This is a genomic window from Pseudoalteromonas sp. T1lg88, assembly GCF_002964765.1.
Classification (GTDB): Bacteria; Pseudomonadota; Gammaproteobacteria; order Enterobacterales; family Alteromonadaceae; genus Pseudoalteromonas.
Genome location: NZ_PQCF01000026.1, coordinates 39,296 through 95,766, shown reverse-complemented (window position 1 = coordinate 95,766; position 56,471 = coordinate 39,296). Strand labels below are relative to the sequence as shown.

At 47.9% G+C, this 56,471-nt stretch carries 57 protein-coding genes, 5 tRNA genes and 1 pseudogene; 19 read left to right on the top strand and 44 right to left on the bottom strand.

The annotated features are described in order from the left end of the window. The first annotated feature begins 130 nt into the window (after positions 1 to 130). Entirely contained in the window at positions 131 to 253 is a 123-nt protein-coding gene (locus C2M34_RS15995) for a hypothetical protein (protein ID WP_267894347.1), read from the top strand. Between the two features lie 31 nt (positions 254 to 284). Here C2M34_RS15995 and C2M34_RS08380 read toward each other — a convergent pair whose 3' ends face one another. Beyond that, positions 285 to 1,163, bottom strand: coding sequence for a DUF2971 domain-containing protein (locus C2M34_RS08380; RefSeq protein WP_105258530.1), 879 nt, complete (start codon positions 1,161 to 1,163; stop codon positions 285 to 287). Positions 1,164 to 1,165: 2 nt separating this feature from the next. Continuing rightward, positions 1,166 to 1,768 (bottom strand): hypothetical protein, encoded by a 603-nt coding sequence (locus tag C2M34_RS08375; protein ID WP_105258529.1) that lies wholly within the window; start codon positions 1,766 to 1,768, stop codon positions 1,166 to 1,168. A 390-nt stretch (positions 1,769 to 2,158) separates the two neighbouring features. Here C2M34_RS08375 and C2M34_RS08370 point away from each other — a divergent pair, with 390 nt between their 5' ends. Next, a complete protein-coding gene (locus C2M34_RS08370) occupies positions 2,159 to 2,728 on the top strand; it encodes a recombinase family protein (RefSeq protein ID WP_105258528.1) in 570 nt (189 codons plus the stop codon). Positions 2,729 to 2,977: 249 nt separating this feature from the next. Here the strand turns inward: C2M34_RS08370 and C2M34_RS08365 are convergent, their stop codons facing one another. The 5 genes from C2M34_RS08365 to C2M34_RS08345 all read right to left on the bottom strand — a co-directional run bounded on the left by C2M34_RS08365 (position 2,978) and on the right by C2M34_RS08345 (position 9,819). Continuing rightward, complete coding sequence (locus C2M34_RS08365; protein ID WP_105258527.1) at positions 2,978 to 3,292, bottom strand: hypothetical protein; 315 nt, start codon at positions 3,290 to 3,292, stop codon at positions 2,978 to 2,980. Next, positions 3,293 to 3,799 carry a hypothetical protein gene (locus C2M34_RS08360; RefSeq protein ID WP_105258526.1) on the bottom strand — a complete coding sequence of 169 codons (507 nt, stop codon included), beginning with the start codon at positions 3,797 to 3,799 and terminating at the stop codon, positions 3,293 to 3,295. A 1,248-nt stretch (positions 3,800 to 5,047) separates the two neighbouring features. Then, entirely contained in the window at positions 5,048 to 6,526 is a 1,479-nt protein-coding gene (locus tag C2M34_RS08355; protein ID WP_105258525.1) for a recombinase family protein, read from the bottom strand. Next, positions 6,489 to 7,097: a DNA-3-methyladenine glycosylase I gene (locus tag C2M34_RS08350; RefSeq protein ID WP_105258524.1), complete on the bottom strand. Its 609-nt coding sequence runs from the start codon at positions 7,095 to 7,097 to the stop codon at positions 6,489 to 6,491. The genes C2M34_RS08355 and C2M34_RS08350 overlap by 38 nt, the downstream gene beginning before the upstream one ends. Positions 7,098 to 7,125: 28 nt before the next feature. Then, positions 7,126 to 9,819 (bottom strand): insulinase family protein, encoded by a 2,694-nt coding sequence (locus C2M34_RS08345; protein ID WP_105200702.1) that lies wholly within the window; start codon positions 9,817 to 9,819, stop codon positions 7,126 to 7,128. Positions 9,820 to 9,984: 165 nt separating this feature from the next. On the opposite strand from C2M34_RS08345, the gene sixA reads away from it, so the two are divergent. After that, entirely contained in the window at positions 9,985 to 10,452 is a 468-nt protein-coding gene (gene sixA, locus C2M34_RS08340; RefSeq protein ID WP_105258523.1) for a phosphohistidine phosphatase SixA, read from the top strand. Between the two features lie 31 nt (positions 10,453 to 10,483). Here sixA and C2M34_RS08335 read toward each other — a convergent pair whose 3' ends face one another. Beyond that, on the bottom strand, positions 10,484 to 10,813 hold the full coding sequence (locus tag C2M34_RS08335) for a stress response translation initiation inhibitor YciH (RefSeq protein ID WP_105200700.1): 330 nt from the start codon (positions 10,811 to 10,813) through the stop codon (positions 10,484 to 10,486). 221 nt (positions 10,814 to 11,034) lie between these two features. Here C2M34_RS08335 and C2M34_RS08330 point away from each other — a divergent pair, with 221 nt between their 5' ends. Then, a complete protein-coding gene (locus C2M34_RS08330; protein WP_105258522.1) occupies positions 11,035 to 11,685 on the top strand; it encodes a GAF domain-containing protein in 651 nt (216 codons plus the stop codon). Between the two features lie 46 nt (positions 11,686 to 11,731). Beyond that, positions 11,732 to 12,925, top strand: a complete 1,194-nt coding sequence (locus C2M34_RS08325) for an amino acid aminotransferase (protein WP_105258521.1) — start codon at positions 11,732 to 11,734, stop codon at positions 12,923 to 12,925. Positions 12,926 to 12,980: 55 nt separating this feature from the next. Here C2M34_RS08325 and C2M34_RS08320 read toward each other — a convergent pair whose 3' ends face one another. Next, on the bottom strand, positions 12,981 to 13,298 hold the full coding sequence (locus tag C2M34_RS08320; protein WP_105258520.1) for a YebG family protein: 318 nt from the start codon (positions 13,296 to 13,298) through the stop codon (positions 12,981 to 12,983). A 213-nt stretch (positions 13,299 to 13,511) separates the two neighbouring features. On the opposite strand from C2M34_RS08320, the gene C2M34_RS08315 reads away from it, so the two are divergent. Continuing rightward, a complete protein-coding gene (locus tag C2M34_RS08315) occupies positions 13,512 to 13,829 on the top strand; it encodes a ComEA family DNA-binding protein (RefSeq protein WP_105200696.1) in 318 nt (105 codons plus the stop codon). Positions 13,830 to 13,851: 22 nt separating this feature from the next. Here the strand turns inward: C2M34_RS08315 and C2M34_RS08310 are convergent, their stop codons facing one another. Next, on the bottom strand, positions 13,852 to 14,154 hold the full coding sequence (locus C2M34_RS08310; protein ID WP_234398779.1) for a DUF6170 family protein: 303 nt from the start codon (positions 14,152 to 14,154) through the stop codon (positions 13,852 to 13,854). Continuing rightward, the gene (dsbB, locus tag C2M34_RS08305) at positions 14,151 to 14,666 is read right to left on the bottom strand and encodes a disulfide bond formation protein DsbB (protein WP_105258519.1); all 516 of its coding nucleotides are present in this window, start codon (positions 14,664 to 14,666) and stop codon (positions 14,151 to 14,153) included. Before dsbB ends, C2M34_RS08310 begins: the two co-directional genes overlap by 4 nt. 223 nt (positions 14,667 to 14,889) lie before the next feature. On the opposite strand from dsbB, the pseudogene fadR reads away from it, so the two are divergent. From fadR to C2M34_RS08290, 3 genes and pseudogenes are all read left to right on the top strand, one after another. Further along, a pseudogene (gene fadR, locus C2M34_RS08300) lies at positions 14,890 to 15,604 on the top strand (fatty acid metabolism transcriptional regulator FadR). A 272-nt stretch (positions 15,605 to 15,876) separates the two neighbouring features. Further along, the gene (locus tag C2M34_RS08295; RefSeq protein ID WP_105200693.1) at positions 15,877 to 16,482 is read left to right on the top strand and encodes a peroxiredoxin; all 606 of its coding nucleotides are present in this window, start codon (positions 15,877 to 15,879) and stop codon (positions 16,480 to 16,482) included. A 116-nt stretch (positions 16,483 to 16,598) separates the two neighbouring features. Continuing rightward, the gene (locus C2M34_RS08290) at positions 16,599 to 16,940 is read left to right on the top strand and encodes a 2OG-Fe(II) oxygenase (RefSeq protein ID WP_105258518.1); all 342 of its coding nucleotides are present in this window, start codon (positions 16,599 to 16,601) and stop codon (positions 16,938 to 16,940) included. 49 nt (positions 16,941 to 16,989) lie between these two features. Here C2M34_RS08290 and C2M34_RS08285 read toward each other — a convergent pair whose 3' ends face one another. From C2M34_RS08285 to C2M34_RS08265, 5 genes are all read right to left on the bottom strand, one after another. Then, positions 16,990 to 18,837, bottom strand: a complete 1,848-nt coding sequence (locus tag C2M34_RS08285) for a DEAD/DEAH box helicase (protein ID WP_105258517.1) — start codon at positions 18,835 to 18,837, stop codon at positions 16,990 to 16,992. 333 nt (positions 18,838 to 19,170) lie between these two features. Continuing rightward, entirely contained in the window at positions 19,171 to 19,437 is a 267-nt protein-coding gene (locus C2M34_RS08280) for a GrxA family glutaredoxin (protein WP_105200690.1), read from the bottom strand. Between the two features lie 100 nt (positions 19,438 to 19,537). Then, positions 19,538 to 19,816, bottom strand: coding sequence for a peptidylprolyl isomerase (locus tag C2M34_RS08275; RefSeq protein WP_105200689.1), 279 nt, complete (start codon positions 19,814 to 19,816; stop codon positions 19,538 to 19,540). A 10-nt stretch (positions 19,817 to 19,826) separates the two neighbouring features. Continuing rightward, the gene (locus C2M34_RS08270) at positions 19,827 to 20,873 is read right to left on the bottom strand and encodes a Kelch repeat-containing protein (RefSeq protein WP_233997959.1); all 1,047 of its coding nucleotides are present in this window, start codon (positions 20,871 to 20,873) and stop codon (positions 19,827 to 19,829) included. After that, a complete protein-coding gene (locus C2M34_RS08265) occupies positions 20,866 to 21,357 on the bottom strand; it encodes a TlpA family protein disulfide reductase (protein WP_105200688.1) in 492 nt (163 codons plus the stop codon). The genes C2M34_RS08270 and C2M34_RS08265 overlap by 8 nt, the downstream gene beginning before the upstream one ends. 219 nt (positions 21,358 to 21,576) lie before the next feature. Between C2M34_RS08265 and C2M34_RS08260 the strand changes: the two genes are divergently transcribed. From C2M34_RS08260 to C2M34_RS08245, 4 genes are all read left to right on the top strand, one after another. Continuing rightward, on the top strand, positions 21,577 to 22,023 hold the full coding sequence (locus C2M34_RS08260; protein ID WP_105200687.1) for an Hsp20 family protein: 447 nt from the start codon (positions 21,577 to 21,579) through the stop codon (positions 22,021 to 22,023). 66 nt (positions 22,024 to 22,089) lie between these two features. Beyond that, positions 22,090 to 22,431, top strand: coding sequence for a Fis family transcriptional regulator (locus C2M34_RS08255; protein ID WP_105258516.1), 342 nt, complete (start codon positions 22,090 to 22,092; stop codon positions 22,429 to 22,431). Between the two features lie 14 nt (positions 22,432 to 22,445). Next, on the top strand, positions 22,446 to 22,934 hold the full coding sequence (locus tag C2M34_RS08250) for a LabA-like NYN domain-containing protein (RefSeq protein WP_199774375.1): 489 nt from the start codon (positions 22,446 to 22,448) through the stop codon (positions 22,932 to 22,934). 605 nt (positions 22,935 to 23,539) lie between these two features. Beyond that, the gene (locus tag C2M34_RS08245) at positions 23,540 to 24,196 is read left to right on the top strand and encodes a hypothetical protein (protein WP_105258515.1); all 657 of its coding nucleotides are present in this window, start codon (positions 23,540 to 23,542) and stop codon (positions 24,194 to 24,196) included. A gap of 316 nt (positions 24,197 to 24,512) precedes the next feature. Here C2M34_RS08245 and C2M34_RS08240 read toward each other — a convergent pair whose 3' ends face one another. Beyond that, positions 24,513 to 26,069 (bottom strand): cryptochrome/photolyase family protein, encoded by a 1,557-nt coding sequence (locus C2M34_RS08240; RefSeq protein WP_105258514.1) that lies wholly within the window; start codon positions 26,067 to 26,069, stop codon positions 24,513 to 24,515. Positions 26,070 to 26,082: 13 nt separating this feature from the next. After that, entirely contained in the window at positions 26,083 to 27,381 is a 1,299-nt protein-coding gene (locus C2M34_RS08235; RefSeq protein ID WP_105258513.1) for a DASH family cryptochrome, read from the bottom strand. Positions 27,382 to 27,510: 129 nt separating this feature from the next. Between C2M34_RS08235 and C2M34_RS08230 the strand changes: the two genes are divergently transcribed. Continuing rightward, the gene (locus tag C2M34_RS08230; protein WP_105213660.1) at positions 27,511 to 28,269 is read left to right on the top strand and encodes a DUF4124 domain-containing protein; all 759 of its coding nucleotides are present in this window, start codon (positions 27,511 to 27,513) and stop codon (positions 28,267 to 28,269) included. 47 nt (positions 28,270 to 28,316) lie between these two features. Here the strand turns inward: C2M34_RS08230 and C2M34_RS08225 are convergent, their stop codons facing one another. The 16 genes from C2M34_RS08225 to leuS form a co-directional block, all read right to left on the bottom strand. Beyond that, the gene (locus C2M34_RS08225) at positions 28,317 to 29,489 is read right to left on the bottom strand and encodes a type III PLP-dependent enzyme (protein ID WP_105200679.1); all 1,173 of its coding nucleotides are present in this window, start codon (positions 29,487 to 29,489) and stop codon (positions 28,317 to 28,319) included. Positions 29,490 to 29,645: 156 nt separating this feature from the next. Beyond that, positions 29,646 to 30,227, bottom strand: a complete 582-nt coding sequence (locus C2M34_RS15890) for a hypothetical protein (RefSeq protein WP_234398778.1) — start codon at positions 30,225 to 30,227, stop codon at positions 29,646 to 29,648. Between the two features lie 20 nt (positions 30,228 to 30,247). Continuing rightward, on the bottom strand, positions 30,248 to 30,616 hold the full coding sequence (locus C2M34_RS15885) for a DUF4382 domain-containing protein (RefSeq protein ID WP_234398777.1): 369 nt from the start codon (positions 30,614 to 30,616) through the stop codon (positions 30,248 to 30,250). A 356-nt stretch (positions 30,617 to 30,972) separates the two neighbouring features. Next, the gene (gene lipA / locus C2M34_RS08215) at positions 30,973 to 31,941 is read right to left on the bottom strand and encodes a lipoyl synthase (RefSeq protein ID WP_105200677.1); all 969 of its coding nucleotides are present in this window, start codon (positions 31,939 to 31,941) and stop codon (positions 30,973 to 30,975) included. Further along, positions 31,938 to 32,585: a lipoyl(octanoyl) transferase LipB gene (gene lipB, locus C2M34_RS08210; RefSeq protein ID WP_105258512.1), complete on the bottom strand. Its 648-nt coding sequence runs from the start codon at positions 32,583 to 32,585 to the stop codon at positions 31,938 to 31,940. Before lipB ends, lipA begins: the two co-directional genes overlap by 4 nt. A gap of 21 nt (positions 32,586 to 32,606) precedes the next feature. Beyond that, positions 32,607 to 32,885 carry a DUF493 family protein YbeD gene (ybeD, locus tag C2M34_RS08205; RefSeq protein WP_105258511.1) on the bottom strand — a complete coding sequence of 93 codons (279 nt, stop codon included), beginning with the start codon at positions 32,883 to 32,885 and terminating at the stop codon, positions 32,607 to 32,609. A gap of 154 nt (positions 32,886 to 33,039) precedes the next feature. After that, positions 33,040 to 34,203: a serine hydrolase gene (locus C2M34_RS08200; RefSeq protein WP_105200674.1), complete on the bottom strand. Its 1,164-nt coding sequence runs from the start codon at positions 34,201 to 34,203 to the stop codon at positions 33,040 to 33,042. Between the two features lie 48 nt (positions 34,204 to 34,251). Then, positions 34,252 to 35,043: a septal ring lytic transglycosylase RlpA family protein gene (locus C2M34_RS08195; protein ID WP_105213656.1), complete on the bottom strand. Its 792-nt coding sequence runs from the start codon at positions 35,041 to 35,043 to the stop codon at positions 34,252 to 34,254. Then, positions 35,043 to 36,146 (bottom strand): rod shape-determining protein RodA, encoded by a 1,104-nt coding sequence (gene rodA / locus C2M34_RS08190; protein WP_105258510.1) that lies wholly within the window; start codon positions 36,144 to 36,146, stop codon positions 35,043 to 35,045. The genes C2M34_RS08195 and rodA overlap by 1 nt, the downstream gene beginning before the upstream one ends. Then, on the bottom strand, positions 36,143 to 38,026 hold the full coding sequence (gene mrdA, locus C2M34_RS08185; RefSeq protein ID WP_105200672.1) for a penicillin-binding protein 2: 1,884 nt from the start codon (positions 38,024 to 38,026) through the stop codon (positions 36,143 to 36,145). Before mrdA ends, rodA begins: the two co-directional genes overlap by 4 nt. 9 nt (positions 38,027 to 38,035) lie before the next feature. After that, positions 38,036 to 38,506, bottom strand: coding sequence for a 23S rRNA (pseudouridine(1915)-N(3))-methyltransferase RlmH (rlmH, locus tag C2M34_RS08180; protein ID WP_105200671.1), 471 nt, complete (start codon positions 38,504 to 38,506; stop codon positions 38,036 to 38,038). A gap of 3 nt (positions 38,507 to 38,509) precedes the next feature. Continuing rightward, positions 38,510 to 38,827, bottom strand: coding sequence for a ribosome silencing factor (gene rsfS, locus C2M34_RS08175; protein WP_105213653.1), 318 nt, complete (start codon positions 38,825 to 38,827; stop codon positions 38,510 to 38,512). Between the two features lie 51 nt (positions 38,828 to 38,878). Further along, the gene (nadD, locus tag C2M34_RS08170; protein ID WP_105258509.1) at positions 38,879 to 39,523 is read right to left on the bottom strand and encodes a nicotinate-nucleotide adenylyltransferase; all 645 of its coding nucleotides are present in this window, start codon (positions 39,521 to 39,523) and stop codon (positions 38,879 to 38,881) included. A gap of 2 nt (positions 39,524 to 39,525) precedes the next feature. Continuing rightward, on the bottom strand, positions 39,526 to 40,560 hold the full coding sequence (gene holA, locus C2M34_RS08165) for a DNA polymerase III subunit delta (RefSeq protein WP_105213651.1): 1,035 nt from the start codon (positions 40,558 to 40,560) through the stop codon (positions 39,526 to 39,528). Continuing rightward, positions 40,560 to 41,054 (bottom strand): LPS-assembly lipoprotein LptE, encoded by a 495-nt coding sequence (locus C2M34_RS08160; protein ID WP_105200667.1) that lies wholly within the window; start codon positions 41,052 to 41,054, stop codon positions 40,560 to 40,562. Before C2M34_RS08160 ends, holA begins: the two co-directional genes overlap by 1 nt. Position 41,055: 1 nt before the next feature. Then, a complete protein-coding gene (gene leuS / locus C2M34_RS08155; protein WP_105258508.1) occupies positions 41,056 to 43,638 on the bottom strand; it encodes a leucine--tRNA ligase in 2,583 nt (860 codons plus the stop codon). 166 nt (positions 43,639 to 43,804) lie between these two features. Here leuS and C2M34_RS08150 point away from each other — a divergent pair, with 166 nt between their 5' ends. From C2M34_RS08150 to C2M34_RS08135, 4 genes are all read left to right on the top strand, one after another. Next, positions 43,805 to 44,263, top strand: coding sequence for a zinc ribbon-containing protein (locus C2M34_RS08150; RefSeq protein WP_105200665.1), 459 nt, complete (start codon positions 43,805 to 43,807; stop codon positions 44,261 to 44,263). Positions 44,264 to 44,326: 63 nt separating this feature from the next. Beyond that, positions 44,327 to 46,735 carry a Lon protease family protein gene (locus tag C2M34_RS08145; RefSeq protein ID WP_105200664.1) on the top strand — a complete coding sequence of 803 codons (2,409 nt, stop codon included), beginning with the start codon at positions 44,327 to 44,329 and terminating at the stop codon, positions 46,733 to 46,735. After that, on the top strand, positions 46,728 to 47,201 hold the full coding sequence (locus tag C2M34_RS08140; protein WP_105258507.1) for an FKBP-type peptidyl-prolyl cis-trans isomerase: 474 nt from the start codon (positions 46,728 to 46,730) through the stop codon (positions 47,199 to 47,201). Before C2M34_RS08145 ends, C2M34_RS08140 begins: the two co-directional genes overlap by 8 nt. 221 nt (positions 47,202 to 47,422) lie before the next feature. Then, positions 47,423 to 48,667 (top strand): amidohydrolase, encoded by a 1,245-nt coding sequence (locus C2M34_RS08135; RefSeq protein WP_442792783.1) that lies wholly within the window; start codon positions 47,423 to 47,425, stop codon positions 48,665 to 48,667. Positions 48,668 to 48,696: 29 nt separating this feature from the next. Here C2M34_RS08135 and lnt read toward each other — a convergent pair whose 3' ends face one another. Genes lnt through miaB form a run of 5 tightly spaced genes read right to left on the bottom strand, consistent with a single transcriptional unit; the run spans position 48,697 to position 54,143 of the window. Beyond that, complete coding sequence (gene lnt, locus C2M34_RS08130) at positions 48,697 to 50,247, bottom strand: apolipoprotein N-acyltransferase (RefSeq protein ID WP_105258597.1); 1,551 nt, start codon at positions 50,245 to 50,247, stop codon at positions 48,697 to 48,699. Then, positions 50,222 to 51,103, bottom strand: coding sequence for a CNNM family magnesium/cobalt transport protein CorC (corC, locus tag C2M34_RS08125; protein WP_105200661.1), 882 nt, complete (start codon positions 51,101 to 51,103; stop codon positions 50,222 to 50,224). Before corC ends, lnt begins: the two co-directional genes overlap by 26 nt. A 60-nt stretch (positions 51,104 to 51,163) precedes the next feature. Continuing rightward, positions 51,164 to 51,625 (bottom strand): rRNA maturation RNase YbeY, encoded by a 462-nt coding sequence (gene ybeY / locus C2M34_RS08120; protein ID WP_105258505.1) that lies wholly within the window; start codon positions 51,623 to 51,625, stop codon positions 51,164 to 51,166. Then, positions 51,622 to 52,653, bottom strand: coding sequence for a PhoH family protein (locus tag C2M34_RS08115; protein WP_105258596.1), 1,032 nt, complete (start codon positions 52,651 to 52,653; stop codon positions 51,622 to 51,624). Before C2M34_RS08115 ends, ybeY begins: the two co-directional genes overlap by 4 nt. 53 nt (positions 52,654 to 52,706) lie before the next feature. Next, positions 52,707 to 54,143 carry a tRNA (N6-isopentenyl adenosine(37)-C2)-methylthiotransferase MiaB gene (gene miaB / locus C2M34_RS08110; RefSeq protein WP_105213645.1) on the bottom strand — a complete coding sequence of 479 codons (1,437 nt, stop codon included), beginning with the start codon at positions 54,141 to 54,143 and terminating at the stop codon, positions 52,707 to 52,709. 267 nt (positions 54,144 to 54,410) lie between these two features. On the opposite strand from miaB, the gene C2M34_RS08105 reads away from it, so the two are divergent. After that, entirely contained in the window at positions 54,411 to 55,574 is a 1,164-nt protein-coding gene (locus tag C2M34_RS08105; protein WP_105200658.1) for an FAD-dependent oxidoreductase, read from the top strand. Positions 55,575 to 55,739: 165 nt separating this feature from the next. Here the strand turns inward: C2M34_RS08105 and C2M34_RS08100 are convergent. The 5 genes from C2M34_RS08100 to C2M34_RS08080 form a co-directional block, all read right to left on the bottom strand. Continuing rightward, positions 55,740 to 55,824 (bottom strand) — tRNA-Leu (locus tag C2M34_RS08100). A gap of 18 nt (positions 55,825 to 55,842) precedes the next feature. Continuing rightward, positions 55,843 to 55,917 (bottom strand) — tRNA-Gln (locus C2M34_RS08095). Positions 55,918 to 55,955: 38 nt separating this feature from the next. Further along, positions 55,956 to 56,040 (bottom strand) — tRNA-Leu (locus tag C2M34_RS08090). 84 nt (positions 56,041 to 56,124) lie between these two features. Further along, a tRNA-Gln gene (locus C2M34_RS08085) sits at positions 56,125 to 56,199 on the bottom strand. 37 nt (positions 56,200 to 56,236) lie between these two features. Further along, positions 56,237 to 56,321, bottom strand: a tRNA-Leu gene (locus C2M34_RS08080). Between the last annotated feature and the right edge of the window lie 150 nt (positions 56,322 to 56,471).

Genomic DNA, 56,471 nt, shown 5'->3' with positions numbered 1-56,471 from the left:
ACCTTTACCTGTTTTTGTATACAGCCTGTATATTTGCACATGTTTAATTTGTCTACTACTTTTATTTATGTACTAAGGGGTTTTGTTAGTGCGCTAAATGTAACCATTAAATACCATAGAGGAAATTCTAATGACAAAGACTGTTAAGTTTAAGGTAGGTCGTGATGCTAAAACAGGTCAATTTATTACAGTAAAAAAGGCTCGCAAGAGAAAATCCACTGCAATTGTTGAGACTATAAAGCGTAATAAGTAGTTACTCGCGACAACAGGGAGGTTGTCTTATTTTACTCACTCCTGAATAGCGATATATCGAAATCTGCCACTCTGAGTCTAAATGTGCTTGGGTCGATTCTTGCCACCTTTACCTTCTCGTATAATCCGTGAGACTTAATAACGGCCAAAAGAGTAACCAGTTTGGCGTATGGCATTTTTTGGCCAACAATAATTGATTTAATTGCATTGGGGTTGTAAGTAATCCTCGCTTCTGATGTAACCATGCGCACCTCTTGCTCATATTCCCATTCAGGGCTTTTGGTTAGCATGATGTCCGATACATTATGGCCAGTTGATTGGTTGCTCATGGCGCTACTTAGGATATCTACCGCTTCAAGTTCACGATATCTAATTTCATCCTTAAGGATTGTCTGAGAGTTTTCTTCTTCCAAAGATTGAGCGAGTTGCTTATCATCAAACTCCAAAGCGAAGCCTCGCAAACCGTTTGCGTAGTGGCTCCACATTAGCTTATTTTCAAGGGCTCTCTTGTTCTCATTATCTCTGATGAAGCAGCAGAAGCGGCGACTCTTAACATCGCTAACAGTTCTGTTAATGGCTTCAACCAAGGCATCTCTAAAAATGCGCTTTTCTTCTAGTAGCTGCCCCTCGGTTATTTGATTCGTTAAAAAATAAGAATACTCACTAACCTTGTCTATAGCTTCTTGCTCACTGAAACCAGTTCCTAGAAGTCCTTTCTGATGAAAAATCAAAAGGTCATCATTTGAAATGTCCTCAGGTGTTTTAAAGGCCATCTGCTCTAGGTACATCCCTTCAAAAGGGTCATTGAAATCCTCTATTGAGCTAAACCAAAGGTATGAGCCAGCTAAGGCATCTAGGTCAAAGTCACGATAAGGATAAAATTTATAGATTTTCTCAGATTGTGTAGTCATTTCTAGTTATTGCCGTTCGTGCTGGTAACTTCTTCTAAAGCCTTGCCTTTAGCTTGTTGCTTAATGGTTAAGTTAGGTGTTAATTCCTTGGCATCTATAGCTTTTGCTGAAACTGCTTCAGGGCTTGTCTTTTTTATCAAAGCAGTTTCATAGCCCAAACTGTTTGCAAGCATAGCCATACCTATTGCAGCTCCAGCCACGCCAATCGTTGTAAGGATTCTGAAAAGTAAGAAACGCCCTTTTTCTTTCCAGTCCTGCTTGTTTATTTGCTTAGTGGTATCGGTAATAGCAAAGTGGTGGTTATACATAACTTGATACACATTCATTACTTGGTCTAGCTTGTCGTTACTTAAGCTTCCTGACTGCCCATGAGGCTTGAGGAAATCGTCAGTGTTTTGGGACATAAACTCCTGTTGATTTCTATAATTACCTCTTGTGAGTCGCTGGTAGGATAGCTCCATGGCGGCATATATAATCTGATTTATTGACCCGTTCAAAATGTTATTATATTTCTCGGGCTCCATTGGTTTGTAGGTTTGGTTGGAGTAGTTGTTGTTAAATTCATTTATTTTTTCAGCAACTTTTTCTGAAGTCGACTTGCTCACGCTAGGCCCTCCCTGTTTAAGCTCAAATCCATAGTCTGCTGATTAATTAATGGTGCATGTTTTAAAGTTATCAGCTTTCTTTGGGGGTAAATGTTTTATAGGTTAGCGACTAAAAATTTATTTAAAAGGGTTTGTTGTTTAATTGCAACTCTGAAATCTCTAGCGACAGTGTCGAGGTATTAAGTGCTAGCTACCTTCCTATTGAATATTCCATAGCAATTTTAAAATCCCTGAGAGTGTTAATCACTCGGTCTTTTTGTTTGGTTCAATAACGCCCGTTAAATGAACCTAGGTAAAGGTTCTTATCTTCTGGTTCAAAATCTAGGGTTGTAATTTTTGAGCTAGCCACCTATTATAAACCCACCTTATTGAACCAAGAGAATTGAAGTCATGTCATCAAGAACCTTTATCTATGCTCGTGTATCTACAAGTGAGCTTACGGTTGAAAACCAATTAGAGGCCATCCAAAGGGCTGGGTATAGCGTTCCTGCTAGCAGGGTTATCACTGAGGTTGTCAGTGGTGGGGTTAACGCTATGGAGCGTGAGGCGTTTAAGGCTATGGTCGACCACAAACTGGAAGAGGGTGATACTGTTGTGGTTCAGCGTTTGGACAGGCTGGGTAGAGATAACATTGATGTCCAGCAGGTGGTGGAGTTATTTGTGAGTAAGGGAATTAGGCTGGTATCACTGGACTTGCCTGTAAGGGATTTGTCATCCAGTGAAGGTAAGTTGATGTTACAGCTATTCTCGGCATTTGCAGAGTTTGAAAAGAACAGAATCAAAGAGCGCACTATAGATGGCTTGAAAAGAGCCAAATCCGAAGGTAAGAAACTGGGTAGACCTAGTAACGAGTCTTTAAGGGGTAAGGTGGTTCAACTGAGAAAGTCTATGAGCATCGCTGGAGTTGCCAAGGAGCTAGGTATATCTGCAAGTACGGTTAAGCGCCTACAGAAACCCTGAGAGCTTTTCAGATAGTTTATTCCAGACACAAAAAAGCCCCTAACCATCAACCTTGGAAAGGGGTTTTTAAAATGGCTAAAATGGTTTTGGAGTATCATTTCTAGCATTCTCTTGGTTGTTAGAATGGGAGCTTGTCTATTAGCTCAGCTCGTTTGATTTCCAGTTGTTCCAGTAGCTTGGTTTCGTTCTTACAATAACCTACAGTCTCCCGATATAGCCTAGTCGCTTTGATAGCTTCCATATCTTCTATTAACAGTGCAGCCGGAAAGTATGCTCCACCTTGTTCCCACCTTTAGAAGTAAAGTGAAAAGTGAGAGTTTCATCTTTGAAGTAAAGCTTCTTCTTAAGCAGTAAAGTATCAGCGTCACTCATGGTTGGGTTGGTTGGCTTGTAGTTGGTTGAAATACGCTTTACAAGGTCTTTGTGCTTATCCTCTGAAGACATCTCAGAAGCTCTCTTTGATAGAATTTCAGTAACCTTGTTAGATGAATCACCATGATGGTGTGAAGTGTTGGCCTTGAGCTGGTTTCCAACCCTGTTAATTAAAGATTGTCTATCCAGCATTTACAAACCCTCTGCTAACTCTTGAATCTGACCAAGTAGCTCAGCTTCCTTGTCTTTCTCGGCTTGAACGGTTTCAGCATGTAAGGCTAGGGCTTTGATTGCATCTTCACGAGACTGGTTGTGGGTATCAATCTCTACTCGTAGTTCCGCCTCAGCCTTATCCAGCAAGGTCTTTAAATCCCCCTCTTGCAGTGACTCTGGCTTTTTCATCCAAAACTCCACAGCCTTGGTTGCTGGGTCCACTTTGAACTGATAAAAGCTCTGCGGGCTACCGTATTCCTTCCAACCTTCACTCAATAGCCTCTCAACAGTTTGGATAACTTCATACTTATTATTATAGAAGATGAAGTGTTTAATAGCCCCCAGCACACCATGTGATTCAATGCTCTTCTGATATAAGCCCTTAGAGCGTTCGAACCGAGCCTGTACGGTTTCTTTTGTGAATCTACGCTTGGGAGATTTTGCAACAGCTAGTAATTGTTTGAAATCTGATTCTGATAGTTTCATTGTTAATAAATCCTCTCTCGGTTAATTAGAAGACGCAACCAACCGACTCAGCCGAGAGGGGCCTAAGAAGGCTGGAAGGTCTAGGATAAAGTAGTGGTTTTGTAAGTGCCGTCATAGCCACTCAACCACATACGGTAAAGGGAGGGAGTCCCTTATGAGATTCTTTTGAAGTTGGTGATAGCGGAATCACCAATGAGTTATCTATGAGTAGTATCGAACTGGATAGATTGGTTAAGGTGTTACTCAATACTAGCCAATGTAATTTGTAAGAACTTTGAAGTATCTTGGCTAATCTCTTGAGTAAATCTGTAAGAGATTCTAATCACCATACCTCTATTCACTTGTGGTAAGAAGGTTTGTTTACTAGAGATATTTAATAAGGATTTTATAAAATTTCTTGTAAGTGCTTTATAAAATCAAACCTTCCTGACAACCTACCTTAAAATAGATGTGATTCCCATTTGTAAAAATGGTTATGAACCCTTCGAAGTGCACACTAAGAAATGCTTTACAAAAGGTGTTATAAGTTTTTCTTTTACTAAAGATGATTTACTAAAGGTTATCCCTAATAACCTGTAACAATCTCCCCAATAAACTGTTACAGTAACTCCAACCAACCTTTTAAGTAAACTTTATAATTCTATTATAATACCACACTTTTCCTAAAAAGTCAAACTTTATTTTCTCCGGTTTTACTAAGTGGTTGTTCCATAAAGGAATTTAGTTTGAAAATAATTCTTACAGCTATGGACATCAGTATAGTTATGTGCTATGGAGTGGCATTCTAATCTCCCCGTTAGCTGCTCATGTATACTAGGCTCACCCGTTGTACATCTCGATACCACACTATTAATTTGCCTTGTTCCTCATTGTTTTACATTCTCCCTCAGTTTTCCAAGATAACCTAGTAAACCCGCCCCCTCTACGCCATTAGTTTGTCTGTTTGCTTGTAGTATTTGAAATAACATTCACAATTGGTTGAAAAACACCACGAGCTTAAACCCATCAACCACACCCACCAGCCATAAATAAGCTCAGAAGCTCCTGTAACGCTCTGTGAGGGGTTTTAACTTTTTATTGGTAGTTGTTATGGGTTTTGGTGTTAAAGCTTCTTAGAATCGCTTACAGGAAGTGTTGGTGGTGTCTGGGAGCTTCTGTAAGGGTTTTTTGTTGGTGGTTTATAGGTTGGTGTGGGTTGGGTTGCTAAAGCCCCTTACAATCGCTTTGAGGGGCTTCTGGGGGCTAGGACTATAACCAAAAGCAAGCTCTACTCCATGTATCTTCGATTCTAGTTTTATAAGCCGCCGCGCCATTTTTCTTAAATCCTTTTAGTACTTTATATGTTGATTCGATTCCATCAGTCCCGCAAAAGTTTGTGTATACGGTCACTATCCCTTTGGAGTCACATACAATTTTATATCCACACTTTATTAGGGAAGCTCTTAATAATTCTTCATCGGCAAGTAGTGGTTCTTCCTCATCGGTGATGAAGTCAACACTGAATGAGCTGCCTCCTTCCAGTAATAGTCGCTTACCTTCCAGTGAATCCAAATCCTTTTGAAAGGATTCTAGTGAATCTAGTAGACCATCTGTTACAACACGTTCAAGAGCTTTTTCTATGTTTTTTAACTTACTTTTCACTAAGGCTATCTCGCCATCTAAAGCTTGTAACTCTGCTTCATCGTTATTGTCTTGCCTGTGTTGTCTTAACATCCATTCCCAATGAAAGCTGTTTTGCTCATGGACGTATTCAAAAACCTTATAAGCAATGCTTCTATTGTTGCCGCAAGCTTCTTTTTTTCTAGAGCGTGTATTGCATCTGCTGCTCGTATATCCCTTTTGATAGTCAGTAGGAAACGAGAGGTTGGAACCACACTCACATTTAGCTATACCAGAGAAGAATAGTGACCTCGGTTCAACCTTTGGTTTCTTTGAGCGTTTAGTTAGTTCACCTTGCACCCTATAGAATAAGGTCTTGGGGATAGCAACGGGGTAAACCTCTGCACCTTCCCACAAACCTATTACAAGTGGATTGGCTAAGGTTTTCTTTACTGTCTTTGCATTAATTTTTGGAAGTAGTCCTGATGAATCACCTCTTAGGCGTTCTGCTATCAATGTTTGACCTAGGCCGCTTAGGTAGTCTTTGAACATCCTTTCCAATAGTGGTTGGTATTCTTCTTTTAAGTCTCCTTTCTTATCTAACCAAAATGGATGCGAAAATATTGGTCTAATACCATGTTCTTTAGCCTTCTTCCTCTTGGAATCCCAACTAGCAATTATCCTTGTAGATAATCTTTCACTGTATTGGTGGGCTGCTTGTACCTTACCAACGAGAATGTAAATACCGCCACCGTTAAGAGATTCACGGTTATAGGTCATATTGTCTTCAAGAGTGACTATCTCTATCCCAGCTCGGATAATACCCGTTAGTACGTTTAGCATCTCGGATGCTTCAGAGCGTCCTAGTCTATCTATAGCTTCCACAATAAGAAGCGTACCTTCGGGAAACTCACCTTTCTGAACGGCTTCTAGGAATGCTCCTAGGTCACCTTCCATCTGTTTACTATGATAAGCACTTAGACCAAGGTCTTTGAATGATTTTGAGTGCAGGGTTATATGCGGGTTTTTCTTTAGATACTTTACCAGTAGTTCTTCTTGTCGTTCTTCGGATGTCCCAAGACGTTGTTTGCTAGAACTGAATCTGAGGTAGGAAACTGCGAGTGTCATTATGGTTTTTGCCAAGCATTGTTTTGGCTAGTTTAGCACCACTTGCAAATGGTGGTCTAGAGGCTTGCATGTGGGCGTACACGGTCGTTGACCCTAAGAACTTAAAGCCGCGTTTTTTTAGATCCTTGGCAAAGGCATCGGATTGTTCGCTGGTGGCGACATAATCCTCGCGCGACCGAATCGAGTTCACCCTGGGCTTGTTATCGACAAACTGCCATTGATAGGCGCTAAAGCTGCCAAATTCCTTTTGCACTTCGATAAAACGCTGGGCGTTATTAATGGTGGCGTTGATCTTGAGTTTATTGCGGACGATCCCTGCATCGTCGAGCAGGCGGGCGACGTCCTGGTCGTTAAAGGCGGCCACCTTGTGTACATCAAAGTTGGCGAAGGCGCGGCGGTAGTTGTCGCGCTTTTTTAAAATGGTGTACCAGCTCAGTCCGGCCTGGGCCGACTCCAGAGTTAAAAACTCAAACAATTGTTGGTCGTCATAAATGGGCACGCCCCATTCATTATCATGGTAGGCCACATAATCTTCTTTGCTGAGATCCACCCAGCTACATCTGGTACACATAACTTGTTCCTTGGGTTGGGGGGCAGGTTTACGCCTGCGTTGAGCCTTGGGGATCACTCAACCATTCCATCCGTGCTCGTTGTGGCGCAAATAGCGCGTTAAGATACTGCAGTACCTGCTCAAACTCTATATTTTCTAAAGTGTTCAACAGGTTGGCCTGCAAAGTAAAATCAACCCCCGGGTTACTGATCGCCAGCCAAAAGCGCTGTGAGCGCAGGCGCAGGTTTTTATCTTTCTCGGCAATTTGGCGATACAGACTTTGTTTACTGTGCTCCCAGGTTTGCTCATCCATTTGCGCCACCTGCTGGCAGTACTGGCTAATAAACTGATTATGGTGCGCCAAGAGCTCCTTTCCCGAGACATTGGGCGACTGCACATAAAATGCCAGGCCTGCGCGGGAATTAAAAGGTGCATAACCGGCGCCAACCAAATAGCCAAGCTGCTGCTCGGTGCGCAGGGCATTAAAGTAAGGCTGATTAAGGAGGTGATTGACCACCATCATCAGCACCTTCTCTTCAATATCGTGCGTGGCGGCCTGATAATAGATCACCATGGCATGGTCGTTACTGGGCAAACTAAGCTGTTGCTGGATTACAGAGGTGATCTCCGCAAGGGGGCGGTTAATGGCCTCGATATTGGCTCTTTGTTCCAGATGTGTCTGGATCAAGCGTAAAAAGTCGTAAGCATCGGCGGGTCGCCAATTGCCATGTAAAAAGGCTTCAATATGCACGGCGGCAAAAAACTCCTGACGGAATTGCTTAAACTGCAAATAACTGGTGCTTTTCAGTGCCTGTGCTAAGGCCTCCGGGGTTGGATTCCAAGGCATGATCTCGGCGCCGATGCGGCTGAAAATCTCGCTCACAGGTTTGTTTTGATTACTCGATTGCCAGTGGCGTACCAATTGCTTCTTGTATTCGGCATAGCGCTTGGCACAAATATCTGCATTAAAGAGGGCATCCAAGAGCCCCTGCGCCAACTCAAGCTGGCTCGAAGACAGGCCCGCAGTATGTAATGTTAAACCGCCCTGGTGCGACGATAAATGGTAGTTCAGGCCCGCCAGTTCGGCGGGGTAAAACTGCTCAGCCACGCAGTCGATAAAGAGATCCGCAAATAAGCGGGTCAGGGCCATATGTTGCACATCTTTGACCGCCAAATGGGAATCTATGGCGAGGTAAAAATGACCCTTGGCAACGCGATAGGTGGCGTCTTGTTTAAACCAGAAATTAAAGCCCGGATGTGAAGCCAGTTTTTCCGGGGTGGCACCGGGGGATTCCAGCTCATGAAGCACGCAAGGGCGCTGCAAATAAGGATTTACCTCGGGCAGCGACATGGTGCCCAGCGGCGTATCTATGGCGGCCAGGGCATCGAGCCACTGAGGCTCCAACGCCTTGGTGTAATAAGGGGTGTTGTACCATTGTGTGGTTTTACTGCTGCTTACGCCCGGGTGGATCAACACCAAGCGCATATTCTTCGGGCTCAACCAGTCGAGCACCTTAGCAAACTGCTGGGGCTCATAACCGGCCATCAAATAGTCGCCGTTAAGATAATGCTCGCTGGGGTAATGGTGCATATTCACGCTCAAACCACTGACCCAATCCAGTAAACGAGCCTTTTCCTGATTATCGAAGGCGATTTGCAACAGCGTTTGCTTATCCCGATACAGGGCATGTAATTGTTCGGCGTTTTGGCGGATAAGGGCGATATAGGCAAACACCATCTCGACTATATCCTGATAATACTCGATGCCGTCATCGGTCAGCGCCAAGCTGATATTAAAGTCTTTAAAGTTGCTGCCGTTAATGCCACCACCGGCAGACAGGGCATTGATCCAGCCCTGATTTTTTAGCAGAGAATGCAAGGAGCCTTCGCCTTCATAGCCGAGTAAATGGGCAAGAAAGCTGACCGTTTTGTGCTTATAAAACTTATCTATGCTTGGCATAGCGAAGCTGATGATCAGCTTTTGCAAATGCTTATGGGGCTCAATATGCAGCTCCAGCCCCAGATCTTGCGGGCGATACAGAGGCTCTGCAATATCCGGCTTAGCGGTTGCATTGCTGTTGATATCCGCGAAAAGGTGCTCGGCCCAGGCCTTTAATTGCGCCAGAGTGTATGGACCACACAGCACCAAGGTCATCCACTGGGCCTGGTAGTGCTCGGCAAAGAAGGTTTCCAGCTCTTGCTTTATCGGGCCGTGAGCATCGCTCAGGGTATCGAGACTGCCCACCGAAAACTTGGCAAAGGGATGCTTTGGATTCACCGTTTCCTTGTGCGCCTGATAGATACGACGGCCATCGTCCTTAATCTTGAGTTTAAATTCGGCATCGATGGCGTTGCGCTCTTTGTCTATTTCCCCGTCATTGAACAGCGGCGCGATAAACAGCTGGCTAAAACGCTCCAGAGCCGGTTGAAAAAATTGCTTGGTGATGTCGAAGTAATAGCAGCTGTGCTCGGTGCCGGTCCAGGCATTGCTGCTGCCTCCATGGCGGCTGATAAAGTCGTGAAATTCACCGGCTTCGGGGTATTTTTCGGTGCCGAGAAAAAGCAGGTGCTCAACAAAATGGGCGAGGCCCTGACGATGCCAGGGGTCATCAAAATGCCCGGCGTTAACGGTAAGCGCGGCGGCCGCTTTTTGACTATCACTGTCGGCGACTAACAAAACCCTAAGACCATTGGGCAGTGTTAGCGCTTGGTAGAGTCTGTTATCATTGCGGCTGATATTCAATTATTGCTCCTGAAACTAGAAAAGTTACAAGATGTTCAGGGCCAGCGGTTACGGCGAAGTGCCTACCTGAATATCGGGTGGTAAAGCTAAACTATAGCGAATATCGCGCCTTAATGGCTAGCTTTTGCGGCAAAACTTTTTCTCTAATTAGTTGATTTAACAGAAATGAAAACAGTTTTAATCATGCGTCATGGGGATGCGCAGGCAGTGCAGGGACAAGATAATTTGCGTGAGTTAACCGATAAGGGGTTGGCGCAGGCGGATCATGTTGGTCAATGGCTGGCGCAACGCTTTAATCCACAAGGGTTAATTGTCAGTCCCTATGTACGGGCGCAGCAAACCGCGATGCAGGTGAAGGGGCATTGTCGTAACTTTATTTACAGTGAAGAAAGCGAAGAGGTGACTCCTAGTGCCGATGCCAAACGCGCCGTTGATTACCTCAGCGCCCTGATAGCTGTGCATGATGAAATTGATTGCTGGCTGGTGGTCGCCCATATGCCCATAGTCAGCTATATGGTGGCCGAGTTGTGTCCGGATAAGATGCCTATCTTCCCAACCTGTGGTGTAGCTCAGATAGATTATGACCCACAGACCCTACGTGGCCATTGGCGGGCCTTGTATAGCCCGCAATAGCATAGCTCGTAATAACTGCGAATCTCCGGCTTTAGCCGCCAGCAATTTTTACCTTAAAGCCCTGTGCCTCAAGCAAGCCCTTTAGCTTGTCGCGGTCATCTCCCTGGATTTCGATAACGCCATCTTTAACGGCGCCGCCTTGGCCCATTTTTGACTTTAACAGCTTGGCCAGCTTCTTCAGATCATGCTCCTGCGGATCAATTCCCACAACCAGCATCACCCCTTTGCCTTTACGACCTTTGGTTTGTCGCTCTATGCGCAGCGCCCCGTCTTTAAACAACTTAACGTCGGCTTGCTCTTTCTCAACGGGTGCCTTAATACGGCCCGTTTCAGTTGAATACACTAGGTTATTGTCGCTCATCAGTACCTCCGACCTAAACAGGCTGTTAGCTTATCATAACTGGGCTCTGCGTCTTGCCAAAATAGTGCTGAGAACTGCACTTCAATCAGGTAAATAATCAGAAGCTTATGAGCTCTAGGTAAGCAGTTGCAGCGGCCCCGATCCCATTTCATTTTGCTATTGCCTGTTCTTTTGCCTCTGTGCTAGCATCCTTTCAAATTTTTGGATGTTTGGATGGCTAAATGATTTTATATAACGAGTGGGCACAAATTGAGGCGGATGAGTCGCAGACCCTGCAGTATCAAGCTTTATTACAAGAATATTTGGCGAATACAAGTGCCCAGGTGCAATGGCAATACCTTATTCCAGAGCTGGGTGAGGGCGGCGCATGCAGCTTGTTTGGTCATTTACAGGAAGAGCCCTTTAGCCTGCGGGAACATCTTGATATTGATGCCGAGGCACAGCTTGCCAAGTTGCAGGGGATAGTCGATTTTGTCGTACAACAAAGCGGCGTCGATTGGTTCGGTATTTATCAGTCTCGTGATATCCAGGGTCAGTCGCAGTTGCTAAAGCTGGCGTATCATGGCGCCCCCAGTCGTCCCTTGTTTCCCATTACCCCTGAGTTTGCCGCCACCAGTAATAATGTGCAGGTTGTAAGCTCTGGAAAGGCCAGAATTATCAACAATGTGGAAGACTATGTTGCCAGCGGTGGCGAATACTATACATGTGATCCTAAAGTGAAGGCGGAAAGCTGCTTGCCGCTTTATTCGCAGAAGGGTAAAGTAGTGGGCATCATAGATGCAGAAGCATTCAGCACAGATTTTTTTACCCCCGAACGCATAGCCTTGTTGGTCGCCGCAAGCAAAGAAATTGTCGCGCATCTGCCAGCCTAATGTGGCCGGGTACTGCTAACCCTGAGATAAATAAAAAGAGAGTCCCATGTTCTCACAATTAAAACCATTACCGACGGATCCCATTCTTGGGTTGATGGCTGCGTTTAAGGCTGACACCAATGCCAATAAAATCGACTTAGGTGTCGGTGTTTATAAAGACGAGCAGGGTAATACCCCTGTGCTAAAAGCGGTAAAAAAAGCGGAAGAGTTTCGCTTAGCCAATGAGACCAGCAAGTCTTATATCGGATTGGCCGGTAACCTGGATTATTGTCAGAAAATGGAAGAATTGTTGCTAGGCGATGCACACCCTGCTTTGCTGGCAAACCGTGTACGCACGGCACAAACTCCAGGCGGTACAGGTTCACTTCGCGTAGCCGCTGAGTTTATTAAGCGTTGTAACGACGATGCCACTGTTTGGGTGACAACTCCGACCTGGGCTAACCATATCAGCCTGTTTGAAGCTGCCGGTCTGACGGTAAAAGAATACCCTTACTACGACTATGAAAATAAGGGTTTATTGTTCGACGAAATGGTTAACGCCTTAAGTCAGATCCCAGCAGGTGATGTGGTATTGCTACACGCTTGTTGTCATAACCCAAGCGGTATGGATTTGAACGCCGAGCAATGGCAAACCGTAACCGACATCGCTAAAGCACAAGGCTTTACCGTGCTTATCGATATCGCTTATCAGGGTTTTGGTACTAGCCTGGACGAAGATGCTGCTGGTCTACGCCTGCTTGCTTCACAGGTTGAAGAGCTGATCATCTGTTCTTCATGTTCGAAGAACTTTGGTCTTTACCGTGACCGTATCGGCGCCTGTTCTATCATCTCTAAAGATGCCAGCGCTGCCGATGTATCTAACTCGGTACTATTGAGTGTAGTGCGCAGCATTTACTCTATGCCGCCGGCGCACGGTGCGGACATTGTTAGCACTATTCTATCTAGCTCTGAGCTTACTACTATGTGGCACGATGAACTGGATGAAATGCGTTCACGCATCAATGAATTCCGTTCATTGCTAAAAGAGAAGCTAAACGCCAAATGCCACGGCATGGACTTCTCATTTATTGAGCGCCAGCACGGTATGTTCTCTTTCTTAGGTATTAATAAAGAGCAGATCGAGCGTCTACAAAAAGAGTATTCGATTTACATCGTTGGTTCGAGCCGCGTTAACGTAGCCGGTATCAGCCACGCCAATATCGATTACTTCGCCGACGCCGTAGCCGAAGTAACGAAATAACTTTCGCTTAGAGCGAAGCAAAAAAGCCAGCATTTGCTGGCTTTTCTTTTTTTACTTAGGCTTCTTTGGCTTTCAGTTCGGTGACATTTTCCTGGCTGTCTTTATCTTGCGCTTTTGGCTTTTTTTCTGTTTTATTTTCGCTTGGTTTCGCGCCTTTTAACACCTGCATAAATTCATCTTTTTGTTTAGCGATTTGCAGTGCCAGGCCTTCTACTTGTTGTTCACTTAAGGGCACATCGGCATTTGCCAACAGACCTTCAAGGCTTTCGGCAATATCGAGCATTTTGTCATAAGCATCGGCTTCTTTCTTACTGGTAAAGGTCATGCGCTCGACTCCATTTCTTTCAACTACGTACTTAACGACAACAGCCATGGGATCTCCTAACTATACTGTTTTTTTATACAGTTAGATTAGGGTGGCAAGCAGCTAAGGTCAAGGTGTTTTTACGCTTTTTACTTAACTTGTGAGCGAGTGAGAGGCTTAGTGCTCGCGTTCATAAGCCTTTAGGTTGACAAGCCCTGTCTCGTCTTCTTTATTTAATAACGGTAGTACCAATGGAAGATTCATCACTTTAAGGAGAGAAGTATGAAACTACTTAACACCTCTGCAAGCGCCATTATCGGCGTTCTTGCCACCACACTCTTACTTGCCACCACAGCCCCGGTTATTGCAGCGCCAGCCGAGCCCAGTAAAAGCGAAGCCTCAAGCCATGCTAAGGTCAGCTTAAACCAGGCCACGGCCGAGCAATTGCAGACCTTGCCCGGTATTGGTCCGGCGAAAGCCAAGGCAATTATCGATTATCGCGATAAAAACGGTGGTTTTAAGAGTATTGAGCAATTGGATGATGTGCCAGGGATAGGCGAGCGGCTAATGGCTGAGCTCAAGGAAAAGGTGTCGTTGTAATTGGCATAATATAAAGGCAGCGTTAGCTGCCTTTATTATGTTCTGCAATCGCCTGGTCCAGGTGACGGCAGGCAAAGTAGTGGCGCACCGGCAGCACCAAAATGGGGTAGGCAAGACCGGCGATCAATAACCAGGGCAGCATGCTCCACCCCTCAAAGCGCACCAACAATAAAAACAGCGGCGTGATCAGCAGCAGTTTAATAATATTGAGCAGGATACGTTCCTGGGCACTTAACATTTCCAACGCCTCAGCCACCAGTTGCAAACGCTGGCGGTGGCTAAAGGATTGCAGGCTGGGGATCTGGCTGGCTAAAAAATAAATCATGGCTTGTTTGGCTTAAAGAACAAGCTCGCAGAGGTCACGATAACCGCTGCCGCAGCAAGGGCTGCAAAAATAACCTGCATCCAACCCGGCATAGACAGACCTAAAAACTGCCAGTCTATGTTGCCACAGTCACCGGTTGCAGCGAAAAATCCAGGGATCCACTCATGCAAGGGCACCGGGAAATTAGGCTCAAATTCACAAACGAAGGCAAAAGGGTCTGTGGTGGTTTGCATCATAATGTGCTCGCGGGCCAAAAGCAGACCCCAAATGCTGGCAACCAGCCAGGTGGCCAATCCGCTCAGGCGCAGCCACAGATTAGCAGGGTTGATGGCGCCAATAAGGCCAGCCAATAACACGCCTAACACGGCGGTACGTTGGTAGATACACATGATGCATGGAGCTAAATCCATGGCGTATTGAAAATAAAGGGCCGTTGCCTCGAATAAAAAGGCAATCAGTGCCAACAACAACCAAGGAGCGCGTGTGCGCGAGATGCTACTTAACCAGCTCATGAGATTCTCTTATTAATTTTATTTTGGAGATTATGCCCCTGCACCTAGGTCTATGCAAGTTTAGGTCAATGGCACTCGAAAGCTGATACTTTATTATTGTCTTGTGTAATTGCCGACTATACGAGGCGTGCTTTACAGTGAAGTTTTCTTGTTAGTTGCTGATCATCTGGTACAATCAGTGGAATAACTAAAATGAAATAAACCGTGTTGAAGTGGACCTTAGATGAGAATTTTTAAAGCGAAAAGCCCAGCTGGATTTGCTGAGGAATATATAGTTGAGTCCATCTGGAATGGGGAGTTTCCACCAGGCTCTATTCTTCCTGCCGAGCGCGAGCTATCGGAACTCATCGGCGTGACTCGCACGACACTGCGTGAAGTATTACAACGTCTTGCTCGAGACGGTTGGTTAACCATTCAGCATGGTAAGCCAACGCGAGTAAATAACTTTTGGGAAACCTCGGGCCTGAACATTCTTGAGACGCTGGCGCGCCTTGATGAAGATAAAATGCCGGAGCTGACCGATCAGTTACTTTCTGCCCGCACTAACATCAGTGCCATCTATATGCGTGCAGCGATTAAAATAGACCCAGAGCGCGTTAAGGAAATTGTTGCCGAGCGCGATGGTGTTGAAGACACGGCTCAGGCTTTTGGCGGATTATGATTATTTGGTACACCACCACCTGGCCAGTGCCGGCAACAACAAAATTTATGTGTTGATCCTCAATGGCTTTAGAGGTTTTTACTCCAAGATAGGTTGCCACTATTTCTCTGATCCTCGTACTCGTGAGTTAGCACGTCAGTTCTACTCGGACTTGGCTGAGCTGGCTGAGAAGCAAGATCACGACGGTGCTATTTCCTTGATGCGTCGCTATGGTCATCAAAGTGGTCAAATCTGGCAGGAAATTCGTGGCGATATGCCCGAAAATATTATGGATTAATAATTGGCCCGCTATTGCGGGCCTTTTTGTCTCTGCTCACTTAAAAATTTAACAATCACTTTTTTCGATAGCTGCTATCGTTAAATGCGATTGTTCTTTTGCGCCCTAGCTCAGTAACATAGCGCTCAGAATATAAATGCATGTATTTTTATTGTCGGGGTTGTTTTTCAACAGCCCGCCACTATATCTATGTGCAGGAAGAAATACAGACGAGGCGAAGTCATCGTCTCAGTCGCAAAGTACGATAAACTCAAACTATTTTGGAGAATAAAATGGGTGTATTAGTAGGCCGCAAGGCACCAGACTTTACAGCTGCAGCAGTGCTAGGTAATGGCGAAATCGTAGATGGTTACAACCTACACGAGACAATCAAAGGCAAGAAAGCAGTTATCTTTTTCTACCCACTTGATTTCACTTTCGTTTGTCCTTCAGAGCTAATCGCTTTCGACAAGCGTTATGAAGAATTCCAAAAGCGTGGCGTTGAAGTAATTGGTGTGTCTATCGATTCACAATTCTCACACAATGCATGGCGTAACACTGCTGTTGCAGACGGCGGTATTGGTCAAGTTAAATATGCTCTAGTTGCTGACGTTAAGCACGAAATCTGTCAAGCATACGACGTTGAGCACCCAGAAGCGGGCGTTGCTTTCCGTGGTTCTTTCCTAATCGACGAAGAAGGCACTGTACGTCACCAGGTAGTTAACGACCTACCTCTAGGCCGTAACATCGACGAGATGCTACGCATGGTTGACGCACTAGCATTCCACAGCGAGCACGGCGAAGTATGTCCTGCTGGTTGGACTGAAGGTAAAAAAGGTATGGACGCAAGCCCTGAAGGTGTTGCTAAGTTCCTATCTGAAAACGAAGGCGACCTATAAGGTTTCACCCTAGTTTGAAAAACCGCGCTTAGGCGCGGTTTTTTTGTGCCTGGATATTTGCCAAACCCGCTGATAAACAGCAAGATATAGTCCGTTTATGTGAACAAGGTAAGCTTATGGGTTGGTTGCGATGGCAAATGGGCCGCCAATTATCTGGGTACGATAAAATGTTTTTGGCCGGTGCCTATTGGCCGATTAAGTTTGATTGTTACCTGTTGCGCTTTAAGCAAGGTAGTTTTATCAGGCGCCATACAGACAAGGTGGAGTCCGGCCGCCACTATCGCCTTAATATCGTTATTAAAGCCGCGGGGAAAGGCGGTGAGTTCGTCTGCGAGCAGCCCATCTATGCCAGTAAGCGCATTAAATTGTTTCGCCCCGATATGCATGCTCATGAAGTCACAGAGGTAGAGGAAGGTACTCGATATGTCTTCAGTGTTGGCTGGATACGTAATAACTAGACAATAAAAAACCGCCCTGAGGCGGTTTTTTTAACTATTGCGAGTGCAATTACTGAAAGCTTACAGCGCGGCGCTCTTTGCGCGGTGCTTTGCTTTTCGCATTAGGGTCACGGAAGCTGCGCTTCTTGCCTTCACTGCGTTCATTACGATCACGTGGTGGACGTGAATCACGTTGCTCACGTGGCTCACGTGGCGCATTCGCTTCAGAAGGGCTCAATGTTAGCTTCATTGGGCGCTTACAGATGTATACCTTCTGGAAGTGTGCCACTTTCTCAGCCGGCATGCCTTGAGGTAGCTCAACGGTACTGTGAGCATCAAACAAGCGAATGTCGCCAATGTACTTGCTAGAGATGTCAGCTTCATTAGCAATAGCGCCAACGATGTTTTTAACCTGTACACCGTGCTCACGGCCTACTTCGATACGGTAGGTATCCATAGGTGTGTTTGAGTCACGACGCTCACGGCGTGGCTTATCGCCATCACGACGGTTATCGTCGCGACGACGCTCACCTCGGTCACCGCGTTCGTTACGGCGCTCATTTCGGTCGTTGCGCTCACCGCGCTCTGGACGTTCCTTCGCTTTGATCTCTTCCACTTTCAATGGCGTCTGCTGTTGCGCTAGGCATAGCAGGGCTGCGGCAAGGTCGCCTTGGCTAAGTTGCAGCTTGTTACCGATTGAACTGGCAACCTGGGCAAAGAACTCGCTGTCTTTGTGCTCAAGGGCTGCCGCAATCTTGGTTTCAAGGGCGTCGATACGCTTTTGCTCAACCATTTTAGCACTTGGTAGCTGTACTTCTGCGATGTCGCTCTTGGTGTGGCGTATAATGTTTTTAAGCAGGTAACGCTCGTTACCCTTAACAAACAAGATGGCCTTACCTTGGCGACCAGCACGACCGGTACGACCGATACGGTGTACATAGGCTTCACTGTCTTGTGGGATATCGTAGTTCACAACCAGACTGATGCGTTCAACATCAAGGCCACGGGCCGCTACGTCGGTAGCAATAACGATATCAAGTAAGCCGCTCTTCAGACGGTCTACGGTGCGCTCACGGGCTTGCTGGTTCATGTCGCCGTTAAGCGGTGCCGCAGAGAAACCTTCACGCTCTAGTAGTTCTGCCAACTGTACCGTGTCATTACGGGTACGTACGAATACGATAGCGGCGTCAAACGTTTCCGCTTCCAAGAAGCGCACGATAGCGTTGTTCTTGTGTACGCGGGCTTGCCAGTAAACCTGTTCTATGGTCGATACCGTGCTGTTACGTGGCGTGATGCGCACTTGCTCGGCGTCTTGCAGGTAGGTTTTACAGATAGACTGAATTTGTTTTGGCATAGTCGCAGAGAACAAACAGGTTTGCTTGTCTTCTGGCGTTTGCGCCATGATGCTTTCTACATCGTCGATAAAGCCCATGCGCAGCATTTCATCTGCTTCGTCCAGCACAAGTGCGCTAAGACGAGATAGGTCGATAGACTTACGGCTGATGTGATCCAATAAGCGACCAGGGGTCGCGACTATGATTTGTGCGCCGCGACGCAATGCACTTAGCTGGATACCGTAGCTCTGGCCACCGTAAAGTGCTAGGACTTCTACGCCCCTAGTAAATTTTGCATATTGCTCGAACGCTTCCGCTACCTGGATAGCAAGCTCACGAGTGGGGGTAAGTACAAGGATCTGCGGATGCTTAGCATCGGCATCAATGTTGTTCAATAAAGGCAAAGCAAAGGCAGCAGTTTTACCTGTACCTGTTTGCGCCATTCCCAAGACATCCTTTTTGTCGAGTAAAAGGGGAATACATTGAGTTTGGATCTCGGAAGGAGTCTCATAACCCAACTGTTCCACTGCTTTTAAGATAGCAGGAGAAAGGTTCAACGACTCAAAGGTGACTGGTTCTGACATTAAAACGCCTCAGGAATTCAAAGAGCGCGCATTGTACAGGAATGAAGCAGTAATTGCTTGTATAAATTGAAACTATTTCCTATGTGATTGGTTTTGTATGAAATTTAATCAGGCGCATTTTAGGAAACCTGTGTAAACGGCATAAATAAAGGGTTTTCTGTTAGCGAATAAAGAGTTTTTTAGTCCTTGCCCAAAGTAGAAATGGCAGGATAAAAATGCTGAAAATGAGGTGTTTATTGATTTGTTTCGGGCTACGCTTGTTTTTTTAATTTTTAGTTTGTTTTATGAACAAATGAAAACGCCGCTTGGGTGAGCGGCGCTTTAGGGCAGCTGTTATTCTTGATACAGACCCAAGTTTGCCTTGGCGTAGGCTTCAAATTCTGTAAAGCCACCGATATGCTCTTGGCCGATAAAAATTTGCGGCACGGTTTCACAAGGTTTTCCGGCTGATTTCTCCAGATCTGCCTTGCTGATCCCTTCTTTGATGATATCCACATAGCGGAATTTAAAATCATCACGTTGCTCGGCTAGTTGACTGGCGACATCTTTTGCACGCACGCAAAAAGGACAACCATCTCGACCAAAAATAACAGTTAACATAATCTCTCCAGTGCTTCTTTTAAGGTACGAGGTGCAGTGTAACGAGCTTAAGGGCTCAGGTAAAATGCCAAAAAACGATTTATCCGTTCGCTAAAAGCGATTAAGTGCGATAAACGGTTTTAATCAGGTGATAACCGAACTTGGTTTTTACCGGGCCGTGCACCTCAAAAAGCGGCTTTTTAAAGACCACATCGTCAAAAGCCTTGACCATGGTGCCGCGTTCAAATTCGCCGAGATCGCCACCGCGTTTTTTCGACGGGCAGGTTGAGTATTGCTTCGCAAGCTTATTGAAATCACCGCCTTTATCCAGTTTGGCTTTAATTGCTAAACACTCTTCTTTGCTCTTCACGAGAATGTGATAGGCACAGGCTTTGGCCATGGTTTTACTCCTAAAATTTAAATCGATACGGTGTGATCTGGTCTAACACCTTTTGTTTCTCGCCAATGCCGCCGATGCGGTACGCGGTGCCTTCATGGGCAAGCAGGCCTCGGTGATCCATGGTTGCCTTTTGGGCGTGCTCCATGCGTTGCCAGCGATTGCTGGGAATATCAAAGCGCCATACCTGGCTTGAGGGCGAGCTGGGTTTGCCATTATACCCTATGCCATTATAGTTGTAGGGATTGGGTGAGCCGCCAATAAATACCAGGTTGCCATTAATGGTGCCCGCCGCCATGCGGTAGTGTGCTTTGCCTGTTGGATGAGTCAGGCTGTGCCATGAGATCTCGCGTGGGTCTTGTGGGTCGATAACCCCTTTAAGGCACTGGGCCTTGGCGGCAAAACCACGGTGCTTATCGGCAAAGGCCACGGTTTTAACCCCGTCACAAATGATCATCAGGTTATCTTTAATGGCCCCGGCATGGCCAAATACCGCATCGCCAAGGAAGGGTGAGGCCTGAGACCAGCTGTCTTTGGCGATATCGTAAACCTGCACTAGATTGACATTGCCGTCGTTGTGCCAGCCGCTGATCAGATAGATGTATTGGTCGTTGTAATTAAGGGCGACGCTGTCGTCTACCGGCACCGGCATGTTGGCCAAGCGCTGATACTGATCTTTCTCCACGTCATAGCGGTAGGCATCCGGTACAGATAGCTCGGTATTATCGGCAGCCACTGTATAACCACCAAACACATAGGCGTATTTACCTACACCCACGGCGGTGGCTGCAAGGCGTCCGGTAAGCTGGGTTGAGGCCGGAACGGGCGCTTTAGTGTGCCAGGCATTGCTGCCAAGCTTTAATGCCCACACCTTGTTATGGATATCCAGGTGCGTTTTACCCGCCCCAAGACCCATAAAGCTGAGGAAATAACTGCCTTGATCTGTGTCCACCTTGGCCACAGCATTATTACTGACAGGTTCCGGGAGTGCCGGTAACTCTGCGGCGAACAGGGGGCCACACAGGGCCAGGCCCATGGCGGCGCAAAGCATTTTAATCATCTGATCTACCTCTTAATTTAATACCCAACTCAGTGGAGTAACCCATTGCCCGTGCACTGATCAATAAAGACTCATCAATCACGTAATAGGTTGGAAAGGCGGATATTTTATATTGCTGTGCGGTGTATTCGCTACCTAAAAGTATAGGCATTGTCAGCTGTAAATCATCGACAAATTCTTGTACCTGCGTCTTGGATTGATAGTCCAGGGCAATGGCGATGGCGTGAACATCGCCCTTGTCCATGGCTTTTTGTAAATTCGGCATAGACAACTTGCACACAGAGCACCAGGGGGCGAAAAAATATACCAGGGTTTTTTGCCCTTGCAGTTCCTTAATACTAAAGCGGGTATCGCTGTGTAATTGCGGCAGGGAAAAATAAGGCGCCGGGCTGTGGTCGGCAGACAAGAGGTTACGCTCCTGATAGGCGCTCACCGCGAAAAATACCACCGCCATCAGCACAAGTTGGAAAAAAAACTTCTTCATAAAAATTCTTTAGTTTCAAATTGATACATATTGTAGACCGGCTTTTTTAAGAAAAATGTGAAATTATTATCTTGAAAATATATATGGCGTCCATACATCTGATTATGAGGACGCCATAAAGGGTCCCAACCAAAACAAAGTTATTGATATTTATATATAAAGGTTGTTTGTTCAGCAGAAAAACAACCGCCAAATATTGCTTAAATTAAGGATATTATTATGCGTACAGTAGACCTTTCTCCACTATATCGTTCATTTATCGGTTTTGATCACCTGGCATCACTTATGGATGCAGCGGCACGCACCGATAAACAACCAAGTTACCCGCCGTATAACATAGAGGCACTGGGTAAAGATCAGTACAGAATTACCATGGCCGTAGCCGGTTTCAGCGAAAGCGAGCTGACCATTGAGTCGGAGAATAACACGCTCAAGGTTACCGGAACAAAGGCCGCCAAAGAATCGACAGAAGAGCGCAAGTTTATCCACCAAGGGATTGCTGAGCGCAACTTCGAGCGTAAGTTCCAGCTGGGCGACCATGTCAAAGTGTTGGCCGCAAGTTTGGAAAATGGCCTGCTGGTGATTGACCTGCAGCGCGAAATTCCAGAGGCATTAAAGCCGCGCAAAATTGAAATTGGCACAGGTAAGTTGCTAGAGAGTAAATAATTACTTGCCATTCTCCCTTTGATACGCCGCCCTTTTGGGCGGCGTTTTTATTATTTAGAGCCCGATGTGACTAAAACGGATAAAAAGCGCGATAAACAATTGCGTGACCTACTCACCGAAATTTGTGACGATCATTGTAAAGCCATTGCCGGCTTTTGCTGGTTAACTCATAAAATAGACTGGAAAAGCCCACAAAAGAGCCTCACACTCACCCTTGTTTTTACCACGGACGATGAGTTAGAGGCATATTTAGCAAGCGATACCCGAGCGTTAGTTGAAGACGAGCTAGTTAAGGCTCTTAAAGTGATAGGGCTGAGCCCGATTAATAAGACCAAACAGTTAGTCTACGACAGCGAACAAGAATGCCAGATTCACCATAGGGGGAATTGGGCAAAACGGTTAAAATAACAAGGACTCAAAGTATGAGCACCGAACTGCCCAGCGCCGCAATTTTTGTCGATGTGCAAAATATTTATTATACCTGTCGCGAAACCTTTGCACGCAACTTCGATTACAACGCTTTTTGGCGTGAAGTCAGCGGCCAATATCGCATTGAAAAGGCCATCGCCTACGCCATCGACAGGGGCGATAACAAGCAGCGGGAATTCCAAAATATCCTTCGTGCCATCGGCTTTGAGGTCAAGCTTAAGCCTTTTATTCAACGCGCCGATGGCTCGGCGAAAGGGGACTGGGATGTGGGCATTACCCTGGACGCCATTGAATATGGTAGCCAAACCGACACCACCATTTTACTCTCCGGCGATGGCGATTTTGACCTGTTAGCGAAAAAGTTACGGGACGAAAAAAACAAGCGTGTGGAAGTGTATAGCAGCGAAAAGCTCACCGCCGCATCGTTAATTAATGCATCCAGTCATTTTCGCGCCATAGATGAGAGCTTGTTGTTGGGATGATCGAGGACCACTATAGTTAAACTAGCCAACATTATAGCATCTGATCATTTTGCGATATCTGAATTCGGGGTGTAGTCAATGCTTAGTGTGAAATATTAGAGTGAGTGTCCAGTTTATTCGGTTTACTATATTTTGTATAAATATTTTAATTGTGCTTGACAAAAATAAAAAGTTTTTACAATATTTATTCTCAGCTTTAGGTAATTTTAAAGCTTGAAAATAAGGAGAAATGGAGACGATGTACGTAGATAATTACTTTCGCTTTATTCTGCAGTCTTTAGAGTTATCTCTCCAATAAATAATCAACTGGGGAGACAGTGCTTTGAAAAAAATATTTTTTACATCAATATTAGCAACGTTTGCTTTTTCCGGTGTTAGCTATGCGGACAAAGTGACTGTAAATGGAACTACTTATGAATGCTCTAACTCTTGTAGCATTGACTCCGGACCTCCTATGACGATCGGCGATTGTTGTGGAGGAACTGTCGCTGAGCTCAGGCGAGACGTGATCATAATAGAATAGAGCCTAGTAATAGGCGCACCTAACAATGACTTCGGTTGTTAGGTGCTTTATGCTTTTTTAGTGTCAGTTAGAGAGTTCACTTATGAAAAAACTATATTTACTACTAATAGGGCTTAGCGTTGTTGCAACGTTAGTATTCCTCTATTCACCCAAATCTCCCCCCCCGACCAACGACACTGTGTTTAATCAACCAGCAGATTCAACAGATTATTATAACGCTATGGATCCATTGAATTCGGCAGAACAGCTCCCTGACGAAAACAAGATCTCTATTAATACTATAAAAGCTTCAGGAATAACTATAAAACTGGATGACAGGATCCAGCATGACGATGCCTCTTCTATAGACAACCTGATTAATAACCTATCCTCGAACGAAGGTGGCCTTTCTGATACCTCAATCGAAACGGCATTTAGATTAAAAAACTTTGATTCTCTAGTATATCAACTTCAAAGCACCGGAATTAACCAAGAGTTCGAACAGCAGTTTCGAAATACAGTTCACGATGTTGCTCAATCCAATAATGGAATGTTGCCGAGAAGTATTGGCTGCAATGATGAGGTTTGCGCTGCCGTTCTTGATTACTCCCAACAGGATTCACCGGAGCAGTTTTCCAAGGATCTTATTCAAAGAATTGAGCAACCAATTAGCATTGTTATGCAACCAGTAGAAGTACAAGGAGTAAAAGAATTACGAGTTATATTGAATTATAAGGACGCAAAGATAATTGTTAAATAAAGGCTCACATAACCACATAAAAAATAGTAAAAAAGCCAATTAGGGCATCCCCAAAAACCCGCTAAAAAGCGGGTTCCATTTCAGTTAGCTACCTTTCCATCTAGTAAAGTTTTGTACCTGAAAAGTTATTCTCTACCTCCCCTCTAACTAGGAAAGCTTTCAGGGCAAGAGCATGAAAATTTACTTGCTATTCAACACCTTTTCTAAATAGTGCTCGTTTCTTGCCTAGTGTGCCCACCGCGCTTTAGCGACTGCAAATGGAAGCGCGGCAACTCCTTTAGTGCTTGCTTTGTTAGCTGCAACTTTGCAACAATCCTTATAATGACTCGATGTTGTCGATGCACCACTGCGCTCTATTAAGCACGGCCCGGCGGGCCTCATCGCTTTGCTTATCCCAGTTTCGATAAATCATGCCAATGCGGTGGTTATTGCCAAAGCGCGCTCTGTGCCGGTGTAAGAAGTGCCAGTAGAGGCTATTTAGGGGGCAGGCGAGGTCGCTGGTTTTTTCCTTGACCTTATAGTGGCAGCCTTGGCAGTAATCGCTCATCTTATTGACGTAATTGCCGCCGGCGCAGTAGGGCTTGGTGGCAATAATGCCGCCATCGGCGAACTGACTCATGCCCCGGGTGTTAGGCATTTCCACCCATTCAATGGCATCTACATAAATACCCAGGTACCAGGCATCCACCTGGTCCGGGTCAACGCCCAGCAGCAAGCAAAAGTTGCCGGTGATCATCAGGCGTTGGATATGATGGGCATATCCATAGTCCAGGCTTTGGCCAATGGCGTGTTGCAGGCAGTTCATTTTTGTTTTGCCGCTCCAGAAAAATTCCGGCAGCGCTTGGTGCGCCTCGAGGGCATTACTGTGTGCGTACTTGGGCATATTGAGCCAATAGACGCCTCTGACATATTCACGCCAGCCTAAAATTTGCCTGGCGAAGCCTTCAACTTGCGCAAGGGTGATCCTTCCTTCAGATTCATGATATGCCTCTATTGCCGCGTTGATGACTTGCAGTGGGTGGAGGATTTTTGCGTTGAGCGCAAACGACAGGCGGCTATGGTACAAGGACCATTTAGCGTCGCTGTGGCAGGTCATGGCGTCCTGAAAGGTGCCAAACAGAGGCAGCAGATGATTACAAAAATACTCAAGCAACTGCAGTGCTTGTTTGCGTGTCACCGGCCACAGCAGCCTGGGCCCGCCTTTGCCTATGGTTTTTATTTTATGGCGAGCAATGCGCTCGGTAATTGCCTTAACGTCGTTATCAAAGCACAAGGGAGGGGGAAGCTGTTTAATGTCCTCGGCCTTGAGCTTGTTACGGTTCTCTTTGTCGAAGTTCCATTGGCCGCCAAGGGGTTTACCCTGGTCCATCAAGATATCGAAGCGCCTGCGCATCTTGCGATAGAATTGCTCCATGGTGTGATGGGTATCCGCCTGGAAATAGTCGCCTAATTCTTCAAATCCGAGCATAAAATGCTCACTGTCATAGCGCCTTATCTCAACGCTACTTAATGTCAGCTGCTCCAGTTGCCGGCGTAGCCGATATTCATCCGGTAGCTGATAGCTAAAACAGTCGGCTTGATGCTCGGTGACACAGTGGGCAATTAACTCATTGAGCTGTGCAAACTCTTGGGTGTCGTCCAGAGTAAGGTATAAAACCTGATGCCCCGCCTGGCTAAGGGCAGACGCAAACCGTTCCATCGCAGCAAAAAAGCACATGATCTTTTGAATATGATGCCTGGTGTAGTGCATTTCTTGATGCAGCTCAGCAATGATGTAAAGCACATCATCTCGCTTGGTTTTAAACCAAGAATGATTGGCATTGAGTTGGTCGCCTAAAATCAGGCGAACTTCTTTGTATTGTTGCTTGCTCATGCTCGCTCTCTTACTAGTGCCGTGGCCAGCCATTGTGATCCCGCTCCTGTGCTTGCACAGCCACTCCACCGTAACGCTTGATAAACCGGCCGTCGGGGTCGAATAACTCGGTTTGCTTGGCAAGGTTGAAATGCCGTCCACCGCGGGGGTCGGCACCGACCCCGGCTATGTACTGCCAGTTGCCATAATTGCTGGCAACATCGTAATCAATTAAGTGATGCTCGAAGTAGGCCGCGCCATAGCGCCAATCCAGTTCCAATTCATTGACAAAACAACTGGCGACGATTTGCCTGCCTCTGTTGGACATCCATCCACTGGTATTGAGTTGATGCATGAGCGCATTGACCAGCTCAAACTCGGTATTGCCATGACACCAGGCCTGATAACGTTCCGGGTAAAAGCTGGTTTTTGGGGCCGTGTGGCTCATGCCTTTAAATACAAATAGCGAGCGGCCTTGCTTTAGAGCCAGCCATTGAAAATACTCTCGCCACAAGAGTTCAAAGTAGATCCAGTAAGTCGATTCATTGGCGCCGCAGCGCTGCTCATAAGCAAGTAGGGCGCTATAGACCTGGCGAGCGCTGAGAGAGCCATTGGCCAACCAGGGAGAAAACCCGGTGGAGAACTTGTCGCCAGATAAGGCATTACGTGTTTGCTTGTAGCGACTAGGAGCAGTGCTACTGAAATAACTAGTTAACGCTGTAGTCGCTGTTTGTGAAAACCATGCGCCCATTGGCTGCAAATCATTGTATATGTCCGTGCATAAGGGTAATTTACACTGCACCGAAGTAGGAAAATGTAGTGGGCTTCCCATGGTTGGATGGACCGCAACGCTAGATTCCACAAGCTTTCTAAAGCGGCTAAAGGTGTCGGGAGTGTCGTCAATTTGAAAGGGTAACTGCTCTTTTGCAAACAGCGTATGGTTGGACTTATGCCAAAAGTTGATCCCCCGTACTTGCTGTGTCAATTTACGCAGTGCTAATGACTCATTCCATCCGAATTGGTTGGCAATGGCGATATCACTCACTTTATGCTCTCGTATTATGCGAACTAAATCTTCTATGCTGTCTGCGAAATAGAGGTTGTGCCCTTGGCGCGATAGTTCATCGGCGAGGCATTTAAGCGTTTGCCCTCTAAACGAACATACGCTTTTGGAGACGTCTTGTTTTGGATAAGCGTTGTAGCTCGCATCGACGAGCTCATTTAGTGGCGTATAGATGAAAATAAGCTGCTTACAATGTTGGCAAAGTCGTTGCAGCAACTCATTGTCGGCGATTCTGAGATCGTTACTAAATAGATATAAGCCCGTAGACATAGGTTCATAATGTGAGTGTTCTATGTTTAGTGATACGGAATTAACAGTGAGTTCGATCGTTTTAGCGAAGACAGGTGTGTAAATCAGCTACAATGGAAGCAATTAAACAGTGCAAAAGGAGTTTTTATCATGTTCAAAAGGATATTGGCGATAACGTTATTATTATCTAGTAATCAGTTAGTTGCACAAACCGCGGTGTACAAATGTGTTATTGATGGGGTTGTAAGCTACTCACAATTACCCTGTAGCCAAGATGCGCAAAAGCTTGATGTCAAAACGCTAGTCGATAAACAACAAGTAATGACCTCAACGCCGGCAGATTCAGGTATTGCGAACTACATAGACAACCGAGCCATATCGCGTGAGTTAGCGCAAAGCAAAGACAAAATAGATACCTATTCATTGCAGATGAGGCAGGAGTTAACTGAGCTCGAAGCCCAAGCTAACGGTCAGCGCAAGAATCTTGCCGGTGCTGAACGAGAAAAGGCGATAGCAACACAAATGCAATCAAGCATCGATCATTACCAAGCGTTGATAAACAGAGAGCAACTTAATATCGATCGTCTTCTTCTCAAGCAACAGATGACCGCTGAGCCATCGAATAAGGATGATAGCGTTGATGAATACATCAAAATGCAGCGAATTGAGCGGGAGATACGAGAGCATGAAGATAAAATTGAGACCTATCATCAGCAATTAGATTCGGAGCTCAAGGCGTTGAAGATTAAGACTACGGGCCAGTCTGCGAACTTAGTGGCTGCGAAGTTCGATAATGCCAATGCGCAAAGAATGTCAGCAATAACAGCTAAGTACGCAACTTTAATCGACATAGAACAAAAAGCATTGCAACGTCTAACAAACGAGTATGCGCTATTAAAAGCGAAGTAGAATATGGTTCTAAAAAGAACGGTGCCTTAATGGCACCGCTTTTTAATTTAACCCACTTCTGCGATTAGCATCGTTGAATTGAGACTGATCAACTGCGCTTTAGCAAAGAAGTTGAACTCGGTGCTGGTGGTCCAGGTATAGGCACCCATATTCTCGGTAAACACCAAATCACCGTCGGCTAAGGCCGGCATTAAACAGTTATCGCTGATCACATCGATACTGTCACAGGTCGGCCCGGTTAAAACACAGGGTTGCACATCTTCATATGCCAGGCTGTAAAAGCGCTGTTCTGGCTCACCATACACTCGGCCACTAAAGGCGCCGTAGACACCATCGTCCATGTAGTACCAGGTGGTGCCCCCGCGCTTGCTTTGACCCATCACGCTCATGACATGGGTCATAGCCGAAGCAACGATAAAGCGTCCTGGCTCGGCAATAAACTGTACCGTGTCGGGCCAGCTACTCAAAGCATCGCGTATCGGTGCGCAAAATTCATAGATATCAATGGGCTGTCCCGCGTAGCTCACCGGGAAACCACCGCCAATATCCAAGGTATTCATAGCGCCTAGGCCTTCGGCGACGGCTCCTTCGAAGACTATTTTGCATTGTTCGATAGCATGCACATATTTACCCGCATCCATGGTTTGTGAACCAACGTGAAATGATAAACCACGTACGCGAATGCCTAACTCTTTTGCGCGCTTAAGCAAGGGTAAGGCATCAGCTCTGATCACCCCAAACTTCTTGGACAAGTCAGCAGCCGCATCTTTATTAGGGAAGCTCAGGCGCAGCAATAACTCGACTTGGTCGCGATAGGGCACAAACTTATGCAGCTCATTTTCGCTGTCGAACACAAAGGTGGTACAGCCATAGTTAAGAGCATGCTCTATATCACTTACGCGTTTGATCGGGTGAGTGTGGATCACCTGAGTAGGAGCAACACCGGCCTGAGCCACAAGATCCACTTCGCCGTTCGTGGCTAAATCAAAGCTGCCACCAAGCTCATTTAACGTGTGTACCACATCAATATGAGGCAAAGGCTTAAGCGCATAATGCAAGGCAACATTAGGCAAGGCGTTAGCCAGCTGTAAATAATTTTCACGCACTTGGTTTAGATCAAGCACCAGTAATGGGGTGCCGTGTTGCTTCGCAAGAGCGGTGCATAGAGAAAGGTGCTCGTTGTTTGTAGCAAAAGGCTGAGCAAAGGTAGAAACCGACATCATAACTCCAAAAGTTAATTTGGATAGTTACTCTTTCGCCTTGGCAAGAAATGCTGTACTAGGATTGGCTATCTAATAAAAGTGGCGCAATAATAGCCAAATTATTGCGCCACGCAAGCAAAATTTTTAAAAATTTTATCGCTCTATTTCAGCTGTTTATTCAGCGATATCAAAAGTAACCTGAGCGTCTTCACCGGCTACTACAGTCACGTCCTGAGTAGAGTACAGAGTAACTTCTTCATTCAGTACTTCAGCGTCGTCAAGGTGTGCCGTACAAGTGTAGGCAAGCTTGTAGCTACCCGCTGCAACGAAGCCGATTTCGAACTCGTTCAGGCCGCTTTCTTCATTGAATACCACGTTAGCCGTTGCGATTGGTGCATCGGCAGGTGAGGTTACACCGTCTGCCTCAACATACAGATCTTTAGGCTCAACAACATCACCGCTGTATAGGTAAACTGCATGGCCAAAGGCACCTGTTTCTGGAGCAAAGGCGATGTTGTCGGCTTCACAGCTCGTAATCATGGCTTCTGTTACTAAGCCTTCGATGTCTTCAACATCGGCAAGGTTTTCAAGGCGGATACCGGTAGGTTTAAGGTTCACAACTTCGCTGTTGCTAGGATCAACCAGTGATTTTTTCAGGTCGAACTCAAGAACGAACTGGTTTTCGCCTACCGCTAGGGTGAAGTCGTTGATTTGAATCTCACCAAGACCATCTTTGTTTTTACGGTTAACTACCAAAGGAGCAACGGTATCATCGTTTATACAATGTGAGAAGTCATCGCGATATTGGCTTCATCACCGTTCACGATATTGGCGCGTAGCCAGTTGTACTGACCCGGCGCTACAACTTCATCATTGATAAGACTGAATACGTCGCTACCGGTGAATTCTAAAAGGTTAACCATTACAGGTTCACCGTCTGCGGTACGGGTTTCGAACATTGGACGTTCGCCGTCGGCACCATTAATGATGATGCTATCAAAAGCTACCCATACTTCTTTTGCATTACTGACAGGCGCATCAGATACACCTAGGCTGAATTGAGCCGTTTCTTCTTCACTCGAAGAACCACCACAACCTGTTAGTAAAGTAGCTGAGATGGCCGTTGCTAGTAATAGTTTATTCATAGTTTTTGATTCCCTTTGTTTGCAGTATTTTTGAGCTTAACAAATGAGGCTGAACAGGCATTTAACAAGCATAAGTCAAAGATTGAAAAGTGCGCTGAAAATGCTATTTAAGTTGCCCAAAGATACTTTTTAGTTCTGTTTTAGCTTTAGCGGTTAAGTATCATACTGAGACAAAACTCGGTTAGCCATCGCACTTTGAGGTGGAATTTTAAGGGAAGTTATATTGAGCAGGGCACTGGTTGGAGATAAAGATCTTGCCGGTCTGTGGGAGTAATGTCACTAGGGTTATGGAAGCGCCCAAGATGTGCCTGAAATAGACACGGCACTTGCATGACGCAGTGCCGTGTTTTTGGGTGTTACTTAACTTCTTTACCCGCCGCCTGTTGGTCGGCATGGTAGCTGGAGCGAACGAAAGGTCCGCAGGCAGCATGAGAAAAGCCAATTTCATCGGCATATTCTTTTAGTGCGTCGAATTCCTCGGGTGGCACATAACGCTTCACCGCTAGGTGGTGCTTCGAAGGTTGCAGATACTGACCCACGGTCAGCATATCAACATTGTGCTCACGTAGATCACGTAACACTTCTTCGATTTCACTCATTTCTTCACCCAAACCAACCATTAGGCCAGATTTAGTACGAACTTCTGGGTGCGCTTCTTTAAAGCGACGTAGCAGCTCTAGTGACCATTTATAATCGGCACCTGGACGTGCCAGTTTATACAGACGTGGCGCGGTTTCCAGGTTGTGGTTGAACACATCCGGCGGTGTTTCACTGAGGATCTCAAGTGCACGTTCCATACGACCACGGAAGTCGGGAACCAGGATCTCTATGGTAATACCCGGGTTGTGCTTGCGAATTTCACGGATACAATCGGCAAAGTGTTGAGCACCACCGTCACGCAGGTCATCGCGGTCAACCGAGGTGATCACCACATAGCTTAACTTCATATCCTTGATGGTCAGTGCTAGTTTTTCCGGCTCTTCGGCATCCGGTTTAAGCGGACGGCCGTGTGCCACATCGCAAAACGGGCAGCGGCGGGTACAGATAGCACCCAAGATCATAAAGGTGGCCGTACCATGGTTAAAACATTCGGACAGGTTAGGGCAGCTGGCCTCTTCACATACCGAATGCAGGCCATGTTTACGCATGGCTTGTTTAATACCATCGATACGCTCGCTCGACTTAGGCAAACGGATCTTCAGCCACTGTGGCTTGCGCAGCATTTCTTCTTTTTCTGTCGGCAAGACCTTAACCGGGATCAGTGCCATTTTTTGGGCGTCACGAAGCTTTACGCCCGGCTCCATACGTACAGATGATTTTGTCATTCTTTCACTAAACCTTCTTGGTACTCAACCTCTGCAGGATTGAGTCGTTTAATTAATTGCTGCACCAGTCCTTGCCCGGCGCTTTCAACGCTTTGTGGACCGCCTAAGTCTTTACATTGCACCATTTGCAGGCCGGCGTAACCACAAGGGTTAATGCGTAAAAATGGGCCTAAATCCATATCGACATTTAAGGCCAGCCCATGGAAGGAGCAACCACGGCGTACACGCAGGCCTAACGAGGCAACCTTGGCTTCATTCACGTAGACGCCCGGGGCATCTTTTTTGGCATAGGCTTCGACGCCATATTCTTGCAGGCAATCGATAATGCTTTCTTCGAGCCAGGTTACCAGCTCGCGGACGCCAATTTTCAGGCGGCGTAAGTTAAACAGTACATAGAGCATTTGCTGGCCCGGGCCGTGATAGGTCACCTGGCCGCCGCGATCGACCTGAACCACAGGAATATCACCCGGCATCAGCAGGTGTTCTTCTTTACCGGCCTGGCCCTGGGTAAATACGGGCTCGTGCTCAACCAGCCAGATTTCATCAGCACTTTGCTCATCGCGCACATCGGTATATTCCTGCATGGCATGCCAAATGGGCATGTATTCTTGGCGTCCTAGCTGGCGAACAATTAGATTACTCACGGCGTGTCCTCTGTGGTGCTGTTAAAGCACGTAGCGGACATGATCAAGGCTGCCCAGCTCAGTGTAGATAATTTCGATATGCTCTTTCGATGTTACGGTCGCAATCAGGGTGACCGACTCGTAGTTACCCTTGCTACTGGGCTTGGTTCTTGGCGCGTAGTCGCCCGGAGCATGTTCTTGCATAACTGTAAGTACTTGCTCGGTTAATTCTACGTTAGCAAGGCCCATTACCTTAAAGGTAAACGGACAAGGAAACTCTAGATACTCATCAAACTTGGTGTCTTTAACCGGATTGACCATAATGCTTGACCCTCATTTACAGCACAGGACGCAAACAAACTAATGGGTTCATTAGTTCACAATGGCGCATATTCTAGCATTTTTTAGCGCAAAAAAAACGCCCCTCAATAGGGGCGCTTATTCTGGATTAGGCCAGTTGTAAGTATATTTCTACTTACTCAATGATTTGCAAGCGTAAGTAGTCGTAGATCTTGCTGAAAAAACCACCTTCTTCAACACTTTCCAGAGTGACTAAAGGATAGCTGGCAATGTCTTCTCCGGCTAGCTGCAGGTATAAGGTACCTACCTTAGTGCCCTTGGCCAGTGGCGCTTCCAATGTAGTATCAAGCTCGAAGTTGGCTTCCAGGTTCTTTTGTTGACCACGCGGAATAGTGATTGGTGTGCTCTCTAAAATACCCAGAGAAACGATTTCTTTATCACCCATCCAAATACGTTGCTCGGCAAACTTGTCACCGGCTTGATACGGAGTGATGGTTTCAAAAAAGCGGAAGCCGTAGTTAAGCAGCTTTTTGCTTTCAACCTTACGGGCACGCTCAGAGCTGGCACCCATGATCACAGCGATTAAGCGCATATCGCCCTTGGTCGCTGAAGAAACCAGGCTATAGCCGGCATCATCGGTATGACCGGTTTTAATGCCGTCTACCTCAAGGCTTTGATCCCATAACAGACTGTTACGGTTGAACTGCTTAATGCCGTTATAGGTAAAATCTTTTTCTTTATACAGGGCATACTCGTCCGGCACATCACGGATCAAGGCGGCACCTAGGGTCGCCATATCGCGTGGCGTGGTGTAATGCTCGTTGGTGTCTAGGCCGTGGCTGTTAATAAAGTGGCTGTTGCTCATGCCTAGTTTTTCCGCATGCGCATTCATTAAATCGGCAAATGCTGATTCGCTGCCGGCAATATGTTCGGCCATGGCTACACAGGCATCGTTACCCGATTGAATTATGATACCGCGGTTAAGATCTTCAACACTGACCTGTTTACCTACTTCGATAAACATTTTTGATGATTCTGGGAAATTCTTTGCCCAGGCATTTTCACTGACCGTCACCATATCGGTGGGAGCCAGGTTGCCCGCGGCGATTTCTGTACCAACCACATAACTGGTCATCATTTTCGTTAAACTGGCCGGTGCCAATTTGGTATCGGCTTCGCCTTCAGCGATTACTTTGCCTGTGGTGAAGTCAACCAGGAAATAACCCTTGGCATTAACCTCAGGAGCTGCGGGGATAATTTGGGCGTTAGCGGTAAAAACGGCGCTAGCACATAGCAGTCCACTTAAGCCTTTTAGAAGAGAATGTTTAATTGATTTCATTATGCTTGTTTAATCTGTTTTGGGTGAAAGTGCGGTTAGGGTGTTATCTTAAAGGGCTTGGTCGTCATAAAGCAAGAAAGCTTGGGCAAACCTAGTACTTTTTAATTGCTCTAATAACGTCTTAGCCTGTTGCTCGTCGCTTATTGGACCTAAGCGAAGGCGAAAAATTCCATCTTTGTGCTGTTTTATATGGGTCGGGACGTGATAATCCTGCTCTAGCTGCAGTGCCAGCGCCTGAATATTCGCCAATTGTGACCCGGCAGCAACTTGTATGTATTTGGTGCGCGGCTTTGCGTCGGCAAGGGTAATGGCTTCGAGCTTAACCTTGGCTGTACCCTTTAAGTGATAACCCAGTTTATACGCCGCAGCGTAGGATAAATCGATAATACGGTCTTCATGGAAAGGGCCGCGGTCGTTAACTCGTACCACCACGCTTTGACCATTGTCGATATTGGTGACGCGCACAAAGCTAGGTAGCGGCAAGGTTTTATGGGCCGCAGTCATGGCAAACATATCGTACACCTCGCCGTTGGAGGTGTGATAGCCGTGAAATTTGCGCCCGTACCAGGAGGCAATACCGCTTTGGGTGAAGCCGGTTTCATCAAATATAGGCACATATTGCTTGCCCCTGACTTGGTAGGGACGATTCGCCGCGGCGCTTTTCGCTTCGTCGGTGACCACTGCGTCTTGTAGTTCTAAGTCCGAAGGGTGACGCAAAGGTGCGGCATCATGCTCCATCTGATAGCGGCCGGATTGACCCTTGCTCGGGGCGCTGCCGGGTGAACTACAGGCGGTGATAATGAAACTAAGTAAGACGATAAAAAGCGCGCGTAAGGCCATTATTTATTCAACATCCGTTTTTCCGTGGCGATACTCATTATGATGCCAAAGCCTGCGAGCAGTGTCACCATAGATGTGCCGCCGTAACTGATCAGCGGCAACGGAACACCCACCACGGGCAATAAGCCAGATACCATGCCGATATTTACAAAGACATAGACAAAGAAGGTCAGGGTCAGAGCGCCGGCCAATAGTTTACCGAAGGCTTCCTGAGCATTCACGGCGATATAGAGGCCGCGGGCGATAATAAAGAGGTAGACACCGAGCAGGAATAAGACGCCGATAAGGCCAAACTCCTCGCTCAATACCGAGAAGATAAAGTCGGTATGGCGCTCGGGTAGAAACTCCAGTTGCGACTGAGTGCCTTGCAGCCAGCCCTTGCCCTCAATACCACCTGAGCCTATGGCGATTTTCGATTGAATAATATGATAACCCGAGCCTAAAGGGTCACTTTCCGGATTGAGGAAGGTGAGTACCCGCTGCTTTTGATAGGCGTGCATGCCATAGTGCCAAAACAGCGGCGCACCGGCGCCGACTAATACCGCTAAAGAGCCGATCAGGCGCCAACTGACGCCAGCTAAAAACAGCACAAAGATGCCTGAGCTGGCGATCAGAATCGAGGTACCTAAATCAGGCTGCTCCTTAATGAGCAAGGTCGGCACCATGACGATCACCAAACCGATAAAGAGGTTGCTTAATTTCGGCGGTAAATGGTTGCGACCAATATACCAAGCGACGCACATGGGCACCGCCAGTTTCATGATTTCCGAGGGTTGAAAGCGAATACCTATATTCAGCCAGCGCTGCGCGCCTTTGGAACTGACACCGACAAAGAGCACGGCGACCAACATTAACGTGCCCACCAGATAGACGGGGATCACCACGCGTTTTAGGGTGCTTGGCGAGACTTGTGCACAGATCATCATGGCAATAAAGGCGCCGCCCATGCGGGTGCTGTGGCGCATCATCATGCCGGTATCCTGGCCACTGGCGCTATACACTATGGCTAAGCTACCTGCCATCATAGCTAACAGTGCCAAAAACAGCGGCAGGTCGATATGTACACGCTGCCAAATAGAAACCTTATTGGTGACTGGCGTCATGACTGCGGCTCCTTCTTGCCTTGGCTAATGGGATTGGCGAGGAAATAATAATCCATTACCTGACGGGCAATAGGTGCCGCCACCGAAGCGCCGCCACCGGTGTTTTCCACAATAATGGTGACCACGATTTGCGGGTCGTTAAAGGGGGCAAAACCCACATAGATGGCGTTGTCGCGATGACGCTCTTTAAGTTTATCGGCTTCGTAACGCTCACCCTGGGCTATGCTGACTACCTGCGCCGTACCGGTTTTACCCGCTGGGTCGTAGGTCGCACCTTTAAAGGCTTTATGTGCCGTACCTGTGATCTTGGTCACTGTGTTATGCATGGCGTCGAGGGCAACTTGCCAGTGTCTAGGGTTGTTCAAGACTATGGGGGGCTTTTCATCATTATTGATTACTTCTACTTGCTCATCGCGGCGCAGCGCTTGTGCCAGATGCGGCGGATGGTGTTTGCCCTTATTCACCAGGATATTAATGGAGTTGGCGATTTGGATCGGCGTTGCCGTCCAGTAACCCTGACCTATGCCCACTGAGATGGTATCGCCGCGCCACCAGGGCTCGCGGAAACGTCCTTCTTTCCATTCCCTGGTAGGTAAAATGGCGGTGGTTTCTTCTTTAATATCTATACCAGAGAGATCGCCAAAGCCAAATTGCGCCATAAAGTCGCTGATCTTGGTGATGCCGGCGCGATAGGCGATATCGTAAAAATAGGTGTCGCACGACTCTTCGATGGCCTTATACACATCAACATGGCCATGACCCCAGCGGCGCCAGTCACGCCATTTATGCTCAACATTGGGAATTTGGAAAAACCCTGGGTCGAACATCTTGGTTTGCTCTGTCACTAACCCTTCTTCCATGCCGAAAATCGCCATATGCGGTTTGATGGTTGAAGCCGGAGCGTAGCGCCCCTGAGTAGCGCGGTTGATAAGCGGTCTGTCTGGATTTAACAGGGCCTTGTAGTCCGCCGAGCTGATGCCGTGAACAAAGAGGTTAGGGTCGTAGCTGGGGTTGGAATACAGGGCCAGGATGCCACCGGTTTTCGCATCCAGGGCGATTACCGTACCGCGCTTATCTTCCATGCTCAATTGAGCGATTTGTTGCAGGCCAATGTCTAAGGTCAGTACCAGATCTTTACCCGGCACAGGCGCGGTTTCATCCAAACTGCGCAGCACGCGGCCGCGGTTATTGATCTCCACCGATTGCGAGCCCACTTCACCGTGCAATTCGGTTTCATAAAATTTTTCTAAACCCAATTTACCGAAGTCGCGGGTGGCGCGGTAGTTGGTGGCTAAGTCTTCGGCCTCAAGCTGTGCCAGCTCCTTTTTATTGAGCTTGGCCACATAACCCAGGGCATGGGTTAAGGTATCGCCGTAGGGGTAATGGCGAGCCAGTCGGGCTTCTATGCTAAAGCCGGGAAATTTATGTTGATTGACGGAAAAAAGCGCTACCTCTTTTTCATCAAGGCGGCCTTTAAGCACCTGGCTTTTAAAACGGCGGTTATGACGTATGTCGTCTAAAAATTCTTCTTTTTGTTGCTCGCTAATGCTGATCAGTTTACCAATTTCATCAAGCGCGGCATCGAGATCATCCACCTCTTCGGGGATCACCTCGAGGTTATACACGGGCTTGTTTTCCGCCAGCAGATTGCCATTACGGTCATAAATAAGGCCACGGTTGGGCGCTATGGGGATCACATTAATGCGGTTATCGTTCGAGCGTGTTTGATAGGTTTGGTGCGAAACTATCTGTAAGTTATACAGGTTTGAAATAAGTATCGCGACCATGATCAAGACAAAAACAAAGGCGGTAAAGGCCCGCCGCGCAAACAAATTGGCCTCGGCGGAATGGTCGCGGATCGGAGTGCGTTTACGCAGCATGGGTTCTTATTATTCTCGGTGATAAGGATGGTTGTTGTTTAAGCTCCAGCCCCGGTACAGGCTTTCGGCTACAATAATGCGAACCAAGGGATGTGGCAAGGTCAAATTCGATAGCGACCATTTTTGTTCCGAGCGGGCGATACACTCGGGCGCCAGGCCTTCTGGGCCGCCGATCAATAAGCTGACATCACGGCCATCAAGCTGCCACTTTTCCATGGCTTTGGCCAATTGATGGGTGTCCATGGCCTTGCCCGTCACCTCCAGAGTGACTATGCGGTTGCCCTTAGGGATGGCGGCCAGGGTACGCTCACCTTCTTGCTGCAAGATGCGTTTAATATCGGCATTCTTGCCGCGCTTACCGGCGGGGATCTCGACCAGCTCTAAGGCCATATCTTTGGGAAAGCGGCGCTGATATTCGCTAAAGCCCGCTTCAACCCAAGCAGGCATCTTGGTGCCCACGGCGACCAATTGGATCTTCACCGCTTAACCCCAGAGTTTTTCTAACTGGTAGAAGTCGCGGGTTTCGTCTTGCATAACATGGACGATTACATCGCCAAGGTCGACCAATACCCACTCACCCACGTCCTGACCTTCTTGGCCGATGACGTCGAGGTTATGTTCTTTGGCTTCTTTAGCTAGATGGCGAGCAATAGATTGTACCTGGCGTTTGGAGTTACCAGAGCACACCACCATGTAGTCGGTAATGTCTGAGCTTTCGCGTACGTCTAAGGTGATCACGTCGCGGGCTTTCATGTCATCAATTTTGTCTAATGCAAAGTCAAGGAGTTCGTTGGTTTGCAAAATACACTCTCTGTTTAATCAAATTCATTTAAGCGGGTGATGTTATCACTTTTAACCGGCCATATACAGGCGCTTATCGCGTATATATTGGCTCACCGCCGCGGGTATTAAATCTTCACAGGGCTCTCCACGTTGCAAGCGCTCGCGCACCAAGGGTGAGGAGACAGCCCGTTGCGGCCCGGCTAAAAAGTACACCAGTCCCGCTTGTTTAGACTCCAGCGCCGAACCTTGGTTGCATTGGTGCTGGTTTAAATAGGCCTGCAACTGAGGCGAGGGGGACAGATGCTCGTCGGGGCGCTGATACACCACCAGATGACATAACTCGAGAATGTCGCGCCACTGGTACCAAGAATCAAAGCCGTTAAAGGAGTCCATACCCAACAAAAACAAAATGGGTTCATGCGTCCGACCGCTGGCGTTGAGTTCGCTGCGCAATTCTTGCAGGCTCAATAAGGAATAAGAGGGGCCGCTGCGGTGCAATTCGCGCTCGTCTATGGCAAAGCGGGGCTCGGCGGCAATGGCGAGTTTCAGCATTGCCAACTTATCGGCATTGTCGATACCGCTTGCCTGTTTATGTGCGGGAACCCGATTGGGCATAAAAAATAGGGTGTTACCGCCGAAATGCTCAAGGCACTGCTCGGCCATATTCAGGTGAGCAAAATGCACCGGATCAAAGGTGCCGCCAAATAACAACATGCTTACTCCACAAAGCTAGGTGCGGCAAAAGGCAGTGCCCGGCAAAAGCTGACGCTGATATGGGCCAACATGGGGTAAGGAGAGCCCAGTTTGCCACTTTTGTAGGCGCTATCGAAATCGGCCAGCAGGTCGAGCAACGCACTTAGGTGTTCGCTGCGCAGGCGCTGCAAGGCCTGGCTGTACATACCTTGTTGGTTTTTCCATATGGCCAACTGTTTGCAGGCGCTGTTAAAGTCTTGCCCGTTTTGTTGCAAGCTCAGCAGCTTTTGTAATTGCTGCGCTTCCTTGGTCAGGGCCCAGGCAATGGCGGTGGGCTCGGTATTATCGTTTTGCAACCGGGTTAATACCTGGATGGCCTTAGTGCTGTCGCCCAGCAAGATGGCATTGGCCAAATCGAAAATATCGAACTTGTTTTGATTCAGTAAGGTTCCGAGCAGGGTATGGCCATTAATGGCGCGCTGCCCATAGAGCAGGGAGAGCTTTTCCAGCTCCTGATAGCAGGCCAGCAGGTTGCCTTCCGTGGTGTCGAGCAACACCTGTTTAGCATCGCCTTCGAGGTTTAACTGCAGGCGACGGCAATGGCCGTCGAGCCAGCGGCGCAAATGATTGCCGCTTAAAGGGTAGCAGGGGATAAAGAGGCCCTGCTGATCTAGAGCCTTAAACCAGGCGCTGCGCTGGATTTCTTGCGATGCCTTCATGCCGTGCAGGACGATAACACAATCCGGGTTAGGGGATTGCACATAGCCTTTTAGGTGCTCGGCTCCGGTTTTGCCCGGTTTTTGCCCCGCCATATCCACTTCAATCAGGGTGCGGGCGCTAAAGAGCGACATACTTTGATAATGGGCGTCCAGCTCTAGCCAATCGAATTGCGCGCCGGCGCTCAGCTTAATGACTTCATCGAAGCCCTGTTGCTTGGCGCTGTGGCGAATTTGCTGCACGCACTCACTGACTTGAAAGGGCTCCTCGCCAAAGACCATGTAAAATGGCGCTAACCCTTTTTGTAGTTGTTGCGGCAGTTGATTGGCGTAGACGCGCATTAGAGCTGGGCCAACTCACGAACGATGCGACGACTGGCCTGTTTGCGCAACTCGTCGAGCAAGATGGTCATCTCATTGGCCTTAGCCAGGGCATTATCCGGGTCATCCTGATAATTACGATAGAGCTCAAAGTATTGCTCAATTGGCTCGGCGTTGGCGCGTTCTAAGCGATAGGAAACCGAATAAATCAGCTCATATTCCGCTACCTGGCCGTTTTTAAACAGCGACAGTACACGTCTGTCGAGACTATCGGCTTTTAGAGTGAGTGTCGGGGATTTAGCACTAAGATTTTGGTTTACCAGCACATTGCTGTGCTCTAGCTCCTGCAATACCTCGGCAAAAAGGGCCGAGTTAGGGTCCTGCGCTGTGACTTCTAAGGTCATAAGCTCTTCAGGCAGGTCGGAAGCTCGTTTAAGATGAAAGCCGCAGCCGCTTAGCATAAGCGCTAAGCAGCCGAGAATCATAAGGTTGAGCAAACGCGATGGGGCGAACATCTTAGTTCGCCACCACGTTAAGCACTTTGCCTTTAATATAAATCACTTTACGCACAGTCAGGCCTTCGGTGAATTTCTGTACATTGGCATCGGCAAAAGCAGCTTGCTCTACCGCTTCTTGATCGGCATCCGCCGCAAGAGTCAGTTTCGCACGTACCTTACCATTGATCTGGACCACGACCAGCTTTTCACTTTCAACCATAGCCGATTCATCGGCAACCGGCCAAGTAGCGTCAAGCACATCGCCTTCTTTGCCCAAGTCTTGCCATAGCTGGTGCGACAAGTGCGGGGTGATAGGCGCAAGCATGATCAACATGGCTTCTAGGGCTTCGTTGGCCACCGCTTTGTCACCTTCATCCGCTAATGGTGCCTTGATCAGCTTGTTAGACAGCTCCATCACGGCGGCAATGGCGGTGTTGAAGGTTTGACGGCGCTCTAGGTCGTCGGTGATCTTGGCGATCGCCTTGTGCAGTTCACGACGCAGTTCTTTTTGCTCTTTCGAGAGCGAAGCAACATCTAACGCTACAAAGCCGGCTTTTTTCACATCTAGCGCATATTTGTAAACACGCTTAATGAAGCGGTGCGCACCTTCTACGCCCGAGTCTGACCATTCTAGGGTTTGCTCTGGTGGCGCAGTGAACATCATAAACAAGCGCACGGTATCGGCACCGTATTGATCGATAACATGCTGCGGGTCGATACCGTTATTTTTCGACTTCGACATCTTGCTCATACCGGCGCTTTCTACCGGCTGGCCGTCGTCTTTGTGCCATGCCTTGATGATGCGGCCCTTGTCGTCTTTTTCGGTTTCAACGTCAGTGGGTGAAATCCAGATATCGCCGCCTTTTTCATCCTTACGGAAGTAGGTTTCAGCAAGTACCATGCCTTGACACAGAAGGCGCTCGAACGGCTCGTCAGAATTAACCAGACCAAAGTCACGCAATAGCTTGTGGAAGAAGCGCGCATATAATAGGTGCAAGATCGCGTGCTCGATACCGCCAATGTATTGGTTTACCGGTAGCCAGTAGTTGGCTGCACCCGGCTCTAACATGCCTTCATCGTAGCGCGGGCTACAGTAGCGGGCATAGTACCAAGACGACTCCATAAAGGTATCGAAGGTATCTGTTTCGTGGAACACGGTTTCGCCGTTAATGGTAGCCTTGGCCCACTCTGGATCTGATTTGATCGGCGAAGTTACACCGTCCATGACTACGTCTTCTGGCAGACGCACCGGCAGCATGTCTTCAGGCGCGGCCAGCTCAGAGCCATCTTCTGTGTTCAACATAGGAATTGGTGAGCCCCAGTAACGCTGACGGCTTACACCCCAGTCACGTAGGCGGAAGTTAACCTTGCGCTCACCCACGCCAAGCGCGGTTAGCTTGTCGGCGATGGCATTGAAGGCGCCATCAAAATCCAGGCCATCGAACTCGCCAGAATTAACCAGCGTGCCTTTTTCCGTGTAGGCGGCTTTTGAAAGGTCACACTCATCGCCTTCGTTTGCTGCGATAACCTGTTTGATATCAAGGCCGTAAGCCGTTGCAAATTCAAAGTCGCGCTGATCGTGTGCCGGTACGGCCATAACTGCGCCTGAACCGTAATCCATCAATACGAAGTTGGCGATCCAGATTGGCACTTCCTGACCCGTTAATGGGTGGATGGCGTACAAACCTGTGGCAATACCCTTTTTCTCCATGGTGGCAACATCGGCTTCGGCCACCTTGGTGTTTTTACATTCTTCAACGAAGGCTGCTACCTCGGCATTGGCTGCCGCTGCTTCCTGGGCAATCGGGTGCGCTGCGGCCACGGCCACATAGCTCACGCCCATAAAGGTATCAGGACGGGTAGTGTAGACACTGAATTCACCCTGGCCATCGGCACGTTTAAAGGTGATATCTACGCCTTCTGAGCGGCCAATCCAGTTACGCTGCATGGTGCGTACCTGCTCAGGCCAGTGCTCTAGCTTGTCTAAGTCATCCAGCAACTCTTGTGCATAGTCGGTGATCTTAATAAACCACTGCGGAATTTCTTTTTGCTCAACCACCGCGCCTGAACGCCAACCTTTACCGTCGATAACCTGCTCGTTGGCAAGTACGGTTTGGTCTACCGGATCCCAGTTAACTGTTGACATCTTCTTGTATACCAAGCCTTTTTCGTAAAGCTTAGTGAAGAACCACTGTTCCCACTTGTAGTATCCAGGGTGACAAGTCGCGATTTCACGATCCCAGTCATAACCAAAACCAAGCAGTTTTAGCTGGTTGCGCATGTAATCGATATTTTGATAGGTCCAGTTAGCCGGCGCCGTGTTGTTTTTAATCGCGGCGTTTTCAGCAGGTAGACCAAAAGCATCCCAACCCATAGGCTGCATTACGTTTTTACCTTGCAGGCGCTGGAAGCGAGAAACTACATCACCAATGGTGTAGTTGCGCACGTGACCCATGTGCAGTCGACCACTGGGGTAGGGGAACATGGAGAGACAGTAAAACTTCTCTTTCGAGTCGTCTTCTGTGGCTTTAAATACCTTGTTTTCTTCCCAGTATGACTGGGCTTTCGCTTCAATTTCCTGCGGGTTATATTGCTCTTGCATCTACTCTTCCAGACTTCTTGCAAAATGATGACAAATTTGCCCGATAGCATACCCCAAATCTATGGTTAATCACAGCAAGGGACAGGCTTTTTTGTCGCCATTATTGAATTGTGGGCAGGCAGGCTATAGTTAACTAGTAGGGGTAAAAATTATGCAAGGAGTTAATATGGCAGATTATCGACAATGGTTATCCGAATTTAGCGATTGGCTAAAGGATGTTAACGACCATGAAGTCAAAGATATGGTGGCCACCTTTTTAGAGTCTAAGCAGGCGCTAAAGGATTTAAGCAAGGATAAGTACGAAGAATATAAGCGTTATTTGGCTCGGGATATAGACCACCTTATCGAGCACGAGAACTATTACAACTCATTGGCCTGGCAGGAGCTTAAGGAGAGCCTCTGGTTTGAGTTATCCCATATCGAAGACAAGTCCCAGTTGGAGTGGCAGGCGTTGAGCCAAGACTTTAAACATAAAGGGGTTTATCATAGCGGAGAATGGATAGCCATGGGCACCTTAGTGTGCCAAAATTGCCATTCTAAGGTAGATGTTTACCACCCCAGTGAAATTCTGCCCTGCACCGAGTGCGGCGGCATTCACTTTAATCGTCAGGCGCTGCAGCCATAGCCAATTTTAGCGGCGTTGAAAATAACAAGGGCCCGGCTATGGGCCCAGCAAAAGACGTGTTGTATGAAACATAAAACATCAGGCGTGGTCAGCACCTTAAGTGCTTGCGCTCTTGCGCCGCAAATTTCCGAAAATCATATTCGTACTTGTCTCACTCATCCTTACCCCGAAGAGCTGCCTTTTATCGGCCAAAAGCGTGCCGACAGTGCCCTTGATTTTGCCTTGGGTATGCACTTGCCGGGTTACAATGCGTATGTGATGGGCGAGCCGGCTCTGGGTCGTTACACCCTGGTGCAACACAAGCTGCAACAGTATGCCAAGGACAGGGAAACCCCCAGAGAATGGTTGTACGTAAACAACTATCAGGATCACCGTGAGCCTATTGCTATCTTGATGAACCCGGGTGAAGGGCAGGTTCTGGTGGACGATATTGACGCCGTGCTTGAGGAAATTCTCGATACCTTTCCTGCTGCCTTTGACAACCCTGGCTATCAGCGTAAGAAAAAGTCAATCGACCGCGAATTTGAAGACAAATACGAAGATGCGCTGGCCCATGTAGAAGAGCTGGCCAATGAACACAGCGTGGAGCTGATTGAAGATCAAAACAACGTTGGCTTTGTGCCCATAGTGAACAATCAACGTTTAAGTGATGAGCAATTCAGCGCCCTGGACGAGCACACTCAGGAGCGCTTTATCAACGCCATTACTGAGCTCGAAGATGCCTTAATCGATGCCCTGATCGAGCTGCCGAAATGGAAACGTGAGTCGAGCGAAGCGCTGCGTAAGCTGAAAAAGGCCACCGCAGAGGCGGCCATTAAGCCGTTACTGCGTGAATTGGAGCACAAATACGCCACCCATATCGGCGTATTACGCTATCTAAAAGACCTGCGCTCGGAGCTGGTGGATACAGTACTGGAATGGCTAGATGAAGAGCAGAGCAATGACAAGAGCGAGGAGGAGTATGACCGCAAGGAAATGCTTACCGAATTCTTTGCTCCTAACCTTTTGGTGCCCTACAAGGAGCACGATGCAGCACCGGTAATTTACGAGCCGAATCCGACCTTTGGTAATCTTTTTGGCAAGATTGAATATTCTACCTCGCAAGGCTCTTTGGTGACCAGTTACCGCAGTATTCAGCCCGGCGCCTTGCACCGTGCCAACGGCGGCTATCTGATTATGGATGCCGAGAAGGTGATGGCCAATGCCCAGGTGTGGGATGGCTTAAAGCTGAGTTTAAAAACCCACCAGATCAAAAATGATTTGCCCTATCAGGACAGCTCTGTGGGCAGCAGCTTTACCCTGCGCCCCCAGCTTATTCCCCTGGATGTAAAAGTGCTTTTGTTGGGCTCTCGCGACCTCTACTACGCACTTAACGAATACGATGAAGAGTTTGCCGAGCACTTTAGGGTGCTGGCGGACTTTGATTTCTACCTGCCGGGCACGGACAAATACCAGTATCAGTTTATTACCAAGGTGCAGGAATATTGCCGCGAGACCTTAAAAACCGAGGTGAATTGCGATGCCATGTCACTTTTGCTGCGTTTTAGCCACCGTCAGGCCGAACATCAGCAAAAACTCTCGGCGCGTTTTGCCGATGTGATGGAGTTGGTGGCAGAGGCCAGCTATTACGCCCGTCAGGACCGCAGCGAGCAGATCCACGCCACTCATGTACATGAGGCCCTGGCCGGCAAGGAGTATCGCACCGGGCAAATGAGCGAACATATGCTCAGCGATATCCGCGAAGGTCATATTTTGATTGCCACCGAGGACAAGGCGGTGGGTATGGTCAATGGTCTTACCGTGTTGCATGTGGGCGATACCTCATTTGGTACCCCGGCGCGCATCAGTGCTTCCGTCTATGCCGGCAGTGATGGTGTTATCGATATCGAACGTGAGGCCGAGCTGGGTAAGGCGATTCACTCTAAAGGGGTGATGCTGTTGACAGGTTATTTGGGTAGCAAGTATGCCCAGGATTTCAGCCTGACCCTGAGCGCCAATATTGCCATCGAGCAAAGCTACGGCTATATCGATGGTGACAGCGCGTCTTTGGCGGAATTGTGTGCCCTGGTATCGAGTATTACCCGAGTGCCCATTGACCAGGGCATCGCTATGACCGGCTCGATTAACCAGCGCGGTGAGGTGCAGGCCATAGGCGGTGTGAATGAGAAGATTGAAGGTTTCTTCAAGCTTTGTCAGATGCGCGGCTTAAGTGGTGAGCAGGGGGTGATCATTCCTAAATCGAACTGCTTGAATCTGGTATTAAACCAGGACGTGATCGATGCCGTGGAGCAGGGACGTTTTCATATTTACCCTGTGGCCAATGTCGATGAAGCGCTAAGCCTGCTTACAGGCAAGGAATGCGGCGAGCTAAAAGATGGTGCCTATACCAAGGGCAGTATTCACGACCTGGCCATGACCCGACTGCGGGAAATTGCCGCCATAGTCGGTGGGGAGGATGAAGACGATGCTTAATCTTATTCTTTCGGCCATTATTCTTGTATTACTGGTCTTGACCATACGCGGGCACCTGCGCAACCGTAAGGTTGCGGCCCTCAACAAGCAGAAGGAAGCCGATTTCTTTGCCAAAAACAAAGATCAGGAAGGGCTGGAAGAGCTGCCAAGCGGGGTGCAAATCCTGTGGCAGAGTCGCAGCGATGAGGGAGTACAGCCAGAGCCAACATCCAAGGTTTGTGTGCACTATCGTGGCACCTTGCTAGATGGTCGTGAGTTTGACAGCTCCTATAAGCGTGACAAGCCTTTAGATTTTAAATTGAATCAGGTGATCAAGGGCTGGCAGCTAGGGCTGCAACAGATGCGTGTGGGCGATAAGGCGACCTTGTACATCCCCGCCCACCTCGCCTATGGCGACCGTCGCGTGGGGATCATTGAGCCTGCCAGTGCGTTAATTTTTGAGGTTGAGCTACTGCGCCTAGCTTAAATCAGTACTAATCAATAAAAAAACCACCGCCCCTGCGGTGGTTTTTTATACCTGCCTTTTGTCGCATTGCACTTTTGTTCCCCGCCTTGATAGCCTAGTTTTAGTGAAGCTGTGCCGTTCACAGAGCCAGCAGCCCAAAGCAATCAACAGGGGATGAAACAATGAAACTAGGTAAACCTTTATGTCAGGCTCTGCTCTTTAGTGCCGTCACTGGCCTAAGTATGCACACCTATGCCGCTTCATTAGCGGCGCAAATCGATACCGTCAATGCCGAGGTAGGAGACAAGCTGATCGAGTGGCGCCGTCACTTACATCAATACCCGGAGCTCAGTAACCGCGAATTTGCAACCGCCAAATATGTCGCCGAACATCTCGAAAGTTTAGGCCTAGAGGTACAAACGGGCGTCGCCCACACCGGGGTAGTGGCAAAAATTAAGGGTGGTAAAAGTGGTCCCTTGATAGCGCTGCGCGCCGATATGGATGCTCTGCCGGTGACCGAGCAGGTGGACTTGCCCTTTGCCTCAAAGCAAACAGCCACTTACCGTGGTGAAGACGTGGGTGTAATGCATGCCTGTGGCCATGACGCTCACGTCGCCATCTTAATGGCGGTGGCACAGTCGCTGGTGGCCTTAAAGGATGAACTTGCCGGCGATGTACTCTTGATCTTTCAACCCGCCGAAGAAGGGGCGCCTCAAGGCGAGGAGGGTGGTGCCGAGTTAATGTTGAAAGAAGGTTTGTTTGCGCAAAAGCCCGAGGCGGTATTCGGCCTGCATGTAACATCATCTCTTAACAGCGGTCAGATAGGGTTGCGCTCTGGGCCGCTGATGGCCAGCTCGGATGCCTTTAGTATCAAGGTCAGTGGCCGTCAAACCCATGGTTCGAGGCCGTGGAATGGCATAGATCCAATCGTGGCCTCCAGTCAGATTATTATGGCCACTCAAACCATAGCGTCACGTCAGGTAGATGTGACCAAGGCACCTTCGGTTATTTCCTACGGTGCCATTAAAGGTGGTGTGCGCAATAACATTATTCCCGATGAGGTGGAAATGGTCGGCACCATTCGCACCTTTGATCAGGATATGCGCGCCGACATTAAAAAACGCTTACAACATACTGCCGAATTGACTGCGCAAGCCGCAGGTGCCAAGGCCGAGGTGCATATAGACCATGGCTATCCGGTGACTGTGAATAACCCCGAACTCACGGCGAAGATGATGCCTACCCTGGAGCAAGCGGCGGGTAAGGATAATGTCATTATTACCGACCTGATCACAGGTGCCGAGGACTTTTCCTACTACGCCCTAGAAACGCCGGGAATGTTCTTTTTCTTAGGGATCACTCCAGCCGAGCAAAACGCAGAAACGGCGCCAAGCAACCATTCGCCACACTTCTATATTGATGAGCAGGGGCTGCCGCTAGGCGTGAAGGCCCTCACTAATCTGGTGTTTGATTACCTGGATAAGTGATACTGAAATAGGAAAGTGAAAAGGCGCTATTAAGCGCCTTTTTTACTTCGGTAAGTAATGCCCATACTAACCAGGGCAAAGCCAATCAACAGCAGCCACACCGGCCATGTACCTTGGCGGGCGTAGAAGCTGTCGCCGTCGATAAGCTGTACATCGGTAAGTAATACATCATCAACAAACTGAGGCAGGCTCACCTGCTTTTGTGACAGCGGATCATACACTCCAGTGACCCCTGTGTTGGTAACGCGAACCAGGGGACGCATTAGCTCCAGTGCCCGCATACGTGATATTTGCATATGCTGATGGGGGCCGTGGGAGTCGCCAAACCAGGCGTCGTTGCTGACGGTAAAGAGAATATCCGAGTCACTGCGATAGTTGGCGCGCACTAAATCGGGAAAGACTATTTCATAGCAGATTGCCGGCAAAATATGATAGCCGTTGGCGAGCAGGTTATTCTGCACTCGCTCTCCACGGCTAAAGCTCGACATGGGCAAGTCGAACAGCGGCGCTATGGGGCGCAGGAGATCCTCAAAAGGCACGAACTCGCCTATGGGCAAAAGCTGGTGCTTGCGATAGCGATTTCTATGCAGGTAAGTATATTGACCCTCACTGCTGTCGGCCTCTTGTTTACCCATAACCACAAGCGTGTTGTAGGCCTTGCGGGTGTCATACTGGTAATCCACTATGCCGGTGATAAGGGCGCTGTCGTTAAAGACCGCGGCCTTATCCAAAGAGCGCAGGAAGTTGCCGGCCAGGGACTCCAGTTCGGGCACGGCCGCCTCGGGCCAGACCACCAGATCCGCCTGCCAGTGAGTGCGGGTCATATCCTGGTATTTGAGCATGGTTGGCCAGAAGTTTTCTGGCTCCCAGCGCATGCTTTGTTTGATATTGCCCTGCACCAGAGCCACCGAAAGATGCTTGTTGGCATACTGATTAGCCGGGGCAAAGTATGCACTAAGCGCTATTATAGCCACCAGGGCACAAGTACCAACCAGGGGTTGCCAGGCACGGTTCAAGACTAAGCGAAACAGGCTGTAACCCAGTGCCAATACGACACAGGCGAGACCAAACTCACCGACCAGGGGGGCAAGAATATTAAGCGGTGAGTCGGTTTGCGTATAACCCAGGGAGAGCCAGGGAAAACCGGTTAACAGTGTGCCGCGTAGCCACTCAGCGAACGCGAAACTAAGGATTAGAGGGGCAAACCAGCTGCCGCTGCGACGGTAACACCAGCCGGTAATCGCCAGCGCCAGAGCGGGAAACAGGGCCAGATAGCACACCAATAGGGCCATGACCGCCAAGGAGGCGATAATGGGTAAGCCGCCGAACTCGGCAATGGAAACATGAACCCAGCTAACTCCGGCGCCAAACCAGCCGAGGCCAAAGGCAAAACCGTACCAGGCTGCTTTTTTGGGCGTTTGTTGATAGCTGCACCAGCTCAGCACTGCGATGCTGAGAAAGGCGATGGGCCAAATTGAAAATGGGGCATAGGCCAGGGTTAAAACAAGGCCGGCCACGAAGGCCAGCCAGGTTTTACTATCCCTTAGTGCGCCCTTAAGCCGCGTCAGAGTCTTCGCCATCATTCGATTTTGGCAAAGTCACTTGCAGTTGCAAAATACGACGGCTGTCGGAGCTTGTTACCTTAAACTGCAAGGGAGGGATGTCGATGATTTCACCGCGCCCAGGCATATGGCCAAAGGCATGAAGAACAATACCACCTATGGTATCGGCTTCGTTGGTATTGAAATCTGTGTTGAATTTATCGTTAAATTCATCGATAGGAGTGAGGGCTTGCACTGAAAAAACATGCTTGGAAATTTGCTTAATTTGCAGATTTTCTTCCTCATCATCGTGCTCATCTTCGATTTCGCCGACGATAATTTCCAAAATGTCTTCAATGGTTACCAGGCCGGATACACCACCATATTCATCAATGACTATGGCCATATGGTAGCGTTGCTGACGGAACTCGTTAAGCAGGGTGTCAACACGCTTGCTTTCGGGAACAATCACAATCGGGCGTAATACTTCGCGTAAGGTAGGAAGATCGGCTTCCTTATCCATCAGCAGAGGAAGTAAATCCTTCGCCAGCAAGATCCCTTCAATATGATCTTTGTCCTCACAGACCACAGGAAAACGCGAGTGTGACGACTCGATCATCTGCGGTAATTGGTCGAACAAGGGTTTATCGACATCCAGGGTGATCATTTGCGAGCGGGGGATCATGATATCTCGTACTTTGAGTTCAGAGACACCCAAAACACCTTCAATCATTTCCTTGGTTTCAGGATCGATCAGATCGCGCTCCTGGGCATCTGAGATCACTTCTGCCAGCTGTTCCTTATTTTGGGGCTCTCCTTGAAACATCTGGCTGATACGATCTAACCAGGATTTTCCAGAAGAACCCTCTCTACTATGCGAGTTTTCGTCGCTCATTAGCTTTATGCGCTCCAAGTTGAATTAATTCCGATAATGAGACCTAGCTCACTATTGGGATTAACACTCATCATCCCTGTATGGGTCGCTAATATTGATGCTGGCCAGCAAACGTTTTTCCAACGCTTCCATAATCTCGGCATCGGCCTCATTTATATGGTCATAGCCAAGTAAATGCAAGCACCCGTGTACCACCATGTGGGCAAAGTGGTCATGAAATGCCTTATGTTGTTCCAAGGCTTCACCATATACCACTTGCGGGCAAATAATCAAATCACCCACCAAGGGTAATTCGATTCCGGCCGGGGCGTCAAATTCAAAGGATAAGACATTGGTCGGCTTGTCTTTACCGCGGTAGCTGTGATTCAGACTTTGGCTTTCATGCTCGTCGGCAATGCGAATGGTGACCTCTGAGTCGGGCTTCAGCTCATCCAGTACCAGTGCCGCCCAGCGCTGAAACTGGGCCTCGCTTGGTAAGTTATCAAACTCACAGGCTATTTGCAGATCGACTGTGGTGCTCATTGGTCAGACTCTTTTTTGGCTTGTTCTTTTTGCAGTCGCTTAACGCGCTCTGCTTCTTCGTGATGCTCATAGGCCTCAACGATGCGCGCTACCACTGGGTGGCGAACAACATCATGAGATTGGAAGAAGTTCATGCTTATTTCATCAACCTCACCCAAGACTTCAATGGCATGGCGTAGGCCTGAGCGGGCGCCACGAGGTAAGTCGACCTGGGTGATATCACCTGTGATCACCGCCTTAGAGTTAAAGCCGATACGGGTCAGGAACATCTTCATTTGCTCCACCGTGGTGTTCTGGCTTTCATCGAGAATAATAAAGGCGTCGTTCAAGGTACGGCCACGCATATAGGCAAGTGGTGCAACCTCAATGACATTTTTCTCAATTAAGCGCTCAACCTTTTCAAAGCCCAGCATCTCAAACAAGGCATCGTAAAGCGGGCGCAAATAGGGATCTATTTTCTGAGTTAAATCACCCGGTAAGAAGCCCAGTTTTTCACCCGCTTCTACCGCAGGGCGGGTAAGCAAAATACGACGGATTTCCTGGCGCTCCAGGGCATCAACGGCAGCTGCAACGGCCAGATAGGTTTTACCCGTACCGGCAGGGCCAATACCAAAACATATGTCATGGTTCAGAATGTTGGCCACATATTGGCTTTGATTCGGGTTACGGGGCTTAACCACGCCTCGGCGGGTTTTAATAAAGACTTCTTTACCCCAGACGCTCGGCGCTTCTTGCTCCAGCACATCGGCTTCAATAATGGCCAGATGCACATGCTCGGGCTCGATTTCTTTTTGCTTGCCTTTGACCGGTGCAGTTTCAAGGTACAGGCTTTTGATGATCTCGCCTGCAGCCTTTGCCGTATGTGGTTTGCCGGTTATTTTAAAGAGGTTTTCGCGGTGCGCAATTTCAACTCCCAGACGACGCTCGATGTGTTTTATGTTCTCGTCAAAAGGACCGCATAAAGAAGAAAGGCGGGTGTTATCGGACGGTTCTAAATAAATATCGATGTTCTTCAGCTGGTTACTCAAAGTTGCTTCCTGTTGATTGGCGCCGTGGCCTTGGCCACAGCGCATTATTTTTATTAATTAGGGGTAAAGGTACCCACGCCAATCTCATTGGTTTGCTCTTCGCTTGGTGCCTTGGCGAGAATATCGCTTGGGGCCACGTCACGACGCAGATTCATATCTGCTTCGGTACGGATAAGTTCACCACGTAGTGAGTTTGGCAGCGCTTCGGTAATACGTACATCCACAAATTGACCGATCACCGAGTGTGGACCTTCAAAGTTTACCACACGGTTGTTCTCGGTACGGCCGCGCAGTTCCATCGGGTTCTTCTTCGAAGGACCTTCAACCAAAATACGCTGCTCGGTACCAAACATATCACGGCTGATCTTTTGAGCCATTTGGTTAATGCGATCTTGTAAAATGTAAAGGCGTTGCTTTTTCTCGTCTTCGCTTACGTCATCCGGTAAATCGGCCGCCGGCGTACCCGGACGGGCGCTGTAGATAAAGCTAAAGCTCATGTCGAAACCGATGTCATTGATAAGCTTCATTGTTGCTTCAAAGTCTTCGGTGGTTTCACCTGGGAAGCCGATAATAAAGTCAGAGCTCATGCTGATATTCGGGCGCACCTTGCGCAGGGCACGAATAGTCGACTTGTATTCCATCGCCATGTGGCCGCGTTTCATCAGATTAAGAATGCGATCTGAGCCGCTTTGCACTGGCAAGTGTAAGTGATCAACTAACTCTGGTATATCGGCATAGGCATCGACTATGTCTTGCGTAAATTCAACCGGGTGCGATGTGGTGTAACGAATACGGTCGATACCATCGATGGCGGCGACATAGCGCAGTAGATCTGAGAAATAGCAAATCTCACCGTCATGGGTAGCACCACGGTAGGCATTTACGTTTTGACCAAGCAGGTTTACTTCACGCACGCCTTGCTCGGCCAACTGAGCCACTTCAAGCAACACATCATCAAGAGGGCGACTTACTTCTTCACCTCGGGTGTAAGGCACCACGCAGAAGGTACAGTATTTAGAGCAGCCTTCCATAATTGATACGAAAGCGCTCGGGCCTTCCGCTTTCGGCTCAGGTAAACGGTCAAATTTCTCGATTTCCGGGAAGGTAATATCAACGACCGAGCCTTCTTTGGCTTGTACTTGCTGGATCATTTCCGGCAGGCGGTGCAAGGTTTGCGGGCCAAATACGATATCAACGAAAGGCGCGCGTTGGCGAATGGTGTCGCCCTCTTGTGAAGCAACACAGCCACCCACACCGATAACCAGGTCCGGGTTTTTATCTTTTAACGGCTTCCAGCGGCCTAACTGGTGGAATACTTTCTCTTGTGCTTTTTCACGGATAGAGCAGGTGTTAAGCAAAATCACGTCCGCATCTTCGGCCTCTTCGGTCAGTTGATAACCATTGGTATCATCTAGAAGATCCGCCATTTTCTGGGAGTCATATTCATTCATCTGACAACCCCAGGTTTTAATATGCAGCTTTTTGCTCATTGAAATATTGCCTCGTTTTCAATCCGGTACTGACTATGCACGACTAGGCCAAGTTAATACTCTGGACCTGTGGTCATTGACTTAGCTTAGCCTAAAGGACGCGTATTTTATATGCTATCGCGCTATGAGCCAAGTATAGTTTTGATATTTGCCGCGCCGGGGTGCAGTAAATCAAAGATGCTTGACATCTTGATGTCAACAACTGCCATTTGCCTAAAGAACTGGGTTACAATTGCGCCAGCGAAACAAGAATAAGAGACAAGGCCAATGAGTGTAAAACAGGTGCTGATTGTCGGTGGCGGTATGGTGGGCGCAGCCTGTGCCATCAAGCTGGCCAAGCAGGGCATGCAGGTATGCGTTATCGAGCAGCAGGTAATAGACCCGCAGGCGGTTCTACAAAGCGATCAGGTTGATATTCGCGTATCCGCTATTAACCGCTTTTCCGAGCAGCTGTTGGACGAGTTAGGGGCCATGCCGGCTTTGCGTCAAAACCGTATTGCCCAGTACACCCAATTGGAGGCGTACGAAGATAAGCCCGAGCAGCTGCTTTTCGACTGCCAGGAACTTGGCGCCAGCCACTTAGGACATCTGGTCGAGAACAAGCTTCTACAAGCAGCCCTGTGGGCCCAGTTCGACCAATACGACATCAAGGTATGCTCACCCGAGGGACAAGCTCAGCAATTGCTGCAAACGTCTCAAGGAGCGACTCTTATCTATGAACACGAGCAGTTTCATTGTGATCTGATTATTGCCGCCGACGGTGGCCGCTCTCGTATTCGTCAATTAGCAGGAATTGGTGTGACCGGCTGGCAGTATCAGCAACATTGTATGGGCATACTGATAAAACTGGACGCCCCACAACAAACGAAAACCTGGCAACAATTTAAACCCAGTGGCCCCATTGCTTTTCTACCCATGCAATATCCCTATGCCAATCTTATTTGGTATGACCAAGGCGCCAAGCTTAAGCAACTGCAACAGCTGGATAAATCGGCGTTAAAGAAACAGATTGAAGCGCACTTTTTTACTCTTCCCGGTGACTTTGAGGTAGAAGCCGCCGCCGTGTTCCCATTAGCCCGTCAGCATGCAAATACCTATATCGGCTCACGCGTCGCACTCATTGGTGATGCTGCCCACACCATTAATCCTTTGGCGGGACAAGGAGTTAATCTTGGTTTTAAAGATGTGGATGCACTTGCTAAGGCGTTAGCTGATACCAGCGCGACCTTAGCGGACGCTCTGGCGCATTATCAGCGCACGCGCCGCACGGACAATCTGCTGATGATGAGTATGATGGATGCCTGTTATTTTGGTTTCTCGAACAGCGTATCGCCACTTAAATATTTGCGTAATTTGGCTTTGACAGCAGCGAACAAGGCTGGTCCGCTGAAACAACAGGTCTTGAAACACGCCATGGGCGGCATTACTTAATTGTAAAAGTGACTGCAAATCTATCTAAGCTGCTCAATAGGGCGGCTTTTTTTATGCCATAAAAAATCAGGTATATAACGAATGGATAGAAAGAAGTTTAAGGGTGTTTAAATGATTAAGAATCAGGATTGATATTTTTGAAGGATAACTAAGAAGGTTAATACATGGTGCGGAAGGTGAGACTTGAACTCACACATCCGAAGATACTGGAACCTAAATCCAGCGCGTCTACCAATTCCGCCACTCCCGCATTTATCTCAAGAAGAGATGGCTGGAGTACCAGGATTTGAACCTGGGAATGGCGGGATCAAAACCCGCTGCCTTACCGCTTGGCGATACTCCAGCAATAGAGTTTGATGGTTTTAGTTCTCATCAAGAACATGGTGCGGAAGGTGAGACTTGAACTCACACATCCGAAGATACTGGAACCTAAATCCAGCGCGTCTACCAATTCCGCCACTCCCGCAACGTGGTACTGTCTTCAGTGTTGTTGGAACCTAAATCCAGCGTCTAATACAAGACATCTGACAATTCCGCAACTTCAGAAAGTTGGCTGGAGTACCAGGATTTGAACCTGGGAATGGCGGGATCAAAACCCGCTGCCTTACCGCTTGGCGATACTCCAACTAAAGGGTCGATAGTTTTAGTTCTTATCAAGAACATGGTGCGGAAGGTGAGACTTGAACTCACACATCCGAAGATACTGGAACCTAAATCCAGCGCGTCTACCAATTCCGCCACTCCCGCAATGTATTACTTACATTATGATATGGAACCTAAATCCAGCGTCTTAATCAAGACAACTGCCAATTCCGTACTATCGCAATGTATTATTTACATCCAAATTTATTATGGAAGCTAAGTCCAACGTCTCATTTGCATGTATTAAGATGATAA

Bases quoted from the DNA above. Each gene is read 5' to 3' on its own strand.
- C2M34_RS15995 (WP_267894347.1), top strand. From the start codon at position 131: ATGACAAAGACTGTTAAGTTTAAGGTAGGTCGTGATGCTAAAACAGGT.
- C2M34_RS08380 (WP_105258530.1), bottom strand. From the start codon at position 1,163: ATGACTACACAATCTGAGAAAATCTATAAATTTTATCCTTATCGTGAC.
- C2M34_RS08370 (WP_105258528.1), top strand. From the start codon at position 2,159: ATGTCATCAAGAACCTTTATCTATGCTCGTGTATCTACAAGTGAGCTT.
- C2M34_RS08365 (WP_105258527.1), bottom strand. From the start codon at position 3,292: ATGCTGGATAGACAATCTTTAATTAACAGGGTTGGAAACCAGCTCAAG.
- C2M34_RS08360 (WP_105258526.1), bottom strand. From the start codon at position 3,799: ATGAAACTATCAGAATCAGATTTCAAACAATTACTAGCTGTTGCAAAA.
- C2M34_RS08355 (WP_105258525.1), bottom strand. From the start codon at position 6,526: ATGACACTCGCAGTTTCCTACCTCAGATTCAGTTCTAGCAAACAACGT.
- C2M34_RS08350 (WP_105258524.1), bottom strand. From the start codon at position 7,097: ATGTGTACCAGATGTAGCTGGGTGGATCTCAGCAAAGAAGATTATGTG.
- sixA (WP_105258523.1), top strand. From the start codon at position 9,985: ATGAAAACAGTTTTAATCATGCGTCATGGGGATGCGCAGGCAGTGCAG.
- C2M34_RS08335 (WP_105200700.1), bottom strand. From the start codon at position 10,813: ATGAGCGACAATAACCTAGTGTATTCAACTGAAACGGGCCGTATTAAG.
- C2M34_RS08330 (WP_105258522.1), top strand. From the start codon at position 11,035: ATGATTTTATATAACGAGTGGGCACAAATTGAGGCGGATGAGTCGCAG.
- C2M34_RS08325 (WP_105258521.1), top strand. From the start codon at position 11,732: ATGTTCTCACAATTAAAACCATTACCGACGGATCCCATTCTTGGGTTG.
- C2M34_RS08320 (WP_105258520.1), bottom strand. From the start codon at position 13,298: ATGGCTGTTGTCGTTAAGTACGTAGTTGAAAGAAATGGAGTCGAGCGC.
- C2M34_RS08315 (WP_105200696.1), top strand. From the start codon at position 13,512: ATGAAACTACTTAACACCTCTGCAAGCGCCATTATCGGCGTTCTTGCC.
- C2M34_RS08310 (WP_234398779.1), bottom strand. From the start codon at position 14,154: ATGATTTATTTTTTAGCCAGCCAGATCCCCAGCCTGCAATCCTTTAGC.
- dsbB (WP_105258519.1), bottom strand. From the start codon at position 14,666: ATGAGCTGGTTAAGTAGCATCTCGCGCACACGCGCTCCTTGGTTGTTG.
- C2M34_RS08295 (WP_105200693.1), top strand. From the start codon at position 15,877: ATGGGTGTATTAGTAGGCCGCAAGGCACCAGACTTTACAGCTGCAGCA.
- C2M34_RS08290 (WP_105258518.1), top strand. From the start codon at position 16,599: ATGGGTTGGTTGCGATGGCAAATGGGCCGCCAATTATCTGGGTACGAT.
- C2M34_RS08285 (WP_105258517.1), bottom strand. From the start codon at position 18,837: ATGTCAGAACCAGTCACCTTTGAGTCGTTGAACCTTTCTCCTGCTATC.
- C2M34_RS08280 (WP_105200690.1), bottom strand. From the start codon at position 19,437: ATGTTAACTGTTATTTTTGGTCGAGATGGTTGTCCTTTTTGCGTGCGT.
- C2M34_RS08275 (WP_105200689.1), bottom strand. From the start codon at position 19,816: ATGGCCAAAGCCTGTGCCTATCACATTCTCGTGAAGAGCAAAGAAGAG.
- C2M34_RS08270 (WP_233997959.1), bottom strand. From the start codon at position 20,873: ATGATTAAAATGCTTTGCGCCGCCATGGGCCTGGCCCTGTGTGGCCCC.
- C2M34_RS08265 (WP_105200688.1), bottom strand. From the start codon at position 21,357: ATGAAGAAGTTTTTTTTCCAACTTGTGCTGATGGCGGTGGTATTTTTC.
- C2M34_RS08260 (WP_105200687.1), top strand. From the start codon at position 21,577: ATGCGTACAGTAGACCTTTCTCCACTATATCGTTCATTTATCGGTTTT.
- C2M34_RS08250 (WP_199774375.1), top strand. From the start codon at position 22,446: ATGAGCACCGAACTGCCCAGCGCCGCAATTTTTGTCGATGTGCAAAAT.
- C2M34_RS08245 (WP_105258515.1), top strand. From the start codon at position 23,540: ATGAAAAAACTATATTTACTACTAATAGGGCTTAGCGTTGTTGCAACG.
- C2M34_RS08240 (WP_105258514.1), bottom strand. From the start codon at position 26,069: ATGAGCAAGCAACAATACAAAGAAGTTCGCCTGATTTTAGGCGACCAA.
- C2M34_RS08235 (WP_105258513.1), bottom strand. From the start codon at position 27,381: ATGTCTACGGGCTTATATCTATTTAGTAACGATCTCAGAATCGCCGAC.
- C2M34_RS08230 (WP_105213660.1), top strand. From the start codon at position 27,511: ATGTTCAAAAGGATATTGGCGATAACGTTATTATTATCTAGTAATCAG.
- C2M34_RS08225 (WP_105200679.1), bottom strand. From the start codon at position 29,489: ATGTCGGTTTCTACCTTTGCTCAGCCTTTTGCTACAAACAACGAGCAC.
- C2M34_RS15885 (WP_234398777.1), bottom strand. From the start codon at position 30,616: ATGAATAAACTATTACTAGCAACGGCCATCTCAGCTACTTTACTAACA.
- lipA (WP_105200677.1), bottom strand. From the start codon at position 31,941: ATGACAAAATCATCTGTACGTATGGAGCCGGGCGTAAAGCTTCGTGAC.
- ybeD (WP_105258511.1), bottom strand. From the start codon at position 32,885: ATGGTCAATCCGGTTAAAGACACCAAGTTTGATGAGTATCTAGAGTTT.
- C2M34_RS08200 (WP_105200674.1), bottom strand. From the start codon at position 34,203: ATGAAATCAATTAAACATTCTCTTCTAAAAGGCTTAAGTGGACTGCTA.
- C2M34_RS08195 (WP_105213656.1), bottom strand. From the start codon at position 35,043: ATGGCCTTACGCGCGCTTTTTATCGTCTTACTTAGTTTCATTATCACC.
- rodA (WP_105258510.1), bottom strand. From the start codon at position 36,146: ATGACGCCAGTCACCAATAAGGTTTCTATTTGGCAGCGTGTACATATC.
- mrdA (WP_105200672.1), bottom strand. From the start codon at position 38,026: ATGCTGCGTAAACGCACTCCGATCCGCGACCATTCCGCCGAGGCCAAT.
- nadD (WP_105258509.1), bottom strand. From the start codon at position 39,523: ATGTTGTTATTTGGCGGCACCTTTGATCCGGTGCATTTTGCTCACCTG.
- holA (WP_105213651.1), bottom strand. From the start codon at position 40,560: ATGCGCGTCTACGCCAATCAACTGCCGCAACAACTACAAAAAGGGTTA.
- C2M34_RS08160 (WP_105200667.1), bottom strand. From the start codon at position 41,054: ATGTTCGCCCCATCGCGTTTGCTCAACCTTATGATTCTCGGCTGCTTA.
- leuS (WP_105258508.1), bottom strand. From the start codon at position 43,638: ATGCAAGAGCAATATAACCCGCAGGAAATTGAAGCGAAAGCCCAGTCA.
- C2M34_RS08150 (WP_105200665.1), top strand. From the start codon at position 43,805: ATGGCAGATTATCGACAATGGTTATCCGAATTTAGCGATTGGCTAAAG.
- C2M34_RS08145 (WP_105200664.1), top strand. From the start codon at position 44,327: ATGAAACATAAAACATCAGGCGTGGTCAGCACCTTAAGTGCTTGCGCT.
- C2M34_RS08140 (WP_105258507.1), top strand. From the start codon at position 46,728: ATGCTTAATCTTATTCTTTCGGCCATTATTCTTGTATTACTGGTCTTG.
- C2M34_RS08135 (WP_442792783.1), top strand. From the start codon at position 47,423: ATGCACACCTATGCCGCTTCATTAGCGGCGCAAATCGATACCGTCAAT.
- lnt (WP_105258597.1), bottom strand. From the start codon at position 50,247: ATGGCGAAGACTCTGACGCGGCTTAAGGGCGCACTAAGGGATAGTAAA.
- corC (WP_105200661.1), bottom strand. From the start codon at position 51,103: ATGAGCGACGAAAACTCGCATAGTAGAGAGGGTTCTTCTGGAAAATCC.
- ybeY (WP_105258505.1), bottom strand. From the start codon at position 51,625: ATGAGCACCACAGTCGATCTGCAAATAGCCTGTGAGTTTGATAACTTA.
- miaB (WP_105213645.1), bottom strand. From the start codon at position 54,143: ATGAGCAAAAAGCTGCATATTAAAACCTGGGGTTGTCAGATGAATGAA.
- C2M34_RS08105 (WP_105200658.1), top strand. From the start codon at position 54,411: ATGAGTGTAAAACAGGTGCTGATTGTCGGTGGCGGTATGGTGGGCGCA.